The organism is Pirellulales bacterium (genome assembly GCA_036267355.1).
In the GTDB taxonomy this organism is placed as follows: domain Bacteria; phylum Planctomycetota; class Planctomycetia; order Pirellulales; family DATAWG01; genus DATAWG01.
The window spans coordinates 1-57,671 of the sequence record DATAWG010000009.1 but is presented as its reverse complement, the minus strand read 5'-3'; the positions used below and the strand labels follow the sequence as shown (position 1 = coordinate 57,671).

General features: G+C 61.8%; 37 protein-coding genes. 19 read left to right on the top strand and 18 right to left on the bottom strand.

From position 1 onward, the window contains the following. Positions 1–17: 17 nt before the first annotated feature. Genes VHX65_02265 through VHX65_02255 form a run of 3 tightly spaced genes read right to left on the bottom strand, consistent with a single transcriptional unit; the run spans position 18 to position 2,578 of the window. Positions 18–206: a hypothetical protein gene (locus tag VHX65_02265; protein ID HEX3997352.1), complete on the bottom strand. Its 189-nt coding sequence runs from the start codon at positions 204–206 to the stop codon at positions 18–20. 9 nt (positions 207–215) lie between these two features. After that, positions 216–491, bottom strand: a complete 276-nt coding sequence (locus VHX65_02260) for a hypothetical protein (protein ID HEX3997351.1) — start codon at positions 489–491, stop codon at positions 216–218. A gap of 5 nt (positions 492–496) precedes the next feature. Further along, on the bottom strand, positions 497–2,578 hold the full coding sequence (locus tag VHX65_02255) for a carboxy terminal-processing peptidase (GenBank protein HEX3997350.1): 2,082 nt from the start codon (positions 2,576–2,578) through the stop codon (positions 497–499). A gap of 1,077 nt (positions 2,579–3,655) precedes the next feature. On the opposite strand from VHX65_02255, the gene VHX65_02250 reads away from it, so the two are divergent. From VHX65_02250 to VHX65_02235, 4 genes are all read left to right on the top strand, one after another. After that, the gene (locus tag VHX65_02250) at positions 3,656–5,860 is read left to right on the top strand and encodes a catalase (protein ID HEX3997349.1); all 2,205 of its coding nucleotides are present in this window, start codon (positions 3,656–3,658) and stop codon (positions 5,858–5,860) included. Positions 5,861–6,153: 293 nt separating this feature from the next. Beyond that, the gene (locus VHX65_02245) at positions 6,154–6,960 is read left to right on the top strand and encodes a glycosyltransferase family 2 protein (GenBank protein ID HEX3997348.1); all 807 of its coding nucleotides are present in this window, start codon (positions 6,154–6,156) and stop codon (positions 6,958–6,960) included. Positions 6,961–7,126: 166 nt separating this feature from the next. Next, entirely contained in the window at positions 7,127–8,284 is a 1,158-nt protein-coding gene (locus VHX65_02240) for a galactosyltransferase-related protein (GenBank protein ID HEX3997347.1), read from the top strand. 434 nt (positions 8,285–8,718) lie between these two features. Continuing rightward, entirely contained in the window at positions 8,719–9,714 is a 996-nt protein-coding gene (locus VHX65_02235) for an agmatine deiminase family protein (protein ID HEX3997346.1), read from the top strand. A gap of 240 nt (positions 9,715–9,954) precedes the next feature. On the opposite strand, the gene VHX65_02230 is transcribed toward VHX65_02235, so the two are convergent. The 3 genes from VHX65_02230 to VHX65_02220 all read right to left on the bottom strand — a co-directional run bounded on the left by VHX65_02230 (position 9,955) and on the right by VHX65_02220 (position 14,760). Then, a complete protein-coding gene (locus tag VHX65_02230; GenBank protein ID HEX3997345.1) occupies positions 9,955–10,569 on the bottom strand; it encodes a Uma2 family endonuclease in 615 nt (204 codons plus the stop codon). A 120-nt stretch (positions 10,570–10,689) separates the two neighbouring features. After that, positions 10,690–12,294 (bottom strand): Hsp70 family protein, encoded by a 1,605-nt coding sequence (locus tag VHX65_02225; GenBank protein HEX3997344.1) that lies wholly within the window; start codon positions 12,292–12,294, stop codon positions 10,690–10,692. A gap of 105 nt (positions 12,295–12,399) precedes the next feature. Then, the gene (locus VHX65_02220) at positions 12,400–14,760 is read right to left on the bottom strand and encodes an Hsp70 family protein (GenBank protein HEX3997343.1); all 2,361 of its coding nucleotides are present in this window, start codon (positions 14,758–14,760) and stop codon (positions 12,400–12,402) included. A 642-nt stretch (positions 14,761–15,402) separates the two neighbouring features. On the opposite strand from VHX65_02220, the gene VHX65_02215 reads away from it, so the two are divergent. From VHX65_02215 to VHX65_02190, 6 genes are all read left to right on the top strand, one after another. Then, positions 15,403–25,038: an autotransporter-associated beta strand repeat-containing protein gene (locus VHX65_02215; GenBank protein ID HEX3997342.1), complete on the top strand. Its 9,636-nt coding sequence runs from the start codon at positions 15,403–15,405 to the stop codon at positions 25,036–25,038. A gap of 248 nt (positions 25,039–25,286) precedes the next feature. Further along, positions 25,287–25,730 carry a hypothetical protein gene (locus VHX65_02210; protein HEX3997341.1) on the top strand — a complete coding sequence of 148 codons (444 nt, stop codon included), beginning with the start codon at positions 25,287–25,289 and terminating at the stop codon, positions 25,728–25,730. Positions 25,731–26,040: 310 nt separating this feature from the next. Continuing rightward, positions 26,041–26,274: a BON domain-containing protein gene (locus VHX65_02205; protein HEX3997340.1), complete on the top strand. Its 234-nt coding sequence runs from the start codon at positions 26,041–26,043 to the stop codon at positions 26,272–26,274. Between the two features lie 314 nt (positions 26,275–26,588). After that, positions 26,589–26,900: a BON domain-containing protein gene (locus VHX65_02200; GenBank protein ID HEX3997339.1), complete on the top strand. Its 312-nt coding sequence runs from the start codon at positions 26,589–26,591 to the stop codon at positions 26,898–26,900. A 297-nt stretch (positions 26,901–27,197) separates the two neighbouring features. After that, positions 27,198–29,657 carry a caspase family protein gene (locus VHX65_02195; protein ID HEX3997338.1) on the top strand — a complete coding sequence of 820 codons (2,460 nt, stop codon included), beginning with the start codon at positions 27,198–27,200 and terminating at the stop codon, positions 29,655–29,657. A gap of 447 nt (positions 29,658–30,104) precedes the next feature. Further along, on the top strand, positions 30,105–31,283 hold the full coding sequence (locus tag VHX65_02190; GenBank protein ID HEX3997337.1) for a hypothetical protein: 1,179 nt from the start codon (positions 30,105–30,107) through the stop codon (positions 31,281–31,283). Between the two features lie 197 nt (positions 31,284–31,480). Here the strand turns inward: VHX65_02190 and VHX65_02185 are convergent, their stop codons facing one another. The 3 genes from VHX65_02185 to VHX65_02175 all read right to left on the bottom strand — a co-directional run bounded on the left by VHX65_02185 (position 31,481) and on the right by VHX65_02175 (position 36,848). Beyond that, positions 31,481–33,268, bottom strand: coding sequence for a hypothetical protein (locus tag VHX65_02185; protein HEX3997336.1), 1,788 nt, complete (start codon positions 33,266–33,268; stop codon positions 31,481–31,483). A gap of 301 nt (positions 33,269–33,569) precedes the next feature. Next, entirely contained in the window at positions 33,570–35,768 is a 2,199-nt protein-coding gene (gene glgP, locus VHX65_02180) for an alpha-glucan family phosphorylase (GenBank protein ID HEX3997335.1), read from the bottom strand. A gap of 261 nt (positions 35,769–36,029) precedes the next feature. Beyond that, positions 36,030–36,848, bottom strand: coding sequence for an RNA methyltransferase (locus VHX65_02175; GenBank protein HEX3997334.1), 819 nt, complete (start codon positions 36,846–36,848; stop codon positions 36,030–36,032). A gap of 251 nt (positions 36,849–37,099) precedes the next feature. Here VHX65_02175 and VHX65_02170 point away from each other — a divergent pair, with 251 nt between their 5' ends. Then, positions 37,100–38,020 carry an MqnA/MqnD/SBP family protein gene (locus VHX65_02170; GenBank protein HEX3997333.1) on the top strand — a complete coding sequence of 307 codons (921 nt, stop codon included), beginning with the start codon at positions 37,100–37,102 and terminating at the stop codon, positions 38,018–38,020. Positions 38,021–38,176: 156 nt separating this feature from the next. Then, entirely contained in the window at positions 38,177–38,557 is a 381-nt protein-coding gene (locus VHX65_02165) for a hypothetical protein (GenBank protein HEX3997332.1), read from the top strand. Between the two features lie 41 nt (positions 38,558–38,598). Here the strand turns inward: VHX65_02165 and VHX65_02160 are convergent, their stop codons facing one another. From VHX65_02160 to VHX65_02135, 6 genes are all read right to left on the bottom strand, one after another. After that, positions 38,599–39,186: a thioredoxin family protein gene (locus VHX65_02160; protein ID HEX3997331.1), complete on the bottom strand. Its 588-nt coding sequence runs from the start codon at positions 39,184–39,186 to the stop codon at positions 38,599–38,601. 234 nt (positions 39,187–39,420) lie between these two features. Continuing rightward, positions 39,421–40,206, bottom strand: a complete 786-nt coding sequence (locus VHX65_02155; protein ID HEX3997330.1) for an SDR family oxidoreductase — start codon at positions 40,204–40,206, stop codon at positions 39,421–39,423. A gap of 59 nt (positions 40,207–40,265) precedes the next feature. Further along, a complete protein-coding gene (gene hflX / locus VHX65_02150; GenBank protein ID HEX3997329.1) occupies positions 40,266–41,714 on the bottom strand; it encodes a GTPase HflX in 1,449 nt (482 codons plus the stop codon). A 143-nt stretch (positions 41,715–41,857) separates the two neighbouring features. After that, a complete protein-coding gene (locus VHX65_02145) occupies positions 41,858–43,078 on the bottom strand; it encodes an ATP-grasp domain-containing protein (protein ID HEX3997328.1) in 1,221 nt (406 codons plus the stop codon). A 309-nt stretch (positions 43,079–43,387) separates the two neighbouring features. After that, a complete protein-coding gene (locus tag VHX65_02140) occupies positions 43,388–43,582 on the bottom strand; it encodes a hypothetical protein (protein HEX3997327.1) in 195 nt (64 codons plus the stop codon). Beyond that, positions 43,579–43,890 carry a hypothetical protein gene (locus tag VHX65_02135; protein ID HEX3997326.1) on the bottom strand — a complete coding sequence of 104 codons (312 nt, stop codon included), beginning with the start codon at positions 43,888–43,890 and terminating at the stop codon, positions 43,579–43,581. Before VHX65_02135 ends, VHX65_02140 begins: the two co-directional genes overlap by 4 nt. Before the next feature lie 344 nt (positions 43,891–44,234). Here VHX65_02135 and VHX65_02130 point away from each other — a divergent pair, with 344 nt between their 5' ends. The 6 genes from VHX65_02130 to VHX65_02105 all read left to right on the top strand — a co-directional run bounded on the left by VHX65_02130 (position 44,235) and on the right by VHX65_02105 (position 52,861). Continuing rightward, positions 44,235–47,489 (top strand): DUF1553 domain-containing protein, encoded by a 3,255-nt coding sequence (locus VHX65_02130; protein ID HEX3997325.1) that lies wholly within the window; start codon positions 44,235–44,237, stop codon positions 47,487–47,489. 81 nt (positions 47,490–47,570) lie between these two features. Continuing rightward, positions 47,571–49,040 carry a DUF1501 domain-containing protein gene (locus tag VHX65_02125; GenBank protein ID HEX3997324.1) on the top strand — a complete coding sequence of 490 codons (1,470 nt, stop codon included), beginning with the start codon at positions 47,571–47,573 and terminating at the stop codon, positions 49,038–49,040. Positions 49,041–49,215: 175 nt separating this feature from the next. Continuing rightward, entirely contained in the window at positions 49,216–50,163 is a 948-nt protein-coding gene (locus tag VHX65_02120) for an ABC transporter ATP-binding protein (GenBank protein HEX3997323.1), read from the top strand. A 70-nt stretch (positions 50,164–50,233) separates the two neighbouring features. Then, positions 50,234–51,583, top strand: coding sequence for an ABC transporter permease (locus tag VHX65_02115; protein HEX3997322.1), 1,350 nt, complete (start codon positions 50,234–50,236; stop codon positions 51,581–51,583). A 437-nt stretch (positions 51,584–52,020) separates the two neighbouring features. Further along, the gene (locus VHX65_02110; GenBank protein ID HEX3997321.1) at positions 52,021–52,266 is read left to right on the top strand and encodes a hypothetical protein; all 246 of its coding nucleotides are present in this window, start codon (positions 52,021–52,023) and stop codon (positions 52,264–52,266) included. A gap of 100 nt (positions 52,267–52,366) precedes the next feature. Further along, positions 52,367–52,861: a hypothetical protein gene (locus VHX65_02105; GenBank protein ID HEX3997320.1), complete on the top strand. Its 495-nt coding sequence runs from the start codon at positions 52,367–52,369 to the stop codon at positions 52,859–52,861. A 17-nt stretch (positions 52,862–52,878) separates the two neighbouring features. Here VHX65_02105 and VHX65_02100 read toward each other — a convergent pair whose 3' ends face one another. Together VHX65_02100 and VHX65_02095 are read right to left on the bottom strand one after the other, a co-directional pair. Beyond that, positions 52,879–53,538, bottom strand: a complete 660-nt coding sequence (locus VHX65_02100) for a hypothetical protein (GenBank protein ID HEX3997319.1) — start codon at positions 53,536–53,538, stop codon at positions 52,879–52,881. 603 nt (positions 53,539–54,141) lie between these two features. Further along, a complete protein-coding gene (locus VHX65_02095; GenBank protein HEX3997318.1) occupies positions 54,142–55,890 on the bottom strand; it encodes an acyl-CoA dehydrogenase family protein in 1,749 nt (582 codons plus the stop codon). 241 nt (positions 55,891–56,131) lie between these two features. Here VHX65_02095 and VHX65_02090 point away from each other — a divergent pair, with 241 nt between their 5' ends. Next, positions 56,132–56,719 (top strand): hypothetical protein, encoded by a 588-nt coding sequence (locus VHX65_02090; protein ID HEX3997317.1) that lies wholly within the window; start codon positions 56,132–56,134, stop codon positions 56,717–56,719. A 62-nt stretch (positions 56,720–56,781) separates the two neighbouring features. Here VHX65_02090 and VHX65_02085 read toward each other — a convergent pair whose 3' ends face one another. Further along, positions 56,782–57,660, bottom strand: coding sequence for a TIGR00282 family metallophosphoesterase (locus tag VHX65_02085; protein HEX3997316.1), 879 nt, complete (start codon positions 57,658–57,660; stop codon positions 56,782–56,784). Positions 57,661–57,671 lie beyond the last annotated feature (11 nt).

The following is a 57,671-nucleotide window of genomic DNA, read 5'->3' as shown; positions in this document are numbered from 1 at the left end:
CGTGGAGGCGCAGCCGTTTACGAGTCGACCTCGATATCTTCCCCGACGCTGCGCAACGCGGTCAGGATATGGAAAACATCGTCGCCCGCGATGACAAATCGCACGGTGGGCTCGTTGCGTGAGCCCACCAAGATAAAGAACCGGTCGTTGTATTCGTCATCCGCCACAAGCGTGACAGACAGGTCCTTGCCCACCCCCAGCGTCAAATAGCGATCCTATTCCTGCGGCGACCGATCCTTCGAACCGGTTCGATGGCCCGGTTCGAGAAACCGTAGCAACTTGCCGGCGATTTTCAACGACTCAATCTCAAAGTCGAATACGATCTCCTTATCCTCGATCTGAAGCCACCCGCGGTCCTTGCCGGACGGCTTTCGTCGATCGCAATCTCCCAAGGGCCCGACGAGCCGTTGGCCAATAATCCTAGGCTGGCCGTCTTGCGTTTCGAGCTGCTTCGGGCACCCCGTGTCGTCGCCATAAAATGCCGCTTGCACGCGGTTCAGTTCGTCGCCAGCACTTTGACATGCGAGAGGCGAATATAGTCGTCGGTGATCGCCAGCACCTCGTTGACGTAGAAATCGCGCTTCACGACCGGCCGCTTGGCGTTCGAATCGTCGAATTCCTTCTCCTCTTCCTTGTCGACATCGCGATCGGCCTGGTCGGCCAGGAATTTTTCGCGATTCAGCGACACCCGCTTGCGATCTTTCTGCTTCAAATAGCGAGCGATATTCTGGTCGACTTTCGCAAAATCGCTCGACCGCTTGACGCGATCGGCCGATAGCGTCGCAAGCTGCTTCACCAAATCCGGATCGACCATTCCCACGGGCGTGTAGGGCACCGGATCGACATGGTCGAATTTCAACGCGTAATCGAGATCACCCTCGCCCACCGGCAAATGCGTGCTCAGCGAGGGGAGTTCGACATCCGACAACACGCCGCGCATCTGCGTGCTATCGCCGTCGGGGCGGTAGAACTGCTGGATCGTGATCTTCAACGCGCCCAGCGAAGGAGAATTGGGCATGAAGAACAGCGACTGACCCACGTCGAGCATGCTTTGCACCGTTCCCTTGCCGTGCGACGAGTGATCGCCGATCACCAACCCACGGCGGTAGTCCTGGATTGCCCCGGCGAAAATTTCGCTGGCGCTCGCGCTAAACTTGCTTTGCAGCACCACCAGCGGGCCCTTCCAAGCGACTCCCGGGTCCTGATCGTCGTAGTGTTGCACCTGACCCTTCGAATCCTTCACTTGCACGACCGGGCCAGTGTCGATGAACAGGCCCGTCAGGCTGATCGCTTCGTTGAGGGCGCCGCCACCGTCGCGGCGAAGGTCGATAATCACGGCGTCGACCTGCTTTTCATTGAAGCCGTCTAAGATACGGCGGACATCGCGCGTGCAGCTCTTGAAATCGGGCACTCCCTTGCGCGCCCCGTCCATATCCATGTAGAAGCCCGGCAGATCGATGAAGCCGATCTTGTAGGCTTGGCCGTTTTCTTTCTTTCCGGCCTCGAGAATTTCGCCGCGGGCCTCGGAATTCTTCAATTCGATCTTGGCCCGGGTGATGTTGTAGACTTTGGGCTCCGCCTTGCCGACGGGAATCACCTTCAGCCGCACGACGGTGCCGGCCTTGCCGCGGATCAGTTTCACTACGTCGTTGAGGCTCATGTCGACCACATCGACGATGTCGCCGTTTTCGCCCTGCCCGACGCCGATCACGCGGTCTTTCGGCTTGAGGTGGCCATCCAACTGGGCGGCGCCTCCGTCGACCAATTCGTTGACGATCGTGTTGCCGTCGTCGTATTGCAACGAAGCGCCGATGCCGTCGAGCTCGGCCTTCATCATGATCTCGAAGTTTTCCAGCGTGCTGCCGGACATGTAGCTTGTGTGCGGGTCGAACGAGGTTGTCAGGGCATTCAGATACATTTCGAGCAATTCATCGCTGTTGATTTGATGCATCCGCTTGGCGAAGCCATGGTAACGGCGGCTGAGCTTGTCGCGGACTTCGGCCTTGGGCGTCTTTTCCACTTCCTGCTGCAGCAGGTCGTATTTGATCCGCTTCGTCCATTTGTCTTGCATTTGTTCGGGCGTGGAGGCGTAGGTGGTCAGATCGGGATCGGTGACCATTTCTTCGTCGGTCGAAAAATCAAGCTTGTCGGCATTCGCCAGAATGTTATCGACGAGCTTCATGCGCTCGTCGATGCGGGTGAGCAGCGTTTCGAACACCTGATAGGAGAAGCCGATGTCGCCATGGCTGATTTTCGAGGCCAGTTCATCTTGCGACTGCTTGAAGGTGTCGAAATCGCTCTGCCAGAAATAGAGCTTGTAGGAATCGAGCGTCTTCATGAATTCCTTGAAGCAGCGCCGCGAAATTTCGGTATCGAGAGGATGCCGGGTGAGATGCTCCTCCAGAAGCGTCTTGGTGACCGAAAGCGCCACGGCCTTGTCTTTGGCCTGCGGTCCTTTCAACTCGGCTGCAGCCTTCACCCGGACAACGGCCACGGCCGAGGCCACGACCAAACCCAAGACGAAAGCAATCCCTAACGGCCGACGGTTGCGGCTGAATTGTGCCATGACGCGTGTCATTCCTTTATCCTTAGAAAAAAGCCCAGCCGGAATCGACGCGGCACCGCCGCGTGGTTCCGGCGCTGGATCAACAGTGAATTAATGGAGGTGAGGGAGCCAACGATGCCGGATCCAAGCGGGGATAGAGCAGCAAGTGCGGTAGAGCAGTTGTTTTGGCGGGAGATCGAGCGGTGAGAGAATCGTAAGCAAGTGCCCGGCATTTGGAAATCGAATATCAGCAATCCGTTTGCTGAAAACTACGCATCCACTTGGCCTCGGCCGAAAAAAACTTCTCCGCAGCCCACGCTCCCCGTGCGGGAGAGGGCAGGATGAGCGGCTCGAAAAATGGAGGTCATTTTATCGGCCGACCCTCGGCAGCTTCGACGGCCGCCGCATTCTATCTCGCGCGACGATCACCCAACCAGCGATTTAATGCCAAGCCGCCGCCATGGCCGTCCGAAAACCATGTCCGTCGCGCTCTTGCGGAGCGCAACTCGCTTGCCGGCCGCGAGTTGCCGAAAATCGCTCGTCTAAGTTCCGGCGGGCAAACGCTTTATAGGATGCTACTCCGAAGCAAACTCAAAGGCAAGAGAAGATTGTCGGTTCGGCAGGCTTCACCGGCTAGGCAATGCTTGCCGGCTTTTCTGGCCGACCGCTTCGAGAGACCGGAAAAGCGCTAGGCCGGTCCTTTCCGCTTTCTGCATTCGCAGATGGTTTCCCAGCGACTCGCCGCAGCACGCGCAACAGACACTATCCCACTTTACCAATATCGAACCCCTCCCGTTTTGTCCCCGCCGTTTTGTCCCCGCAGGCGAGATTGCTAATACGGCTATCCATGATACGGTAACCAGCCCCCGCCACCGCTCGATTGCGATGCGGCCATCGCGGATGCTTTTGAACCACGGTCGGGTTCGTTCGAGTTTCAGCGGCAATTTCGCAGGCCGGCGGTCAATCGTACTGCTCGGCTCCGAAGCGTTCGCGGATTCGCTGTTCCGATCGCGTTGGCCTCAAAAATGCTCTGCAAGATCGACTCGAAATACCGGCTCGCGGTTCGCGACCAAATAGCTCGCGAATCAACCCAACTGAGGGCATCCGACGATGGCCAAGAACAACGGATCGAGACCGCCCGCCCGCAACCGACAGAGAGGCGAAAATGCAAAGATTGCCGACCTCGATCAGAACGTGGAGGAGAGCGCCGGCGAGATGCTCACGACCAACCAGGGCTTGCGCATCAACGACGATCAGAACTCGCTAAAGGCGGGCGACCGCGGCCCGTCGCTGCTCGAGGATTTCATCCTCCGGGAAAAGATCACGCATTTCGACCACGAACGGATTCCGGAGCGGATCGTGCATGCCCGCGGCGCAGGGGCGCATGGGATATTCGAGGTTTATGCATCGATGGCGCCCCTGACGCGGGCGCGATTCCTACAAGATCCGTCGGTGAAGACACCGGTGTTCGTGCGATTTTCCACGGTGGCTGGCTCGCGCGGTTCGACCGATCTGGCTCGCGACGTGCGCGGCTTTGCCGTGAAGTTTTATACCGACGAGGGAAATTTCGACCTCGTCGGCAACAACATGCCCGTGTTCTTCATCCAAGACGCCATCAAATTTCCGGATCTGATCCACGCCGTCAAACCTGAGCCGCACAACGAAATACCGCAGGCCGCATCGGCGCACGACACCTTTTGGGATTTTATCTCACTGATGCCTGAATCGATGCACATGATCATGTGGTTGATGTCCGATCGGGCGATTCCGCGCAGTTTCCGCATGATGGAGGGTTTTGGGATCCATACCTTCCGGCTAATCAACGAGAAGGGAAAATCCCGATTCGTAAAGTTTCACTGGAAGCCGCTGCTCGGCGTGCATTCGGTGGTGTGGGACGAGGCGCTGCGGATTTCCGGGTGCGATCCGGATTTTCATCGCCGCGATCTCTGGGAAGCGATCGATATGGGCGATTTTCCCGAATGGGAATTCGGAATCCAGGTCGTCGAAGAAAAGGATGAACACAAGTTCGATTTCGACCTCCTCGACCCGACCAAGATCATTCCCGAGGAATTGGTGCCCGTGCAGCGCATTGGAAAATTGACGCTCCATCGGAATCCGGACAATTATTTCGCCGAAACCGAGCAGGTCGCGTTTCACGTCGGCCATCTCGTGCCGGGGATCGATTTCACGAACGATCCGCTGATGCAGGGCCGGCTATTTTCCTACACCGACACGCAATTGATCCGTCTCGGCGGTCCGAATTTTCATGAGATTCCCATCAATCGACCGATTGCCCCGTTGCACAACCTTCAGCGGGATGGGCATATGCGACAGATGATCAACCGCGGCAAGGTCGCCTATTCGCCGAATTCGTTGGGCAACAACGAGCCCGCCCAGGCTGCGGCCGCGGAAGGGGGCTTTGTCAGCTATGGCGAACGAATCGATGCTTCCAAGTTGCGGGCGCGCAGTCCGAGCTTTTTCGATCATTTCAGCCAAGCGGCAATGTTTTTTAACAGCCAGTCGCCTGTCGAACAAATGCATCTCATCGACGCGCTGCGATTCGAGCTTGGCAAGGTCGCAGCAACGCCGGTTCGAGAGCGGATGGTCTTCCTGCTTTCGCAAATCGACGGCGGCTTGGCGGAGCGGGTGGCCAAGGGTTTGGGGCTGAAGGTGCCCGCGAAATCCGCCGGCCCGATCAACTTAAGCATTCCGGCCGACGGCAATCCGAAAGATTTCCAGCCAAAGAAATTCACCGGCAAGCCGTTCATCTCGCCGGCGCTGAGCATGGCCAACACCGTCAAGGATTCCGTCAAAACTCGCAAGGTTGCGGCGCTGGCCGCCGACGGTTGCGACGATGTCGCCCTGGCGGCGATGCAAAAGGCTCTGATTAAGGCCGGAGCACAACTCAAGATCATTGCGCCCCACGGCGGGATGATCATGGTCGCCAGCGGGAAGGAAGTTGCCGTCGATTTTTCGCTGCCTACGGTGGCGTCGGTGCTGTTCGACGGCGTGGTCCTCCCCGGCGGCGACGCATGCATTGAAGCATTGTCGTTGGAAACGAAAGCCGTTGAATTCGTGGAAGAGGCGTTCAAGCACTGCAAAGCCATAGCCGCGGTCGGCGCCGCGGTCGACTTTCTGAAACGAACACGTGCTGGCGCCGCGCTTCAAGCGACCGGCGAACCCTCGGGCGGCGTCGCTGTTTTGGATGGCCTTGTAACGGGAAAGGCCAGTGCTGTGAACAGAGTGGCCGCCGAATTTATCGCTGCCTTATCTCAACATCGAGCGTGGGACCGCCAGATTCCGGCGCCGCGTTGATTCTTTCGCCCGTGCGGCGCAGCACAGTTGCAAGCGTCGAATCCAGCAGTCGGTTCCGCTTCAGGCGGCGAAGCTAAGGCTCGGCCGAAAAATTATCCCCGCTTTTCGAACCCCTCACCCTTGCCCTCTCCCGCAAAGGAAGCGGGGTCTGTGGAGAAGTTCATAGGTAAGAAACTAAGCCGGGCAGCCACGCCAGCTTCGGTTCCCGGATTGCTATTGGTCGGCGACGGCGCGGGTTGGTATCTTTCCCGGGCGTTCCCAGCGATTTATTGCAAAAACTCGATCACTCTCGCATGCCGGCAAAGCTCACGGTTCTGATCCCGGCGAAGAACGAGCGGATGAATATTCGCCCGTGCATCGAGTCCGCGCGCGCGATCGCCGATGAAATTCTGGTCGCCGATTCGGGCTCGACCGATGGCACGCTCGATATTGTTGCCCGCATCGGGGGTTGCCGGCTGATTCAGCGCGAGTTGATCGATTTTTCCGATTTCAAGAATTGGGCCATACCGCAAGCGCTGCATCCGTGGGTGTTGGTGCTCGATGCCGATGAACGCATCGCGGCCGGGCTGGCCAGCGAAATCCGCGGCGTGCTGGCGCGCGAGCCGCAAGAGTTGGACGGCTATTGGATCGGCCGTGAAAATTATTTCATGGGGCATCGGATTCGACATTGCGGCTGGGATAGCGACGCGGTGCTGCGGCTGTTTCGCCGCGACCCGTGCCGCTACACGCGGCGCCGCGTGCATGAGGCGATGGATGTCGCCCCGGAGCGAGCGGGCCGGCTGCAAAATCAACTGATCCATTATCCGGTTTGGAATTACGATCGCTATCTGGCCAAGCTGGCCCACTACACGCGGCTCGGCGCTCAAGACCTGCGCGATCGCGGCCGGACGGCAACGTTGGGCAGCATGTTGTTTCGCGTTCCGCTGCGGTTCTTGCAGTTGTATGTGTTGCGGCTCGGTTTTCTCGACGGCCTGGCCGGCTTGCAAGTCTGCATGATTACCGCCTTCACGAGTTTTCTGAAGCAGGCCCGGCTGTGGGAACTCGAACACGCGCTGCCGCAACCCGATCCGGAAATCGATGCCGAGCGGGTGGCGGCGTGATGACGAAGACAGCGCGCGGAGACGCGGAGACGCGGCGATGCAGAGTTGCGGTGATGCAGGGATGCAGCGACGGGGAAATGGGGCGGAGTGAGGGAGCGTACGACTTCTCTTCCGACCTCAAGCCTCATCGTCTCAAGCCTCACAGCCTTAAGTGAGAGGATGCAGGATGGCGGGGCCGGAAATTGCACTCTCGGTGACGACGTATCAGAAGCCGTGGCATTTGCGGCGAGCGCTGGCGTCGATCGCCGGCCAGCGGGGCGTCGAGGGGCGGATGGAAGTCGTCGTGACCGACGACGGCTCGACCGATGAAACGCCCGCGGTGGTCGAAGAGTTTCGCCGCCGGGTCGGCTTTCCACTGTTGTTCACCACGCACGAGCATCTGGTTTATCACCCGTCGCGAAGCCGCAACGACGGTGCCCGCGCTACCGGGGCCCCCTATATTCTGTTCATCGACGGCGATTGTGTGTTGCCTCCCGACCACGTCGCGATTCACCTGGCCCATCGCAAGCCCGGCAGCGCCATGCTCGGCGATTGCCACCGGGCCGACGAAGCGCTTTCGGCGACGCTCAGCGAAGTCGGAGCCGAGCGGGGAGATTTTTTGGAGTGGAATCTCGACGAGGAACGCCGCCGCATCAATCGCCGGCACTTCAAACACCGCCTGTATACGTTTGTTCGGCATTCGAGAAAGCCGAAACTGGTGTCGAACAACGTCGGCATTTGGCGGAGCGATTTCGAGCGTGTCAACGGATTCGATGAAAACTTCAAGAACTGGGGGGCCGAAGACGACGATCTTGGCCGGCGGCTCCGCCGGGCCGGCGTGCGGCTCGAATCGATCATGCCCTACACGCGGCTGGTGCACCTCTGGCACCCGCGCGAGACCTCGATCACCAAGCGTTGGCGCGACGGAGCGAACGCGCCGTATTTTCTTCGCCCGGCATGGCTGACGCGCTGCCGCAACGGTCTGACGCGTCGCCCGCTCGGCGATTTGAAGATTGGCGTGGCCGGTCGGCCGGCACGGCCTGAGCAAGCCGAAGCGATTTGCCGGCAGGCAGGGCTGGACGCGAAATCGCTTTTCTCGCTCGATCCCGCGGCCGCGTCCCGGTTCGGCCGAGCGGAAGTCGAACTGCTTTTCCTGCCGGGCGAAGGGCGCTTCAGCGGCGCCGCGGAATGCCAGGTCCTCGTGGTGCTGGATGCGGCGGCGGTTTCCAGCCGGCTCTTGAAAAACGCCCAGCGGATCGCTGCCGACCGCACGTTTCCGGATCGCCCGCCGGAAATCCAATTTCCGCTTTCCGAGTTCGCGCGAGCGCTCGATTCGATCGTGTAACACAGCGCGGCCTTCCGGCCGCGTGCCACGCCGCTTTGATTTCGAAGATTGCTTCGATTTCCACGGCGATATTTCCCCACAATGCCAGGGCGCCGACCGCGCTGTGGGCGCCGATGCCTTTATCGAGCCCGAAGGCGCCAACGTAGCAGGCACGCTCCGTGTGCCGTCTGCCTCCCGCCGTGCGCTGCGCACAGAGCATCGCCGACGGCATACGGAGTATGCCTACTACGTTCGACGGCACACGGAGAGGCTGCGATTTTTTTAGTTTTCCTCTAGGCAGGCCGAGGGGCTGGCGCTAATTTGTGTTGCACACTTCGCTTCTGTTCGATAAAGGTCCGGCCGAGGAAACGGCGCGCCGAGGCGGCGTATGGCGGCGGATAAACAAGAAACAGAACTGCATGGCGAGCGCAGAATTTTCATTGTCTCGATATCGCATGCCGGCCGAATGGGAGCCGCACGCCGCCACGTGGCTCTCTTGGCCGCATCGGCTGGCGACATGGCCGGGGAAGTTCGAGCCGATCCCGCACCTCTATGTGCAACTGGTGCGAACATTGGCCGCGGTCGAAGCAGTGCACGTGTTGGCCGGCGGGCACCCGATGCTGCAAGCTCGCGCGCTGCTTGCGGGGATTGCGAATGTCACGCTGCACGAGATCGCGACCGACGATGCTTGGATTCGCGATTCCGGTCCGACGTTTTTGGTCGGCCCGCCTGGTTCTCCGCCAACTTTGATCGATTGGGGCTACAACGCATGGGGCGGCAAATATCCGCCGTATGCGAACGACGACGCCCTCGGCCGCTTGATTGCCCGCGAGACCGGTCGAATCTGCCACGAGCCCGACATGATCTTGGAAGGGGGCGCGATCGACGTCGACGGCCGCGGCACGCTGCTGACGACCGAAGAATGCCTGCTCAATCCGAATCGGAATCCGCAGCTTTCGCGCGGGCAGATCGAGCGGCGGTTGTACGAATTCTTGGGAGCGCGAAAAGTGCTGTGGCTCGGCCGCGGGATCGCCGGCGACGACACCGACGGCCATATCGACGAATTGGCCCGCTTCGTCGGGCCGAGAACCGTTGTCGCGGCGGTGGAAGAGAATCCGCGGGATGAAAATTTTGCGTCGCTGGATGAAAACCTGCGGCGACTGCGGTCGTTCACCGACGCCGATGACCAACCGCTCGAAGTCGTGCCACTGCCGATGCCGCGGCCGATTGTCTACGACGGCCAGCGATTGCCGGCCAGCTATTGCAACTTTTATCTCGCGAATGGGATTGCGGTCGTGCCGCAATTCGGCGATCCGGCCGATGCCGAAGCGGTGGAGATATTGGGGGGCGTGCTGAAAGACCGGCGGATCGTGCCGCTGCCGGCCCGCGATTTGGTGTGGGGGCTGGGGGCGTTTCATTGCATTACGCAGCAGGAACCGGCCGGCGGGTGATGGAAGAGAGGAGCATCCAAGCAGGCACGCGTTGGTTCAACCGCTTGCCGAGCTTTGGAAATCAGCTGTTCGGAGGCCGGATGCGGACACGCGCTGCCTCCATGGTAACAATGGCCCCCTTTCGACCGCCAAGCGACGGCCACGAACGATCGGTTTGCCGCCAAATTGGGTGGCCTTCCGAATATCGCCATCAGGGCGGACAGAAAACATGCCCGATCTGTTCGGCATACTTCGCCCGCGTCATACCAGCCAATGCTGCAGGCCGTCGGCGTGGCGCACGTCGATTCGCGGCCGTGGGCTGCCGGGCGTCAACCGCAACGTCACCGGCAACACCGTGCTCGCAAGCAAATTGGCCCGCTCCAGCCGCGATTGGCCAACCAATTCCAATCGCCCGTCGCGCAGTCGGTAAAGTTCCAACATCCAAGGATTGCGATCGACGACCAGGAACTCGCGCACGCCGAGGCTCTCGTAAAAAGCGATCTTATCGCGGCTTTTGTCGTGTGGACTCACGATCTCAACGACGAAATCCGGCCCGCCAAGGAAGTACGCGCCGCAGTTTCGGCCTGGATTGCCGGGCAAGACGATCGCCGCGTCGGGGCAGCGATAGTTTCCAAGCCAGTCTTCGGCGCGATCGCTGATATTGATGCCGCCGTAGACATGGGCCGGACCCTCGAACCCCAAAGCGGCTCGAAAAACGGCCACGAACTTCGTTTGAATTTCCGCATGTTCCAGGTTCGGCAACGGCGTCAGCATGTACGTCCCATCCCAAACCTCGTCGTAACGATCAATTCCCCATCCCGCCCGCTCGGTACGAACGCGCTGCTCCAGTTCGGGATCGGTAATCAAGGTCGCCATTTCTGCATTCCTCCAAGATTTGCCTGCCGCGTGCAACCGCTGACGGGCCAGCCCAGGATCGCGCGACGACCCCAATCGATGAATTCTACCATTCGGCCACCCGACGGTTTGCAATCCGGACTACATCAATTGCGCCGCTTGCGTTTGGGCGGTGGTGCCCGAAATGTATTGGCGCCACGTTTCGAGTTGGTCGGGCGTAAGGCTGTTTTCGCGATTGATCTCGTGCTTCAATTCGAGATCGGTGCCGACCACTTTCACGCCGATGCCCAGCCGGCCGTTGTCGGCGTAGCGGAATTGCACTTCGATCGGCGTGTCTGCCGGTAGGTTGGGCGGCAGATCGCGGACGACGCATTTTCCCAGCTGCGAGCAATCTTCCGGCGATGCGCTCTCCCCCTCGACGATCTGCACCAAGATCGACCGCTGCTTGGCCTGCGAGGTTTTGAAAACTCGTTTGGCAGTGACGGGCAATGCCGTATTGCGGGGAATCAGGATCGCGTTGCGCTTGCGGCCGGTCTTGCCGTCGGTGGCCACGACGCCGAGGCTATGCGAATTGACGTTGCGGATCTGAAACGGCACTCGGTTGCCCTGCGTGCGCGCCAGGCAGATGCCGGCGTGCAACGCGGCGCCGTGGGCAACGGCTTCGTCGGCCGACACGGAAACGTCGGGTTCCTTGCCCGACAGCTCATGAAGCATCTTGCGAACCATCGGCATTCGCGATGAGCCGCCGACGAGCAAGACGCGGTCGATGTCGGCCCAGGTGCAGCCGGCGGCTTGGAGTGTTTGCTTGGTGGTGAAGCGGGTGCGGTCGAGCAGATCGTAGGTGATTTCCTCGTATTTATCGCGTGAAATCTCGGTCCGCACCGCCGCTCCCTTGTAGTCGAAGCTTACCGCGGCTTTGGAACGGGCGGAGAGCGTGCGCTTGGCGTCTTCGCATTCGCGCCACAGCCGACCGGCCGCATTGGCCTCTTCGCGGGGATCGACTTTATGCTGCCGCAAGAACTCTTCGGCGACGAAATCCATGATGCGTTGGTCGAAATCGCGTCCGCCGAGGCGCACATCGCCGTCGGTTGCCAAGGCCGCGAATTTCGTGCCGGCGATCTCCATCACGGTCACGTCAAACGTGCCGCCGCCCAGATCGTAGACCAGGATTTTTTGCGATTTGACGGCCGCTCCCTGGGCATTCAAGAAGCCTTGCTGAAAACCAAACGCGACGGCGGCGGCCGTGGGCTCGTTGATGATGTCGAGCACTTCCAGGCCGGCCATGTAGCCGGAGTCTTGGGTGGCCTTGCGGCGGACTTCGTCGAAATAGGCCGGCACCGTGATAACCACTTTCGAAATCTTTCCAAGCTGCCGCTCGGCATCCATGCGCACCTTATAGAGCACCCACGCTTGGATCGCTTCGGGCGGATAGCGGCGGCCCTCGATCACGCGATGATAGGTTCGCTCGCCCAAATCGCGCTTCGCGCACTCGGCCACATGGTCGGCCTCGGACGAAACGGCTTTGATCGCTTCCTTGCCGATCACCGTGTTGTCGCCGTCGAACAGCACGGCGCTGGGCGTTAGCAGGTCGCCCTCGGAATTGACGATCGTGACGGGCCGGCCTGTATCGTCGAGATAGGCGACCACGGAATAGGTCGTGCCCAAGTCGATGCCGACGGCCGGCACCGTCTTATTGCGCTGAATTGCGGAGGGCGTAGCGAGCGGAGTAGTGATGGGACTGCTCATGGAAGCGACTTTTCTCTTCTCTGTTTCAATCGAAACTTGCAAACTCAGCGAACTTGCCACGAACTTCGATTCAAAACCGCGACGTGCGGCTGAAACAATTGGGACTTACGTGGCGCTCCCTCGCGAACGCTTCGGGCTAGTTTTTGTTATGGGGCAAATAGTGGTTAGAAGGCTTAGCGATACGGCCGCATGCGAAAGTGCGGCATGCGCCGCTTTTACAGGCGGGAGCCCGGGAAGCGGCAGGTTCAAAAAATTGCCCCCCATGTGCCCGAACCATGCCAACACATAGTAACACACCAGGAGCGAGAATGCGGAAATAAGCACGAGCGCGACGACGCTCATCAGCCAACGCGCTCCTGGGCCGAGCGATTGCTCGCGGCGCGGAACGCTGTCCGTCGCACGTCGTGCATCCGCTTGAGCCACTGCCGGCGCGGCGCCCGAGCCGGCGAGCGCGCCGGCCTTCGCGGCGCTGATTTCCGCAAGCGTCATGGGCTTGTTCGGGCCACGCGGCGGACGCGGGGTCTCGGACTTCGCCTCGGATTTCGCCGGCGATTCTCTCGTGGCCGGCGATTTTGCCTTGCTGCCGGCGCCGGCGGAAACGCCGGCCTTCGACGGGTTATCGGGCTTCTGTCCGCCGAAGGCTTGCGTTGCCGCGGACGACGCACGAGCTGCAGACGGCGATGCTTCACCGCTCTCATCGTCGGCAAACGCGCCGAACGCCCGTCCGGCGGCCGATAGGTCGCGGCTCGGAGTCACCGGCGGGAGGCCGGCCGTAGCGGCAGGAAGATTCGCGGCCGAGCGAGCCGAAATGCCCGACAAAGAGCCGGCGCCTTGCATGGCCGAGGCGGGGGCGCTGGGCGAAAGCGTGTCCTTCCGTTTTTCCACGCGGTGGGCCAGCACCACGTCGTCGAGCATATCTTCGAACGCGTCGAAACCCTTTGCCTCTTCGACGACCTTTTTCCAGCGGCCGATCCGCTCGCTGGTCATCGATTGCTCGCGTTGCAATTCGAGGTCGACCTGCCGGCTGGTGCCGGGAATCTTTGCATGCACGTCGAGTCGGCCGTTGCTGAGATATTCATACGTCACTTCGACGGGCCAGCCCTTCGGCAAGTGCTCGGGAAGATGCCGGAGCACCGCCCGGCCAATCAGCGAACATTGCGAGGGCACCTTGCTTTCACCTTCGAGCACCGAGATCACGATCGAGATTTGGTCTTCCGTTTTGGTGACGAATTTCTCGGTCACCTTAGCCGGCAACGACGAATTGCGCTTAATGAGCACGATGTTTTCCTTGCGCATCGTGCGTTGGTCGATCCCCTCGATTCCCAGGCTGTGCGCATTGACATCGACCACTTTGAACGTGGGCTTGGCGTTCGGGTCGCGGCGGCGCAGCACATAGCCGGCGAACACGGCCGCTCCGCGGGCCACGGCTTCGTCGGGATGCACCGTGTGGTCGGGCTTTTGGCCGGAAAGCCGCTCGATCATGCGCGGCACCATCGGCATCCGCGTGCTTCCGCCGACGAGCAACACACGATCGACCTGCTGCCAGGAAAGGCCCGTGGCGGCGAGCACTTGCCGCGTGGTATAGGCGGTGCGTTCGAGCAGGTCTTCGGTTAGCTCCTCGAACTGCTCGCGGGTGACAGTGAGTTCCAGCGAATGGCCGCCGTGGCGAACCATCAACGTTGTCTTCGGGCGGGCCGTGAGCGTGTGTTTGGCTTCTTCGGCGGCGGCCAGCAAGGCAGCCATCGCGGCGGGGCTGTCGCGCGGATCGAGGCGATATTTCTTCTTGAATTCGTCCGCGGCGAAATTCACCAGCCGCAGGTCCCAATCGTAGCCGCCGAGCTGCACGTCGCCGTCGGTGGCCAGGGTGCGCAGATCGCCGGGGCGAAGATCGAGGATCGTGACATCGAACGTGCCGCCGCCGAGATCGTAGACGAGCACTTTCATCGGCTGCCGCGGTTCGCCTTCGGTGGTGAGATACCCGAGGCTCTCGCCGAAAGAGAGCGCGGCGGCCGTCGGCTCGTTGACGATATCGAGCACGGCCAGGCCGGCCATCTCGCCGGCATCGGCCGTGGCCTTGCGCCTCGGCTCATCGAAGTAGGCCGGCACGGTGATCACGACCTCGAAATTCGTGCCGAGGGCCGCGACCGCGTCGTCTTTAAGTTTTTTCAGGATGCAGGCTTGGATCACCTCGGGATGGAGTTCTTCGCCATGAATGGGATGGCTGAATGATTTCTTGCCCATGTCGCGCTTCACGAACTGGGCGACCGATTCCGACCGCACGGCGGCGGCCTTTTTCGCCTCTTTGCCGACGACCACCTCCGTGTTTTCGAACAGGACCGCACTGGGGGTAAGCAGGTCGCCCTCCGTGTTGCGGACTACCTGCGTGCGACCTTTGTCGTCCAAATAGGCTACGACCGAATAGGTCGTTCCCAGATCGATACCGACGGCAAACGGCTTGGATGACATGAGTGTCGGACGCGAAAAGAAAAAATGCCCGCCAAAAGAACTATCATCGACTTTAACACCCGCGGCATTGGTTCTCAAGCGTGGGTGAATGCATCGAGCGAACGATGGGCGCGGAGGTGTCGTCGCGTTTCGTTCGGCGTGCGATGCGATTTAGCGCGACTTTGTTTTTAGGGGGGCCGACGGGTACGAGTTGCCCCGCGCGATTGACGTTTGGAAAGTCCAAGCGTTCGCGATCGATTTTAGCGGCCATCCCCTTAATTCGAGGGGAGTGTGCTGGAATTGCCGGTTTTCTACTTGCAATTAGTACAACTCGTAGACACATTGGATTTGTGCTCTTCGGAGCATGTCGCACAATCGTCTGCTTGGGAGGCAGGCGGTTTAGGGATGGGGAAATCTGTTTGCGGTAGTGCTGCGCGCTCGGCGGAGTTTGGCTTGTTAGCCGGACTCTCGATGAAGTTAGGGGATCTGCGCGCCATGGGGTCGCCGTAGGGGCGGTCGCATTGGCGATGCGTTTTTGCATTTGGGAGTCAGCTCATGCGGCAACAAGCTGGTCGAGGCGTTGCTCCATCGCTTGATGGAGGCGGTTCTGTTTCGCAAAATCGGAACTTTCCACGGGCGCGATTTCTCATTTCATCGCGATTCTTGCCCGCAGCCATTCTTGCTGCCGGCATTCTGCTCCCCTCGTTCCTCCCCTCAGTGGCGAGCGCACAAAACTACGGCTCGACGGAACTCGGCTGGGATCCGAATCTCACTAGCGGCGCCACTTTGGGCGGCAGCGGCACCTGGGATAACGGCCTCACCTCGAATTGGTGGGACGGCTCGAACGACGTGGCCTGGGCTTCCGGCGGCACCGCCGACTTCACCGGCACCGGCAGCACCGTGACGATCGCCAGCGGAGGCTTGACCGCCGGCGGCCTGAATTTCTTCTCCAGCGGATACACGATCGCCGGCGCCGACAGCACGGCAACTCTTACGCTCGGCGGCTCGACACCGACCATTAATCTCAACGGCAACACCGCCGCGATCAGCACGGTGATTATCGGCGCGTCGGGGTTGACGATCAACGGTGGCGCCGGCGGCATGCTTACCCTCTCGAACCAAAACCAGTACACCGGCGACACCACGATCAACGGCGGCACGCTCTCGCTGGCAACCGGGTCGATCTATAGCAGCTACGGTTTCGGCAATGCCCAAATCACGATCGAAGGGGGCGCGACGGTCGCGATCGGCGGCTGGGGCGACGGAGCCGCCGCCGGGTTCGGCCAAGTGGCGTTCGCCGCCTCGAATCTTCTTGTCGACAATGGCACGATCGAATACACGGGCGGCTACGACGGCGGCAATTTGGACCGGGGGTTCACCATCGGCGCCGGCGGCGCAACGCTTGACGCGGAAGGAGGAGCCAACACGTTCACGCTCGACCAAGGGCGCGGCTACGGAGTGGCCAGCGCCAGTGGGGGCACTTTGACGCTCACCGGTGCGTCGAATGGAAACTTCAACCTCATCCTCGGGGGCACAGGAGCGCTGCTGAAATCGGGCACCGGCACTTGGGTCGCATCGAACAATAATTCCTTTACCGGCGGCACCACCGTCAACGGCGGCACGCTGGAATTGACTACCGGCGGCCAAGGCGCTTCGAACTCGCTCGGCGGCACCGGTCCGATCACCATCAACAACGGCGGAACGCTTCTCGGCGGCACGACCGACGCCCTGGGCTATTACAACAACTCCGCGAGCAACGGCATTACGATCAATGAAGGAGGCACGCTCTCCGTCGTGGCCGGTTCGCGCCTTTCGATGGATCGAAACGTGCTGTCCATCGGCGGCACGATTGCCGCACAAGGCGGCGGCGACAGCAGCGGACAAACCTACACGTTCCGCGACAATCAAGGCGCGGCCTATAGCTTCACTTCGGCTTCCGACGGAACTCCTTCGATCATCAGCGCCCAGAACGCCGGGCTAAGCGGCCAAACCACGTTCGACGTTACGGCGGGAGGCGGCCCGGTCGATTTGAACGTGACCGGATCGCTTGCCGACAATTTCGGCGCTGGATCACTCGTCAAGACCGGCAACGGTGTGATGGTGTTCTCTTCCGGTGGCAATAGCTACAGCGGCGGCACGACCATTTCCGCCGGCACACTGCAAATCGGCGACGGTTCCGCTTCGAATGGCTCCTTGCCCGGCAATGTCACCGTCAATTCCGCCGGCACGCTGGCGTTCGCCAACCCGACGGCCTTTTCTTGGGCGGGAAATATCAGCGGTGGCGGCATCACGAGCCTCACCGGGGCGGGGCCGCTTACCATCACCGGCTCGATCATCGGAACCGGCTCCGTGCGGGCATCCGGCGCGGGCGCCGTCACGCTTTCCGGCGGTTTGGCGACGACCGGTTCGCTGCGGATCGGCTCCGGGGCGTCGATCTCGGTCGGTTCGCCGGCCGGCTCGGGCTTGTCGAGCCTTTATTACGGGCTCGGCGACAGCAGCACGCAAGTCGCGAGCTTTGCAACGTTGAGCTCCTTGCAATCCACGATTGCCGCGGCCGGCACGCCGAATCTAATCTCGACTGCGACAACGCTCAATATCGGCTCCGGTTTCCCCTACAACAATGGCGGCGCTTTTAACGCGTATTACGGCGGCGCACTCGACATCACGACCGCCGGAACCTACACGTTCAGCACCACGAGCGACGACGGAAGCATGCTCTGGATCGACGGCGCCGATGTGGTGAGCAACGACGCGCAGCAATCGTCCCATGCAGCCACTGGCTCCGTGTATCTTTCGGCCGGCATGCACGACCTCACGGTCGGCTACTTTCAAGGAGGCGGCGGGCTCTCGCTCGACGTGCAAATGAGCGCGGCCAACGGCGATTCGAGCACGTTTGTCGATCTGAACACCACGATGACCAATGGCGCCACGATCACTCCCGATACCATGGTCGGCTCGCTGCAAGGCTCGGGAAATCTCGCGCTTTCCACGGGCAATTTGCTCACTGGCTTCGACAACACCAGCCAGATATTCAGCGGCTCGATCTCCGGAATCGGCGGAATCACGAAGCTCGGCACCGGCATTCAGACTCTCTCGGGCACGAACTTCTACACCGGCGGAACGATCGTCAGCGAAGGCGAATTGAATATCAGCTCCGACGCCGCGCTCGGCGCCACCAGCGGCACTCTCCGCTTGATCGGCGGTTATCTGCAGGCTGGAACGTCGTTTTCGCTCGATCCGGCCCGTAGCGTGGTGCTCAATGGCGGCACGTTCGACACCAACGGCTATACACTCACCGTGCCGGGCGTCGTCAGCGGCAGCGGCGCTCTCGTGCAGGGCGCGCAGGGCACGCTCGTGCTCTCCAACACCGCCAACACCTACACCGGCGGCACAACCGTTTCCGCCGGCACGCTGCAAATCGGCGACGGCGTGAGCTCCAACGGCTCGCTGCCCGGCAATGTCGTGAACAATGCGACGTTGACGTTCAACAATCCGACGAGCTTCAGCTATGCGGGCAATATCAGCGGCAGCGGTGTCACCAATCTCATCGGCGCGGGTCCGATGGCTCTCTCGGGCACGATCAGCGGTTCGCAGAGCGTGACCTATGCAAGCGCTGGCGGACTGTCGCTGACGGGCGCCAACACCTACACGGGCACCACGCGGGTTAGCGCGGCAACGGTGACCACGCAGGCGGCCGGTTTGGGTTATAGCACGGTCAACCTGGCCTCGAGCAGCACGCTTTCGGTGTCGTCGGGCAATATCGGCTTGCTCGGTCTATATTACAACGCGGTTCCGGCCCTCGGGCTCGGGGCGTCGCAAAGTTCGGTGGGCTCCGCCGGCAAGCCCGCGTTCACGCTTGTCACGCCGTCGTTGGATTTCGCTTCGAACGGATCGGGCTTTCCGTCCCCCTATAGCTCCGGCGCTACGAATTTCGAAGCCTATTACACTGGCTTGATCGATATCCCCACCGCCGGCACGTACTACTTCGCCACCCGTAGCGACGATGGCAGCTCGCTGGCGATCGACGGCAACGTCGTGGTCAGCAACTCCGCCGGCACGACAAACGATAGCGCTGGCGTCACGCTAAGCGCGGGCGAGCATCAGATCACCCTGGGCTATTTCCAAGGCGGCGGCGGCTTTGGACTCATCGCCCAGATGGGCACGAGCACGTCGACACTGGTCGATATCAACACCACGAATTTCCAACTGACCCCGGACGCCACGGCCGGCTCGCTGGTCGGCACCGGCAGCGTCCAGCTCACGACCGGCGGCATCGTGATCGGCTTCGACAACTCGAACCAGACGTTCGGCGGAATTATTTCCGGGGCTGGCGGCGTCATGAAAGTCGGCAGCGGCACGCAGATTTTCACTAACACGAACAACAGCTACACCGGCGGCACGATCGTCGCCGGCGGCATTTTGAACGTCAGCGCCGATAGCGGCCTCGGCGCCACGAACGGCACTCTTACGCTCTCCGGCGGCACGCTTCAAGCCGGCGCGTCTTTCTCGCTCGATCCCAGTCGCAGCCTCGTGTTGGGCACCGGCGCGGTCGGCACCATTGACACCGACGGCAATGCCGTTTCGATCCCCGGCGTCATTAGCGGCGGCGGCGGTTTGACCAAACTCGGCGCCGGCACGCTGACGCTTTCGGGCGCTAACACCTATGGCGGCGCGACGACGATTTCCGCCGGCACATTGCTGGTCGAAGGCGCCGCGCTTTCGACCGTGCAGGAAAGCTACTCGATTGCTTCGGGCGCCGTGCTGAATCTCGTCGGCAGCGCCACCGGCAACACCGGCAATGTCGCCGCCGGCACGACGACCATTTCCGGCACGGGCACGTTGCGGATCAGCGGCGGGCTGTTTGCGAACAATATCGGAACAGGCCACAACATGAATATGGCCCTCGGATCCGGCGGGCTGATCGATATTCAATCCGGCGCCACGCTCCAAAACGGCGGTTGGCAGAATATCACCTGGAGCGGCAACCTTGCCTCGTTGGAGGTCGACACCGGTGGCACGCTCGACCTTTGGGACGGCCAGTCGGTGCAGGTCGACGCGCTGACTGGCGGCGGGACGATCACGCACACCTCTTTCGGTAACACCGATACCTTTACGATCGGCGTCAACAACGGTTCCGGAACGTTCACCGGCACGATTTCAGAAGTCCTTCCGATTGCCCTTGTGAAGAACGGCTCCGGAACCGAAGTTTTCACCGGCAGCAGTAGCTACAGCGGCGGAACCACGATCAACAACGGCACCCTGCGGATCACCAACTCCTCTGGCTCGGCATTCGGCAGCGGCGGCGTCATCATCGGCGATCAAACCGCCGGCCATACCGCGACCCTCGCCGGCACCGGCATCTTCACCGGCGCACTCACCGTCAACGGCCCCGGCACCAGCGGCAACGGCGGCCATATCGCGCCGGGCATCAACACGAATGGCAACTTCGGCGGAATCGGCACTCTCGCCACCGGCGCCCTCACGCTCAACGCCGGCGCGAATCTCGATTTTGATCTGGGCTCTGCCGGCACCGGCGGCGGTTCGTCGGCCGGCATCTCCGACTCGATCGCCGTCAACGGCGCTCTGACGCTCCCGATGTCGGGCAGCGTCGTGCTGAATCTGGCCGACAACGCGGGGGCCAATGGCCAAGGCTCGATCGGATTGGGCACTTATGCGATCCTGACCGCCTCGAGCGTCGCGAATTTCAGCTCGGCAAGCTTCATGATCGGCAGCACCCCGCTCCCCTCGGCTTCCTACACGTTTGTCGATACGGGCACCGAGATCGACCTCACGCTCGGTATTTCGTCGTGGTCGGGCCTCGACAATTCCGGAGATTGGTCCGATCCGGCCAACTGGAACGGCTCTATTCCCGGCGCGACCAGCGGCACGACCAGCACTGCCGTCGCCACGTTCAATAACGGCGGCAACGGCCAATTGAACGTCGTTCCGGACGCGAATCGCAACGTGCTCGGGATCACGTTCGACACCGCGTCGGCCGGCGCATACGTCGTCGGCACGACCGGCGGCAACCCTTTGCTGCTGTCGAATGCGGGCACGATTCAAACCACTTCGAGCGTCGTCAACGTCGAAACGGTCAATGCTCCGCTGGTTCTGGAAGGCAACACTTACACGATTGCCAGCAACGCAACCAGCAGCAGTGGCACTTTGAATTTCGGCGGGTCGATCACCGGCGCCGCCTCGGGCGCCACCGTGCTGGCCCTCACCGGAACCAACACCGGCGCGAATACCGTCAGCGGCGTCATCAGCGATGGCCCTTCGAACCCGATTCAAGTCGTCAAGAGCGGCACCGGCAGTTGGACCCTCTCCGGCGACAACACGTTCTCCGGCGGTCTGAATGTCTCGGCCGGAACTCTCCGCCTCGCAGCCGCGAACACCTACTCGGGTAATACCACGGTCAGCGGCGGAACGCTGCGGATCGGCAACGCCGCCGCCATTCCCAGCGGCAGCCTTACGGTGGTCAACGGCGCCGGCACACTCGATCTGAACGGCAACAATGTGACGCTCGCCGGCGGCTTGAGCGACGGCGGCTCGCTCGGCGGCACCACCACCGGCACCATTCTCAGCAGCAGCGGCACGGGCACGCTGACCCTTAACGACAACAACACGAGCTACGGCGGCCTGATTTCGAATGGCGGCGGCACCACGCGCGTCGTCGCGATTGCCGGCAGTGGAACCTATATGGTTCTCTCCGGCGCGAACAGCTACACCGGCGGCACCACCGTCAACGGCGAACTTGAAGCATGGAGCGCCGGGGCCCTTGGCAATGGTCCCGTGCTCGTCAACGACGGCGGCAACCTGGTCATGAAGGGCACTACCAATAACATCACCTACGGCCAAAATCTCACGCTCGGCAGCGGCACGGGCGGCACCGCGACATTGGCCCTCTATCCCGACGCCGCGCTGAACAACCCCACCTGGAGCGGTTCGATCACGCTAACAGCCGGCTCGACCGACGTGTTCACGCTCGGCGGCAGCAACCTCAGCCTTGGCGGCACGATCAATGTCGCCGGACTTGTCGAAGGCAGCGGCGTGCTCGTGGAAAATGGCAGCACGTTGACGTTGAACCTCATCAATGGCAACACGTATTCCGGCGGTACGCAGATCGATGCCGGCGTGCTCTCGGTCGGCGTCTTCACGACCGGCGGCGGCTCGGGCGGCTCGAACACGGCCCTCGGCGCCGGACCAGTCAATGTCGCCGCCGGCGCCGCGCTATCGTTCTCCAACAACGGCCTCAACATTCCCAACGACATCACGCTCAACGGCACGCGGACCGGCGGCTCCTTGATCGGCGCTATCGCCACCGGAGGCCAATCGACCACGCTCAGCGGCACGCTCACCTTGGCACAAACCTCGAACGTCACCACGTTCTGGAGCGACAAGACGTTCACCATTGCCGGCCAAGTGACCGGCCCCGGCGGCTTGATCATCGACGACTACAATCAGGGCGCCCAGCCGGGCGGCCATATCGTACTTTCCAATCCGGCCAACAACTATCAGGGCGATACGACCGTCAATGCAAACACTGGTGGTCAATCGAACCCGATTTTGTATGCCGGAGCGGTCAACGTCATTCCTAGCGGACCAAGCGCCGGCAATCTGATCGTCAACGGCCAATTCGATTTGAACACGTTCTCTCAAACCGTGAACAGCCTGATGGGCAGCGGCGCGATCACCAGCGGCGCCGGCGGAACACCGGTGTTGACTGTCACGCCCAGCGGCACGGCCACCTTCTCCGGCGTGATCGCGAATCCGGTCAGTCTGACGATGGACGGCTCCGGCACGCAAGTTCTCACCGGCGCCAACACGTTCACCGGCGCCACGACCGTCACCAGCGGCACGCTCCGCTTGGGCGACGGCACGGCGAACAACGGTTCGGTCGCCGGAAATATCACCGACAACGCCGCGCTCGTCTTCGCGAACTTCAACCCGCAAACCTACGCCGGCGCCATCAGCGGCAGCGGCAGCGTCACCGAGAACGGCCCGAACGTGCTCACGCTCAGCGGCGCGAACACCTACACAGGCAATACCGTCGTCAGCGGCGGAGCGCTCACGATCGGTTCCGGCGGCTCGATCGCCGGCGCCAATGTAAGCGTTGCATCGAACGGCATATTGACCGTCGCCACGGGTGGCTCGATTGCCCCCACGACGAATCTCACCGACAGCGGCATCGTCAATTTCAACAACCCGACCGGCATGCTCGCCACATTGAACGGCTCCGGCGCCGTGAACCTGAGCGGCACCGCACTGACGGTCAGCAGCGGCGGCGCGCTCTCCGGCACCATTGCCGATGCCAATAGCGGCGGCAGCCTGATCGTCTCCGGCGGCACGCTGAGCCTCAGCGGCAACAATAGCTATACCGGCGGCACGCAAATCACGGGCGGAATGCTGCGGGTCGCGAATCCTAGCAGCACCTCGGCCACCGGCGGCGGAACGGTCACCGTCGGCAGCGGTGGCTATCTCGCCGGCTCCGGCGCCGCCAACAATTCCGGATTCATCTCAGGCCTCGTGAACGTGTCCGCTGGCGGCGCCATCGCACCCAGCGGCGGCGGCACTCCTTCCGCCGGCAGCATCGGCACGCTCACGGTCGGGTCGCTCACGCTCAATAGCGGTGTATCCTCCGCTTCGCAAATCAACTATCAGGTCGCCAGCACATCGTCGCTGGATTCGATCGCTGTGACGAGCATGTTGATGCTGCCCGCCACCAATGCCGGCACTCCGGTGCAGTTCAATTTCTATGCTTCCGGCAGCGACAGCAATCTCGTCCTGCCTGCCGGCAATTATCAGTTGATGACGTATAGCTCGATCACCAACGGCGGCACAAATCTTCCCACCCTATCGGTCAATCCTGTCGATTTGGGCACCAACCAAGCCGTTTTCAGCACGAACGACGGCGTTCTTGATCTGACGATCTCGGGGGGAACGGGTTCGGCCATGTGGTTTTCCAGTAGTGGCAGCCAATACAGCCAACCGATGAATTGGTCGCCGAACCAGGTCCCTCAAAACCCCGGCGATATCGCCACATTCGGCAGCGACCACGGCACAGAAATGGACATCAACGTCGATGGCGCCTATACGGTTGGCCAGTTGAATTTCAGTGACGCAATCGCCACCGCGGCCTATGTGCTTGGCGGCAGCGGCAACCTGACGCTCGACAACTCCGGCAACCACGCCAGCATCACCGTGGCGAGCGGTGAACTCACCCCGAGCATCTTTGTTCCGCTGACTCTAGCCGATTCCAGCGGGCAAACGTTGATTACGGTGAATAGCGGCAGCTCGCTAACCCTCAACGGCGCGATCGGCGAGTCGAAGACCTATCCCGGCCAGCAGATCACGCTCGCCGGCGGCGGCATTCTGGAACTGACCGCAGCCAATACGTACGCGGGCTCGACCACCATCAACGCTGGCATGTTGCAGATCGACGCCGGCGCGAGCATCGCCAGCGCATCGGTCTCGATCCTTGCCGGCGGCACATTGCAGCTGGCCGGCTCCACCGGGGCGCTGCCCAGCACGGCATCCATCACCACGCATGGCACCGGCACAGCCGCCGACGGCATTTTCGCGCTGACGGGGACCGCGAGCCAAACGGTCGGCGTCATCTCCGGCGACATCCTCACGACCTCGCCCACAACCTATTCCGGCAACACGACCGTCGGCGACGGTTCGAGCGCCGCCAGCCTCTCGGCCGCCCAAATCCTCCAAAATACACTAACAATCAACGCCGGTTCGACCGTGACGATCCTGCCATTCGCCGGCCAGAACACGACCACGTCCACTGCAACCTCTTCGGCTGCAACCGCGTCGCCGGCATTGGTCGCCGCAAGCGAGACTGCGGCGAATGCCGCGGAAAGCGGCGCCGCAAGCGATCCATTTACGGCCATTCAGACCGCGATTGCCTCGGGCGAGATCAGCAGCACGACCGGCCAAATGCTGGACAACCGAATCGCTGCCATCGAACATCTCGCCGCGGTCGACCCCGGTTTGAACGCGAGCCTGCTCGAAGATCGCGTGCTGGCCATGATCCCGTCGAATTTGGTCTTGTCGACCAGCAGCGCCTCGCTCGCCGACACGGCGTCCGGCCTGCTGGCCCTCGATAGCAGCCCGCTGGCGGCGAGTTCCGCATCGACATTCGGCAGCACTGCTGCGGCATTCGTGCGGAGCGCGGCCTTCGCCGGCAATCCGGCCGCGGTTCCCGAGCCATCGACGCTGCTGTTGGCCGCGCTGGGCGGAGTGGGCCTTCTGCTGGCCGTCCGCCGCCGTGTCCGATGCCATGCGGCCTAGGCTGAATTTTCGGCCCGACAATCTGCGCCATGGGGAGCGAAATCCGTGCGGCGGCCGGAATATTCGGGTCGGGCGGGGAAGCCGGTCTGCCCAGCGTCAAACGCGTCAAACGCGTCAAATCCATTTCGCCGATTTCGCTTGGGTCTGACCTGCCCGCTGATTAGACTGAAGTAGGGCTCGATTTGGCTTGAACCGGGGTCGCGCGGCGGCACCACTCTGATTCGTATTCGATCGTCGAGGTTTGATCCGTGCTGACAAAGTTGCAAATCGCCTTCTGCGTTTTGACGGGCTTGGGGCTCATCGTGTTCGCGGCCGGAATGTATGCGGCCGAGAAGCAGGGGGAGAACCGGGTCGCAAATGCCGGGAAGTTGCCGGGTTGGTTGGCGCCGGTCGCTTTGGGGTCGATCGGTTTGTCGCTGGCGTCGTGCGTCGGCGTCTTGACGACGCTCGCCCTGGACCGTGAAAAGCCGCCCGAACCGGAAGAGGACGAGGAAGCGGAACTATTGCCAGTCGACGAGCCGCTTCCGCAAGGCACTGAGCCCGAGGCCGAAGATTTGGCACCAGACGATTTGACAACGGTCGGCGGCGCCGAAACGGCGACCTTCGAGGCCGCAGCGATGGAATTCACGGAATTCACCGAGCCGGGCGACGCGGAAACGATCGAGTTCAGCACGCTTCCGCAGGACGAATAACCCGTTTGCCCGGCAATCTTGCGGAATCAAGTTGCTTGCGGAACGATCGCCAGCATCGGGCGAGCGTCGGCGAGGAATCGCGTGTGCGATTTGTGCCAAGCCATTCTCTACCTTGGCCACCAACGGCATTTCGGCCATGCGCGTAGTGGGGCATCATGACGCGTCGGCTGCGGCTTACCGCAGGTCGCCCGGCGGCGTCGTGTTGACGTATTTTGTTCGTCTGATGAGTTTTATATGTCGCCATTGACATTTCAATTCGCAGCCCGTTAGAGTGGTTGTTGCTTTACTACGTTCGGCATGGATGGTCGTTATGGCTTTGCGAACCGAACTCGATTTTGGGGCAAGTGATCTGCGAACCGCGGCCCAGGCGGCGTTGACCGATGGTCCGATCGCCGCGCTGCGTGGAGTGCGCGTCGAGCAAGCGGGCAACTCGCTCCTTCTGAGCGGCATGGTTACGAGCTTCTACCACAAGCAGCTTGCGCAAGAGCAAGTTCGGCTGGCAGTAGGCGACGTCGAGATCGTGAATTCGATCGTGGTGCTATGATTCGCCGGCGCCCTGCGGCAATGATTCCCAGTGGCAATGTGCGGCGAAACAGCGGCGTCTTAAGATCGACTGAAAAAAACCTCTCCGCAGCATCCTCGCCCCTTGCGGGAGAGGGCAGGTTGAGGGGTTCGAAAAGCGGAAGTTATTTTTCGGCCGAGTCTTTGTGGCGCGATCGGGCTGCAGGCGGCAGACCGAGTCGACCCATCCGAGCGTGGGAGGCGCAGCGGCATACGTGTTGCTGTAAATTTTGTTTGCCATCTCTGCCGGCGCTTCGAGAACCGCACCACGCAATCCCGCTCACCAGTCGCTCCATCATGGACAAGCTTTCTCACGATTCGGCGGCTTTCGACCGCTTCTCCGCAACTCCAAAGGCAGACCTTCGAGCACTGGCGTTGCGCATCAAACGGACCGTGCGCCATGAGACCAACGGTGGAGTGCAGGAACTGGATGTGCGAATCGACTCGGCCGGGATATTCTTGCGCGGCCGGTGCGGCTCCTTCTATTGTAAGCAACTGGCGCAGACAGCAGCCATGCGGCTCTGCGGCGGGGCATCGGTGATCAATGAAATCGAAGTGGCGGTCGCCGAAGAGAACGGCGACGCCCAGCGCGGCGACCATTGCCATTGATCTTCTCCAACCAAAACCGGCTGGGAGCGGCAGTTTGCTTGTATGGCGTTGGCAAGCGCAGCCTGCCGGCGCCTCCAGGCGAGTTGACGTTCAACGTCCCCTCTTGGATTGAGGCTCCGGCTTAGATTTAGCGGCCTCGACCTCTTGAAAAAATCTGGGTCGCACGTCGCCCTGGCCGTCTTCGCTTGCCAGTGGCAGATCAATCGGTGCGAATCTGCGACGGAGCCGCGGCCTTGCATCCCGCCATCAGGTGGGTGAAGATGGCGGAAGAAAATTTGCGCCACAGGAGCTTCGCCCATGTCTTGCCGAGATCTCTTGAGAGGCGACGGTGATACAACGCTTCGCGTGCTTTCAGACCCGACGGCATTTCTGGACCGGTTCCTTCCCGCCGTGCTTGCGGCGATCGTGGTATGGCTTTCGATGAACGGCCCGTCGGCGTTTTCGGCCGACGCGATCCACTCCGCCTCGCCGGCGAACGGCGCGCCGGCCGCTGCGCCCGGCACGATCCATGGCGAGCGATTTCACGCGCTGCTCGTCGGATGCACGAAATACGATAATTTCGACCAAGCCAAATGGCTGAACGGTCCGGCCAACGATGTTGACTTGGTGCGGCGATTTCTGACGGACCCGAGGCGCCTCGCGGTTCCCGCCGCGTCGATCGTCGTTCTCTCGGAGCTGGAAGCAGCGGCGAAAGGGGCCGACTTCCGGCCGACGCGGGCCAATATCGAACGCGAAATCCAGAAACTGATCGACTCGGCCCAAAGCGGCGATCAGGTCTTGCTGCTCATGGCCGGCCACGGCAGCCAGCAACCGGAGCACGGAAATCCCGATCCGACGTACATCAAGCCCGACGGCTACGACCAGATGTTTTTGCCCTGCGACTGCGGCCGCTGGAATGGCAAAACCCGCTTCGTCGACCGGGCGATTGCCGACTACGAGCTGCGCACCTGGTGCAAGCAGATCACGTACAAAAAAGCCCGGCTGTGGGTCGTGCTCGATGCATGCTGCTCGGGATGGGTTCTGCGCGGCGGCGGCGCGGGCGATAACAAGATCATGCGGCGCAACGTATCCTCCGAAGATCTCGGCATTCCAAAAGCGGAATTGGACAAGGCCCGCGATATCGCTCGCGCCCGCCGGACCGTGAACCAAGCCGGCTCGGGCACGCGTTCGGCGGATTCGGATGCTCCGGCCTTCGATTTCGGCCCGCAATCGCCCGATTATGTCGGCCTCTACGCCGCGCAGCGCGACGAATCGGAGCTTGAAATGCCCATGCCCTGCGACCCGGTCCAGCATCAGCCGCAGCGGGTTCAAGGATTGCTAACCTATGCCGTTATCGACATCTTGAGCCGCACCGCCCATCCGATTACGTACGGCGAGCTGGCGAGCCTCGTCCGCCAGCGCTATCCGCAATGGGGTCTGACCGCGCCGCCGACGCCCGTCGTCGAAGGCCTGGCGCAAGATCGGGAAGTGCTGGGAGTCGAGCGCTGGCCGGACAGGTCGCGGCGGCAATGGGCAAAGAGCGGCAGCCACGAACTATCGGTCAACGAGGGTTCGGTCGAGGGTCTGACGCCCGGTAGCATCGTCGCACTTTATCCGTCGGCCGATCAAGCGGATGCGAAAACGGTGCTCGGTTATGCCACGGTTCGCAGTTGCGATTTGCTTGAATCCGACGCTGAACCCTCGGCATACGAGGGAACGCCAATTCCGCGGATGGGTTCGCTTCCGGCGGGCGGCGTGTTCGAAATCGTCCGGACCGATCATGGCTCGCTGCGCGTCAGGCTCGCCGTCGATACGGTGCCGATGCACACCGGCGGGCGAGCGGCGGAGACCGCCGGAAGTGCGGCAGCGCGGGCCGGGATAGTCGCCGGCGTGGCCGGCCATGCAAGCCTGAAGGCGCTCGCCAGCCAATTGAAGACCGCTTTTGCCGCGGAAGGATCGCTGTGCGAATTCGTCGACAATCCGGCGGCGGCGCAGTGGATTCTTCAAATGCGCGACGGCAAGTTGAATCTACTATCGAAAGACACCGCGCAAATCCGCGACGATCTTCCGCCCGAAGCACCGCAGTTCGGCGTTTCGGAGGATAATGCGGTTGCCGACATCGTCGACGACATGACGACCATTGCCCGCGCCCAGAATTTGCTCAATCTTACTCAAATGGAGCAAACTGCCGCCGATGTCGATGCCCGCTCCGGCTCTGCTGCCGATTCGTCGCAACCAAACGTCAAATTGGAGTTGCTCCGCTACAAAAGCAAATCGGACCGCAATGGCCGGCCGATCGACTTTTCGAAGGGACCGCTCGTGCTCGTTCCCGGCGATTATGTCGGCTGGCGGATGACCAATCTCGGCCGCTCGGATGTCGCCGTCAGCCTGCTGTATATCAATGCCGGTTTTGGCATTGTGGCAATCTATCCGCGGCCCGGCTCGGGCACCGACAATTTGCTGACGAAGAATGGCGGGCATTTTTCCACTCGGCCGGCCCGTGTTACCGCCAAGCCGGTCGGCAACGAGCACGTCGTATTGATCGCGATGCCGCGGCAAGCGGGCCGTCAGTCTCCCGACTTCAGCTTTTTGGAGCAGCGCACCTTGCCCCCTAGAAGCCGCGGCGACGACAATCCCGCGCTGACCTCGCCGCTTGGGCAACTTTTGCAGAAGGCGATGTACGGCGAAGGCGGCCTGCGAGGCCTGGAAGCCGACGATTCCGCCCAAGCGCATCTAATGCTGCAATCCTGGCGAGTCAGCGCGGAAACGGGCCGCTAACCGGCAATGTTTGTCAAGCTCGGTTCGGGCTTGCCGCATCAGCGTGCCGTCTGACGCCAAATTCACCCTGTGGAACGTCAGACGGCCTCTGCAGCTTGCATGGGTCGGCAGGCAGACGGTGTTAAAACGAATCGGTTCTTCCGGCGGCGCTAACCTGTTCGCACGCCGTTCTTCGCCTTCTGCGGCTCGCCATCGATTGCTTTATTCCGATCGTAGGAATCGAAGCAGCCGTAGCTTTGGTGCCTGAAGATCGGGGGGGGCCGGACCGATCGTAAATAGGGTTCGTGGCGAAAACTCCGATTCGTCGCGGCGCAAGGGTTGTAGCGCCGTTGCCCGAGACGCCGCGAAAACCGGCTGTGCCGGCCATCCCGGTGAGAGCTTCCGGCGGCGCAAACGATTGGGGCCAACGTTCGACCGCAAAAGGCTCGTTCAGAAGGCAGACCGAATATGACACGCAACCGATATATCTTCGCGGTGTTTGTCGGCCTCGCGAGCGTCACCGCCGGCTGCACGCACGAGCAATTGCGAAATGACTCCGTGAACCAAGCCACCACCGTGGGCGACATCCAAACCCAGCAGGTGCTGAACAATCTGGCGATGTTCGTCTACAACTACAATGCGATGCCGTATTTCGCCTATCCGAACCAAGGGGCGGCGATCGTCACGGATCAGGTCAATGGGGGCGTGTCGGCGGGTGGAAGCCGCCCAATCGTTTCCGGCGGCACCGCGAGCAGGGCCGCCAGCCCCTACCACTTTTCCGATTTCCTGCTTACCGCCCTCGGCCTCACGGCCAACGCCCAGCGGTCGCAGCAAGAATCGTTCACCCTCACGCCGATCAACGATCCGCGCAAGCTCGAGCTGATGCGCTGCGCCTATCAACTGGCGGTGAGCAATTGCGGTTATGGCGGCGCCTCTCGAAGCTGCCCGGATTGCCAAGCCCGCTTCAACACGTTTTACACCGGCGATTCCGACCCGCCGCCGGGCCGCACGATCAGCGACCTCGCCAGCGGCACGATTACTTCCGAATGCCTGAAAAGCCATTGCTGGTTTCACGTGGGTTGCGAAAAGCAAGTGCCCAAATGCCCCTGCCTGCTCGTGGGGCACTATTGCGGCGTTTACGTCTGGGTCACGAACGACGGGCGCGACGAATTGACGAAGCTGACGCTGGCGATCCTCGACTACGCCATTCACGAACCGCCGCAGTTGTTGACGAAGGAGGTGACCTACTACCTCGATCCGCTCGGCCTGCCGACCACGCAAAAGAATGGCGTCACGGTGGTCAAAGCCACGGTCGGCGTCACCGAACAGAATCAAAGCCTCTTGAATATCACGCCGGCCCAGGAACTCGAACTCGAACAGCAGCTTCAAGATCGCATCCGGCGGTTGAGTCTTTTGCTGGAGAAAACTGCCGCGCAAGACACCGAGTCCAAGAAGCTTCTGAACGACGACATCGACGATGCCAAGCAGAAGCTCTATTTTCTGAACCAGCAGCTCAACAACAAGGGCCTGAAAGAGCAATATGCTCCGCCGGGGGCAGCTCCCGCGGCGCCCTATTCGATCATCCCCGGCTTGCAACAATCCATCAACGCCAACACCGCCTCGCCGGTGCTTCCATCGCCGCAGTGATGCCGCTGGAATAATGGCGAAGCCGCGGCCGAAGTGGCAGGCGCACATCGTGTGCCGTCTGCGCAATGTGGCGGGTCGCGCACTGCGTAACGCCGACGGCACACGGAGTGTGCCTGCTACGTATCAGACCAAGCCGCGATTGTAATCGCCGCGACGTTTCGTGCCACGCCGAGATTTTCGCGGTCGATCGTCGGCCGTCAATCGGGCGATGCCATGCCGGTCAGCGACACGAACCCCGGCGGCGGCTCGATCCGGGCCGGCGCTTTTGCGTGATCGTCGTCCAGGCCGCGGGTGGAGGCGACATAGCCCGCCTTTTCAGCCGCGCTCGCGGCCAACAGTTCTGTCGGGCCCGTCGCTCGCGCGCCGTAGTTGGCCCACAGGTATAAGAAGCGGTCTCGCTCTTGGCCCGAAGTCAGTTGCGCGGCTCGCAACGCGTAGTCGGCGGCCAATTCATACTGACCGCTGTCGTTGCAGACCTGCGCCAACGTGCGCAAGCTCCTCCATTGCCGATAATAACAAAGATTGCAGGCCATCGCCGCGCTTTGCTGCGCCTCGTCCATGCGATTGGCCAAACGCAATGCCTCGGCACGATCACGATAGGCATCGAGCGCGTTCGGGTTGAGACTAATCGCCCGATCGAAATCGTCGATGGCAATCGCGACGACGTCGACGGTCGGATGCTTCCTTGCCGCGGCCGTGGCCGCCATAGCCTGATCGCCGCGGCCGGCGTCGGCAGAGACCGGGACCGCGCTAATCGGGGCGGCCATCGAAGGATCGGTCTGTCGCGCCAGCCAGACGCGATGATTCGCCAGCATTTGGTTGAGAAACACTGGATCGACTTTGGGGATCAACATTCGATCGCCGTGGGACGATTCCGCGTCGCATTGATTCAGCATCAGTTCGGCGCGGGCCAACGGAATCTGCCACCAATTCGGGCTAAGACGTTCGGCCTCCTGGTATTTGCACACCGCCTCGACGGCTGCCGCCGCCCCCTCGGAAGATGGTCCGCTGGGTTCAGTGCCGGAAGGAGCGGCTACCACGGCCGCCGGCGATGGCGACGTGGTCGCGGGCTGCGGCGCAACGGCCGGAAGCGATTCCAGCGATTTCCCAGCCGGCCGCAGCCCGCGCAGGGAATTCGCTGGATTCGCGGGTTGCGTCGTGCTCCGCGTGTCGTCGCTGGTATCAAGCCCGACCAGCGACACGACCGCAAACGGTTTTGACGGCGATCGGCCCACCGGCAAATTTTCGGCAATCGGCTCCCCATTTTGCTGCGGCCCGCGGTCCGAGGATTGGCTCTGTTCCTTTGGCTCCGGGCCTTTTCGGGCTCCATCGATCGACTTGATCTGCGTGCAGGCGCAAGCCTGGCTGAGTGCGAATCCCCATTCGTAGAACAACCGGGGCCGATTGGGATTGATCTGCTGAGCGCGGTTGAAAAAGGATTCCCAGGTTTCGCGCGTCTTCGGGTTGTAATAGCCGCGGCCTTTCAGCAATTGCTGTTGGGAAATAAGCCGGCCCAAGCGAATGTAGATGTCGTCGATGCCGGTGCGAGGTTCGGCGCGCAAGGCATTTCGATAATCGACGATCGCAACCCCGGCGTCGCCCGAGTTCTCCCAGCAGATGCCGCGCATCCAGTAGAGCCAGGCCGCGTCGTTGCCGCGCACGGAATTCTTGCGCAACTGGCTCGAGTAATGATCGCGTGCGCTTTCGAGCCGCACCGCGTCGTCGCAATAGATCCATCCGCCGGCCTGCGACGCACTGGCGCCGCCGTCGTCTTGGACCCACGCCGAGCGCCCTCGGGTACGTGTGACCGTGGCCGGCCAGGTGATGTCATACATGCTCACCGGCGACCCGTCGTCGGCCTGGATGCTGGTGGCCATGGAGGCAGGCATGATCGCCACCCCCTTCCACGGCTGCCCAGCGTTCGCCACACCGGCAGCCAACCCGAGCGTCATCACCGCCGCAACCGACCAGCGAGGCTTGGACATGACACGACTCTCCGTAAGATTAGGCGGTCTTGAGTACGGATGGCGCCGGCCGATGGTTCGTGGGGCAAAGCTCGAGCCCGCCGCCAACGGCGGTCATCCTTAACTATAACCGGCGCACTCGCGCGGCGATAAAGAATTTTTTCGCGCCGGGCGTAGAAAAAAGCGTTGCCGCACACTAAGCCGTCGCGATCCGCGCAGCAATTATGCTCAGAAGCCGAGACTACCGAAGAAGTTCGGAGAACTGCGTTTGACGATACGCCGTCGGCGGCCGGCCGCGCCCGAAGATCACGTGGCAGCGGCGCTATCGGCCCGGCATTTCGCAGCTTAGGCCGCCGGCGGCGGGGACGTAGCACGCCTTTGCATAGTCCATCACCATGCGGTGGGCGCTGAATCGCCATGCCAAGGAACTGATCGAGTTCATCATCATCTGGATCCAGTGCCGCGGCAGGCCGTCGGCGTCGCGCTCGTAGAACAGCGGAATCACCTTGTTCTCCAACACGCGATACAAGTCCTCCGCGTCGCGGCGGTCGCCTTGTTCTTCGGAAACGTGCGAATGGCCTCTACCGATCGCGAAGCCATTGGTGCCGTCGTAGGCCTCGGCCCACCAACCGTCGAGCACCGAAAGATTCAAGCCGCCGTTGAGCACGACCTTTTGTCCGCTCGTGCCCGAGGCTTCCAGCGGGCGGCGAGGGGTGTTCATCCACACGTCGACGCCTTGCACCAAATGCCGGCAGACATTCACGTCGTAGTCTTCGACGAACACGACCCGATTGGCAAATCGCGGATCGTGCCTCAGATTGGCGATCTTCTTGATCAGCCGCTTACCCGGCTCGTCGGCAGGATGGGCCTTGCCGGCGAAAATAATCTGAATCGGCCGCGCCGGATCGTTGAGCAGCCGGCAGAATCGATCCGGATCGGTGAGAATCAGATCGGCCCGCTTGTAGGTGGCAAACCGGCGGGCAAAGCCGATCGTCAGCACGTTCGGATCCAAAAGGCTCCGCGCGCGATCGACGACTTCATCGCTTTCGCCGCGGCGGCGGCATTGCCGGCTCACTCGGCGGCGAACGAATTGCAGCAGCAGATTTTTCAGGCTGTAGTGCGTTTCCCAAAGTTCGCCCGGATCGATGCGATAGATTTCGCGCCACGTTTCCGGCTCGCCCATGCGGCGCATCCAATCGGCGGGAAAAATCCGGTCGTAGAGCTGCTGCATTTGCCACGCGAGCCACGTCGGCACATGCACGCCGTTGGTGATATGCCCGATCGGAATTTCGTCTTCGACGCGCCATGGCCAGAGATGGGCCCACATCCGGCGGCTGACGTGCCCGTGCAGCGAACTGACGGCATTCGCCCGCCGCGAAAGCTTCAGCCCGAGCACGGTCATGGTGAACGACTCGCTCTCATTGTGCGGCTCGACGCGGCCGAGCCCCATCAATTGCTGAAACGAAATCCCCAACTGATCGCGCAGCGGACCGAGATGCTCTTCGATCAAGCCGCCGTCGAAGCGATCGTGCCCGGCGGGCACCGGAGTGTGGGTGGTGAACACGACATGCTGCGACACTTCGCGGAGCGCATCGTCGAACGACATGCCATCTTCTTCCATCCGCTCGCGAATGGCTTCGAGCGTGGCGAAAACGCTATGCCCTTCGTTCAAATGATAGACGCCGGGCGAAATGCCGAGCGCCTTGAGAGCCCGAATCCCGCCGACGCCGAGCACCAGTTCCTGGCGAATTCGCGTCCGCGTGTCGCCGCCATAGAGGCGGCTGGTCAGCTCGCGATCCTCGGGCCGATTCGAGTCCACGTCGCAATCCAGCAGATACAATGTCACCCGGCCGACAAGCATCTTCCACACCTTGGCCCGCAGCGGACCGGTGCGCGTGTCGATGCGCACGACGATGTGCTGCCCATCGGTGCCCACCGCGGGTTCCATGGGCACGTTTTCCACTTTCGTGTCGAGATATTCTTCGTGTTGCCAGCCGTCGATATCGAGGTGCTGCTTGAAATAGCCCTGATCGTAGAACAAGCCGATCGCCACCAGCGGCACGCCCAAGCCGCTGGCGCTTTTGATATGGTCGCCCGACAGAACGCCCAAGCCGCCGGAATAAATTGGCACGGATTCGTGCAAACCGAATTCGGCCGAGAAATAGGCGACCGGCTTCGCCCCCAGCACCGCGGCGTGCGTCGTGCTCCAATCCTGCCGGCGGTTCAGATATTCTTTCAGCCGCCGATGAGCATGATTGATGCGGCTATAAAGCACCAATTCGGCCGCCCGCATTTCCAATCGTTCGGGCGTGAATTCGGCCAGCAGGGCGACCGGATTGTGGTCCAACTGTCGCCAGCGGATCGGATCGAGATCGCGGAACAGATTCGTCACTTCGGGATGCCAACTCCACCACAGGTTCCGCGCGATCGTGACGCACTTATCGTAAAGCGCTTGAGCGGAAAGCTCGGAGAGGGGCAATTTTTCCGCCGCAATCGACGGTGCAACTTCAGCTTGGCTCATGCGAATCCCTTGCTGACCAATGATGAAAAACCGAAATCCGGCTGGCCCCTTTCCTGCGGGCACCGTAAAAACTAAACGATTGTACTGCTTTTACGCAATCCCCGCGAGACCGCGATGCGACGTCCAACGGAAAGGCAATTGATATTGCCGCTGCCCGTGTGCCACTGGCTATGCCCGCTGCCCGTGTGCCACTGGCTATGCCAGTGCCAGGCTTCGAGTGCAGAACACGATGCTACTGCGCTTCCGCCGCGGAGCGGCGGGCTACATCGACGGCGACTCCGTCGCGGATGAGGCGCGTTGCCGCAGGGCTTCATAAAACAGCACGGCCGCGGTCGCCGAAACGTTGAGGCTGTCGGCGGCGCCGAGCATCGGCAGGCGAATCGACGTCGTGCAGCCAGACCATGCGGTCGATAGTCCGTGCGATTCGCTTCCCAATAGGATTGCCGCGGGCCCTGTGAAATCAGCTTCCGTGTAATCTTTTGCGGCATCGACACGGGCTGCAAACGTCGGAATATTCCGCCTCGCGAGCCAATCGCGCGCGGCAAGGGCCGTGGTCGCACGAACGGGAAGCGTAAAGATCGTGCCCAAGCTGGCCCGAATCGTGTTCGGATTATAGAGATCGGTTCCGCCGTCGGCGACGAGGAGTGCCGCCACGCCTGCCCCATCGGCGCTGCGCAATACGGCCCCGACATTTCCCGGCTTTTCGACTCCCTCCAACACTGCCACGAGCGGACAATTAGGCAACTGCAAATCGTCGAGCGTCGTGTGCGGAGGTCGGGCCACCGCCACGATCCCTTCTGCCCGTTCGCCGAATGCCAGCCGCTCGAACACCGCCGGCGACACTTCCGTTTGCCTGACGGCCGCCGCAGCCAATCCCCGCAGCAATTGGCCTGCCGCCGCATCGTCGCCCCCACACAGCGCCGGCCGAACGAAGACTTCTTCGATCTCGATCCCCGCCGCCAAAGCGCGCGAGATTTCGCGCGTGCCGTCGATCAAAAACCGCCCCTGCCGGCGGCGATGCCGGCCGTCGCGCAGCGCGAGCACTTCCCTGACGCGCGGATTTTGCAGGCTCGTAATCATCGGTTATGGCACGGCAAGAATGGCGGTTAGATTGGTCGGGCGTTGCCCGATGCTCGACATCCATGGATCGATAGCCGAGCGTCCGGCGACAACGCCCAATGTATCGGCCGTGTCGTTTGACGCCCAGAGCCGGCGACGCCTATCATGGCGGGCGAGGCCGTAAGATTCGAGGCTGCCTGGACGAAACTGCGTTGCGAGCGCTGTGGCGCCTGCAGGCCATAGTCCGTGCGGCCTTTCTCAAGGAGATTTTCGTGACTGCAACCAAGCAACTCATTCGCGTCGGACATAGCCCCGATCCGGACGACGCGTTCATGTTCCACGCTCTGGCGAACGGCAAGATCGACACCGGCGATTTCGAATTCCGGCACGAATTGGTCGATATCGAAACACTCAATCGCCGTGCATTTGCCGGCGAACTCGAGCTGACCGCCGTCAGCGTTCATGCCTATGCCTATCTCACCGACAAATACCTGCTCTGCCCGTGCGGGGCGAGCATGGGCGACGGTTATGGCCCGATGGTCGTCGCTCCGCGCGACTATTCGCTCGACGAGCTGCGCGGGCTGACGATCGCCGTGCCCGGCACGCTAACGACCGCTTTTCTCGCATTGCAGCTTTGCCTCGGCCGCGGCGAGCGGAATGTCGGCGTGCGGAATGTCGGCGAGCAGCATGTCGGCGTGCGGCATGTCGGCGTGCGGCATGTTGTGGTGCCGTTCGATCAGATTATCGAAACCGTCGAGGCCGGAGAGTGGCAGGGACAGCCTGTGCAAGCCGGATTGGTGATCCACGAAGGTCAGCTCACCTATGGCGACCGCGGCTTACGATTGGCGGTCGATCTCGGGGCGTGGTGGCTCGAGCAAACCGGATTGCCGCTGCCGCTGGGCGCCAACGCGATTCGCAAAGATCTCGGCCCGGATGCGATTCACGAAGTGAACCGGCTGTTGCACGAGAGCATTCGCTATGCGTTGGGGCATCGCGAGGAATCGCTCGCATACGCGCTTCAATATGGCCGCGACCTGGATCACGCCCGGGCCGATCGGTTCGTGGGGATGTATGTCAACGATTGGACGCTCGATTTCGGGCCGCGCGGCCGCGAGGCGGTTCGCCGGCTCCTGGCCGAAGGTTTTAAGGCGGGCGTAATTCCCGAGCGAGTCGAACCGGAATTTGTTTCGTAACGGCAAACGGCGATAGAATAACAATAGCGGCGTCGTCCCTCGCTAACGCTTCGGGCGAGTGTGCGTGATACTAGCCCGAAGCGTTAGCGAGGGTGAACCGCCGACGAGCGCCGAGCTTTCCAAAAACCGCCTGCGCCAGCACGGCTGGAACATACGATGGATCCACACCAGCCCGACGCGCCGCGGAACAACGGCATCGAGCAGTTTCGGCCGGTTCGGCCCGAACGGCCGGACGAACCGCCGACGGCGACCAAGCGAAAATCGTCGCTGTCGATCATCCTGGCCGCGGGAGCGCTGTTGTTTGGCATTGCCATCCTCGCGGTTTTGATGGGTCCGGTCAGTCCGGTCGTGTTCGGCGCGATCGGGATGGTGTTGTTGCTGGCGGCGCTGGCCGCGTTTCACTATGTGGTGTGGGGCTGGTGGCTCGGCAATGTGATCCGCTCCGAAGTCGAAGCCGAAGAGCGAGCCGAGGAGGAAGCCCAGCGGCGCATTGAAAAATACTCGCCGCGGCAAGAAAAGCCGGAATCCCACAAGTAGACCGCGATTCCGTCGTGGAAGGTCCGCCACGGAATGGCGGCCTATCGAACGTGGCCAAAATAATCCGGGGCGTTGCCCGCCCGCCATTTGATGTTGCAGCCGATGCTCGGCTTTTGCTCCGCCGGAACCGGTTTGGCGGCGAGAACGGCATCCAGCGCCCGCCGCAAATCCGTGCCCGTCACCGGGATGCCCGAATCGGGTCGGCTCGAATCCATCTGCCCGCGATACACGAGCTTTTGATCTTTGTCGAACACGTAGAAGTCGGGCGTGCAGGCGGCGTGGTAGGCCTTGGCCACTTGCTGCGTTTCATCGTAGAGATACGGAAACGTGTAGCCGCGATTCTCCGCCTCGTGGACCATCTGCTCGGGCGAGTCGGCCGGATAGCCGGCCGCGTCGTTGGAATTGATCCCCACCACTGCCACGCCCCGTGCCTGATATTCGCGGGCCAACAGCGCAAGCCCCGCCGCCACGTGCTTTACATACGGACAATGGTTGCACATGAAAATCACCAATAGCGCCGGGCTCCCGGCGAAATCCGCCAGAGACACCGTTCGGCCGTCGACATTCGGAAGCGAAAACTCGGGCGCCTTGGTGCCCAAGGGCAACATCGTGCTGGGAGTCAGAACCATGGCGATTGTCCTCCGCTCGTGTGTGAAAACCGATGGTTGCGGTCAATCGTAACAAATGGCCAACCGGTTGGGGAGCGAGCAATGTGCCGAAGCGCGATTCCGCAAGCGAGCTTTCAACCCGGTTTGCGTGGAAGCTCGCTTGCGGTTTGGGAATGGGCGCCGCTGCTGGCCTGTCCTGGACAAGCCAGCAGCGGCGCCCAATTCGCCACGACGCGGCCGACGCCAGCCAGTAGTTCAGCCGTAACGAGTCATCGCTTCGTCGATCAATCGCGGGAAGAGGCGATTGACGAAGGTCAAGAACCAGCCGGGAAGGTTGGGGATGATCTCGTGCCGTTTGTGGCGCATGGCCCGAACTGTGGCGCGGGCGACCGCTGCCGATGAAACGGCTCCCCAGCGCGGCCAGCGGGTTTTGCCGTCGCCGTCGACGACGTTGCCAAAAAATTCCGTCTCGGTCGTTCCCGGGCTGACGACCAACAGGTCGATTCCCACGGGCCGCAATTCCGTTCGCAGGGCCTGGCTCAAGCCGCGCAGGGCGAATTTGCTCGCGCTATATTCGCTCATCTGCGGGGCGCCGCGATGGCCTAGCACCGAAGCAATGTTGACCACGATCGGCCGACGACCTTGCCGCAACAGCGGCAGCGCCTCGCGCGTAAGCTCGGCGGCGGCGAAGAAATTCACTTCGAAGATTTTTCGCAGCCGCTCGGGCTGAGCCATGTCGAACCGGCCGGTGGCGCCGATTCCGGCGTTGTTCACCAGCCCATCGAGGCCGCCGAATTTCTCGGCCGCCCGATCCAACGCCGCTCGCCGCACCGCCGGATCGGTAACATCGCCGGCGACGCATTCCGCAGCTCCGCCGGCCTTGCGAATCTCTTCGGCCACCGCGGCAAGCGCATCTTCGCGCCGCGCAAGCAGCACGACTTTGGATCCTTGCCGGGCAAGCTCGACGGCAATCGCCCGCCCGATCCCGCCCGAGGCGCCGGTCACGAGCGATCGCATTCCAGCGATGGTGCGGTAGGGCATGGGGAAGAGGGACGAGGGACGAGGGACGAGGGACGAGGCAACGGGGCGACGAGCGGTTGCTAATCTCGGCGTGGCTTTTTGCTTTTTGGAGTGGCCGTTTCGGCGTGACCGTTCGATTCGGCGGCTTTGGCGATGTTGCCCACCGTGCCATTGTTCTCGGCGGGCGAGCGGTGTAGATGGCCATCGGCATCGGTCGTTCGCATCTCATTCGCCCCTCGCCCCTCGTCCCTCGCCCCTACGTCGTGCGGTCGGACGACCGTCGCTTCTTCGTGGATTCGGCCAAGATGATTTTGGGAGATCCGGCAGTGGATCACCACGCGGCTGTCTTGGTATTGCTTGGAGAGCACTTCGCCATGTGCGGCGACATAGGCCTGCAATCGGCCGTTTTCGACGCCCGTCTCGATATCGACGTCGAGGAAATTATGGCTCAACGCCGCGCTTACTTCACCGGCCAACTGCGGCAAGCCCGTGCCGCGGCGAGCGCTGATCGGCAATGCATGTGGATAACGGCTGCGGATGCTGTCGACGGCGCTGCGGTTCGCCAGCGCGTCAATCTTATTTAGCACCAGCAATGTGTCTTTCGCTTCGATGCCGAGCTCCTCGAGCACGCCATACACGGCCGCGATCTGGTCCAGTGCCGCCGGGTCCGACGCATCGGCCACGTGCAACAGCAAATCGGCTTGCCGTGCTTCTTCCAGCGTGGCCTTGAAGCTGGCGATCAAATGGTGCGGCAGGTCGCGAATGAAGCCCACCGTGTCGCTCAGCAGCACCGGCCCCCAGCCGGGCAACTGCCAGCGGCGGGTGCGAGTGTCGAGCGTGGCGAACAATTTATCTTCCGCCAGAACGTCGGAACCGGTGAGCACATTCAAGAGCGTGCTCTTGCCGGCATTCGTGTAACCGACGAGCGAGACCGTCATGCGATCGTGGCGCGCGGCGACTTCGCGCTCCTTGCGGCGTTGGATGCCCTTGAGCTCGGCGCCCAGATCGTGAATTCGCTTTTCGACCAATCGGCGGTCGACTTCCAATTGCTTTTCGCCCGGCCCGCGCATGCCGATGCCCATCTTCAATCGCGACAAGTGGGTCCACATCCGCTTCAGCCGCGGCAGAGAATACTGCAACTGCGCCATTTCCACGGCGAGCCGCGATTCGTAGGTTTGCGCCCGGCCGGCGAAAATATCGAGGATCAATTCGGTGCGGTCGAGCACCTTGATGCTCAGCGCTTGTTCCAGATTGCGGATTTGAGCCGGGGAGAGATCGTTGTCGAAGAGGACCACGTCGGCGTCGGTCGATGCTGCCAAGCCCTGCAGCTCGGTCAGCTTCCCCTTGCCGAGATAGGTGGTCACGTCGGGCGTTTCGCGCCGCTGCGTCATCCGCCCGACGACTCGGGCGCCGGCCGTGTCGGCAAGCCCGGCAAGTTCGTCGAGCGGCTCTTCGGCCGCGGTGCGATGGTCGAGCAACACTCCCACCAGTATCGCCGCTTCCTGGGCGACACTTTCGGTCCGCTTCATTTCAGTCACGGTTAGGCTTGTCCTCCGCGTTTTTTCATTCGCCGCGAGCAACGTCGCATGGCCCCTCTCACTATTGTAACGCGCGAGTGCAAAAGGTTCGGCAATTCGGCATTATCGCCGCCGATTTTGCTGAAAAAATCGTCCTATCCCGCAGCACACGCTCCCGTACCAGCCAATTCAGCTCTCGCTAACTCCGCTGACGACTTCAACTTGGCGAGCACCGCAGCTTCGTTCGCCCCGCTTGCTAGCACAGTGACGACCGGCTGCCCGGCTCTTATCGATGAGCCAGCGGCTGGAATGTCGGCCATCGTCGGCCATGCGCAATTCGAATTCCGCCGCGCGCAGCATGCGGGAAACTTCAGCCCAACGATTATATCGCTGCAGGCAAACAGAATCGCCTTGCCGCAGCACGGACGCGCATCATCCAACCGATCAGCTAGCCCTCCGTGTGCTACCGGTTCTGCCGCTGCTGCTGCCCGCCTATCGGCCCCCATAGAAACACTGGCGGAGCCAGTGGCACACGGTAACCCACCGAAGGCCGCGACATGCAAAGCGATTGATCGAATGCCGAGGGCGCGTTCCAAAACCTCGACGGAGGCCGTATACCGCGGATTTACTTCCAGCGGCCACACGTCGCTACGGCCAGCGGCCAAATCGCCGCCGGCGACAATAGCATCGACCCCGAACAGGCCGCGCAAATCGAATGCCTCGGCGAGCACATCCCCGATCCGTGCGAACCGATTCGCGGTGGCCGAGTTCAACCGCAATGGCCCGATCGATCCGCAATAGCGGAATCGATGCGCGGCGTCGGCGGGCAATCCGCACCAATCGAGCCCGATCAGTTGCCGCGTGACGCCGAGGAGGTGTGCCCGTCGCCCGGCGGCAAGAAAAACCGCGCCGACCGGCATGCCTTCGATGCGCTGTTGGAAATAGGCCGGAGCCTCAAGTCCGAAGGTTGGAGGGCCGTCGATCCACGGGCGAATGCGGCTTCCGCCTGCCGAAGCGAGCGGCTTGCAGAGCCATGAACCATCGCGCGGCAAACCCGCGGCCGAGCCTGCGCACCTCGGCGCATTTAATCCAGCATCTCGCAGCACCGCAGCAACGCGCAGCGGATCGCGGACCGCTCGCAACGCCTGGCCGCCGATACCATAGAGCATCCGCCCTTGGCTGATTCGATCGATCAACTCCGGCTGGTTCTCGAGCGCGCCGGTATACATCCACGGACCCGGCGGCGCGGTTGCTGTCGCTTGTTGCAAGCCTGCCGGATAGTCGGCAAGCTGAATCGATTCGGCGCATTCGCGGAGATCGATGTCTCCGAATCGATCCGCCGCCCAAGGCTCGAACCCGCTTCGAATCGCCGACATCGCCGCCGATCGGGCACTGGCGCCGACGATCAGTAGCCTTTTGCAATCCCGATCACGCATAAGCGCGGGCCTTTTTCCTGCTCTTTATCGCCAGCGGGAAATGGCAGCCGGTGGCAATGCGCTTCGGCGGCACATGCCTCACGACTTTTCCTGATTCGGAAGTGCGACAGTTCGGAAACTCGCCCCGCTAGAAGCGCCAGTTTAGGCCTTTGGCGGCGCCACACGCAACCATAGCGGCGGCGCTGAACCAGTTTTGCCGTAGCTGTGCCAGATGCATGCCGCGAAGACAAAATTTCTCGAGGCGGCGTCTTATTTCCGATTGATGGCACAATCGGGCAAGGCTGCCTTCAGCTCTTTGATGCCGGCGTCGGTGACTCGGGTGCCGTCGAGAAAGAGCTTGGAAAGATTCTTCAGACCGACGAGTTCCTTCAGCCGGTAGTCCGTGACCTTCGTATTGTCGAGGCCAAGCACCGACAGGTCCGTCAGCGCGGCGAGCTGCTTCAATCCGGTATCCCGCACACCCGTGCCGTCGAGCCTACCTTGGTATCGCGGAGGTCAAGATCCGTGATATTGACGAGCGTGGTCAACTCCTTCAGGCCGGCGTCCGTCAGCTTGGCGCCTTGAAGGCGCACTGCCCACAATTGCTTGAGATGCGAGAGTTGCTTCACGCCGGCATCGGAAATCGAGGTGTCGCTGAGATCGATCGCCGTGAGGCTTGTAAGGAAGGCGAGGCCCTTTGCACCTGCATCCGTCAGCGCTGTGCCACTTAAATCGATTGATACGAGATCGTGAAGATTCGCGAGTTGATTCAATCCGCTTCCGGTAACCTGCGTGTTGTTAAGAAAGCTGTGGTGGCTGCTTGCTGACGTTGTTCGGCAGGGTTGGGCGTCGGCTCCGGAGCCTGGGCGAGCAAAGCCCTGCCGCCGAGAAATAATAAGGAAGCGCACGCCAAGTGGTAGAACTGTGGACGAATCATGGATTCCCCCCTGATTCGGATTCGACCGCTTCCGCCCACGGCCGCCCAGCCGGATTGTCCACGACCACAAAAACGCGGACGATTGGCGCCTCGACCGTATCCAACCAGGCGCTACACTGGCTACAATGACCCCGGTTGACATCTGCCTCCCGCCAGGCATCCCACGCCGTTTTTGGGTAGATGAAAGTTTTCGTGATGTTGAAATATCTCGCCCCGCTATTTCGTTCGCGCCCGCGCGTCGCCGCGCTGATCTTCTTCGTGGCCGTCGGCGGAAATAGGATTGCCGTCGAAGCTGCGCCGCCCATCGCCGCCTCGCCGGCCGGCACGAAGGTCGATTTTGACCACGAGATTCGGCCACTGTTCAGCGACAGGTGTTTTCGCTGTCATGGGCCCGATGCGGCGGACCGGAAAGGTGGGTTCCGGCTCGATCAGCAGAAGAGCGCTTTAGGAATGGCCGACTCGGGCGAACACCCGATCGTGCCGGGCAAGCCGGAGTCGAGCGAATTGATTCGCCGGATCACGGCCGACGACGCCAGCGAGCGGATGCCTCCCAAGAAATCGGGCAAGACGCTATCGAAAGATGAAATCGAATTGCTGCGGCGCTGGATTGCCGAAGGAGCGGAGTGGCAGAAGCATTGGGCGTTCGTTCCGCCCGTGCGGCCCGCGGAGCCGGCGCTGAAAGATCCGCATTGGGCGCGCAGTCCCATCGACCGATTGGTCCGCGCGCGGTTGGACGCGGAAGGGCTCAAGCCGTCGCCCGAGGCGAGCCGCGCGGCGCTGATTCGCCGGCTGTCGTTCGATCTGACGGGGCTGCCGCCGACGCTCGAGGAAATCGACGCTTTCCTGAACGATGCGTCGGACCAAGCCTACGAGAAGGTCGTCGATCGGCTGCTTGCTTCGCCCCATTACGGCGAGCGAATGGCGGTGGAATGGCTCGACGGAGCCCGGTTCGCCGATACGAACGGCTACCAGAACGATTTTGCGCGCGATATGTCGCCGTGGCGCGATTGGGTCATTCAGGCCTACAACGGCAACATGCGCTACGACGAGTTCGTCGTCGAACAATTGGCCGGCGATCTGCTTCCTCACGCGACGGTGTCGCAAAGGATCGCGACAGGGTTTTTGCGCAACAACCGCTCGGTTACCGAGGCCGGCTCGATCGAGGAAGAATGGCGGATCGAAAACATGATCGATCGCGTCGAGACAACATCGGCAGTGCTGCTGGGGCTGACGATGGGCTGCGCGCGATGCCACGATCATAAATACGATCCGATCAGCCAGCGCGAGTTCTACCGCTTCCTGGCCTTCTTCAATAGCACCAAGGATCGCGGTTTTTATTCCGAAACGCGTGGAAACACCGGGCCGATGGTGCGCGTCGTCCAGCCGGACCAGCAGCGACGGATCGCCGAGTTCGACATGGCGATTGCCAAGGCGGAACGCGATGTCGCCGCGGCACACAATGGCGACGACGGGGCATTCGCCAAGTGGCGGAAAGCGATCCACGACACGCCGCCGTCGAAACCGTCACCGGTTGCCGTTGTCGGCGCGCCGCTAAGCGGAGATTTGCAGATCGCGACCGGTAAGGAGCATCAACCGGACGGCAAAGTCCTTCTGGGAAGGTTCGCCGGCAGCAAGCTCTCGTGGAGCGATGGGCTTTTGGGCAAGGCATTGCAGTTGCCCGGGGAGCCGAAGGCGTACGTCGATCTCGGCGAAGCCATTCCGTTGAATCGCGAGGGCGTGTTTTCGCTTTGCTGTTGGGTTCGCCCCGATGGTCCAGGGGCGCTCTGGAGCAAGATGGACGACTCGTCCGCCAATCGTGGTTTCGACACGCTTGTCTTGGCCGATGGGCACCTGGAACTCCACATGGTCCATCATTGGCCCGACAATGCCATTAAAGTCGCGACCAAAGAGCGTCTCCGCATGGGGCAATGGAATCATCTTTGCATCACCTACGATGGATCGAGCAAGGCGCAGGGCATCAGGATTTATTTGGATGGGCGGCAAGCCTCGCTGGAGGTGGTCGCAAACGCTTTGACCGCGAGCATTGCCACTCCGCAGCCCTTCCGTTTGGGCTCGCGATCGGCATCGCTGTTTTACAAAGGGGCGCTCGGCGATCTTGGATTCTTTGATCGAATCCTGAAGTCCGACGAAATCCGGACTCTCATCGCATCGACGCTTTCCGCTGCCGTGAAATTGCCAGGCGGCACGGATCCGGTCCACGAGAAGATTCTCAAGGAATATTTTGCGTCGGTCTCGCTCGACACTCCACGAACGAAAGGGCAAGACGCTCTTGCCAAACTTCGCGCCGACAAAGAAGCCTATCTTTCCAAGGCGGCGATTCCCACCGTGATGGTCCTCGAGGAAATGGAAACACCTCGTCCGACCTATCTTCTGAAGCGAGGGCAGTACGACGCCCCGGATACGAGCCGATCGCTCGACCCGGGAGTGCCTGAATTTTTGCCGCCACTTCCCAAGGGCGCGCCGGTCAATCGGTTGGGATTGGCCCGTTGGCTCGTCGATCCGGCAAATCCGCTGGTGGCACGCGTCGAAGTAAATCGAATCTGGGGACGGCTGTTTGGCGCGGGGCTTGTCACGACGCCCGATAATCTTGGCTCCCAAGGCGAACCACCTGCGAATCCGGAATTGCTCGACTGGCTGGCGACGGAGTTGGTCCGCTCTGGCTGGGATATCAAGGCCCTCGAAAAGGAGATCGTCACGAGCGCCACCTATCGCCAATCGTCGGTCGTTACCGCCGAATTGGCGAAGCGCGATCCGGAAAATCGCCTGCTGGCCCGCGGGCCGCGACATCGATTGTCGGCCGAACAGATTCGCGACAACGCACTGGCGGTCTCAGGCCTGTTGTCGCTGAAGATCGGTGGCCCGTCGGTGAAGCCTTATCAACCGGCGGGGCTGTGGGAAGAACTGGCGGGCGGCGCGGGCCAAGGCCCCTATCGGCAGGACACGGGCGAAAACCTTCATCGCCGCAGTCTTTACACTTACCGCAAGCGGACCGTCCCGCATCCCACGACGAGTACGTTCGATGCCCCAACGTGGGAATCCTGCACCGCGAAACGCTCGACCACCAACACGCCATTGCAGGCGCTCGCGCTGTTGAACGACGAAACCTATATCGAGGCCGCCCGAGCGCTGGCGCAGCGGATGATGCAGGAAGGCGGCACAGAAATCGACGCCCGCCTGCGCTACGGATTTCGCCTCGCGACCGGTCGCGCGCCGGCGGCGAAAGAAGTCGAGCGGCTAACCGCGGCATACGATCGCTACCGCGAAGCGTTCGGAAAAGATCCGGCCGCGGCGAAAACGCTTTTGCGCGTCGGGGAGTTTTCTCCCGATTCCCATTTGGACAAAATCGACCTCGCGGCCTATGCGACGATCGCCAGCATTCTGTTGAACCTCGACGAAACGATCACCGACCATTAGCGGTTCGACTTGCGTGAGCGACAAGGCGCTCGCCGCCGGGAGCCGGGCCGCCGTGCTTATGGTTGTCCACGGAGAACCGATATGAACCCGTTCGGCATGAATCCCTTCGACGTCGCTCTGCGAACCAATCGCCGAGTTTTTCTGCAGCGGTCGGGCCTGTGTTTGGGCACCGCGGCGTTGGGATCGCTATCCGCGGGCGCCCTCCCGCCGCACGCAATGGGCGCGGAGGATGGAATCGAACGGTCTATGTTTCGATCCGGCGGGCGGCCGGCGGCCAAACGAGTCGTATATCTCTTTCAAGCCGGGGCTCCTTCGCAGCTTGAATTGTTCGACTATAAGCCGAAGCTCAGAGACCGGCAGCGGCAGGAACTGCCCAGCGAGGTGCGGATGGGGCAGCGACTGACGGGGATGACTTCCGGCCAGAAAAGCTTCCCGATCGCCGCCTCGATTTTCAAGTTTGCCCAGCATGGCCAGAACGGGAACTGGGTAAGCGAGCTTTTGCCGCACACGGCCGGCGCAGCCGACAATCTGCGAATCATCCGCTCGATGCACACCGAGGCGATCAATCACGATCCGGCCGTTACGTTTTGCCAGACCGGATCGCAATTGGCGGGCCGGCCCAGCATGGGCGCCTGGGTTGCCTATGGCCTTGGCACTTTGAACGAAGACTTGCCGACGTTCATCGTGATGGTGTCGCGCGGGCTTTCGGATCAGCCGCTTTACGATCGCCTGTGGGGGAGCGGCTGCCTGCCGTCTCGTTATCAAGGCGTAAAGATGCGCAGCGGCAAGGAGCCGGTCTTATATCTTACGAATCCAGCCGGGTGTAGCCGCTCGACTCGGCGGCAGATGCTCGACGACATCAAGGCGCTCAACCTCGATCAATACGCTTCGAGCGGCGACCCGGAAACGCTCACCCGCGTCGAGCAATATGAGCTTGCATTCCGCATGCAAACAGCCGTGCCCGATCTGACCGATATTTCCCACGAGCCACAGTACATTTTGGACATGTACGGACCGGATGTTCACCGCCCCGGCAGCTACGCGCGGAATTGCCTTCTGGCCCGGCGCTTGATCGAGCGCGATGTGCGATTCGTGCAGCTCTATCACATGGGGTGGGACCAGCACGGCGATTTGCCGGATCATATCTCGAAACAATGCCGCGACACCGACCAGCCCTCGGCAGCCCTCGTCAAAGACCTCAAACAGCGCGGGTTGCTCGACGACACGCTCGTGGTTTGGGGGGGTGAATTTGGCCGAACGGTTTACTCGCAGGGCAGGCTTACTCCGACCAACTACGGCCGCGATCATCATCCGCGCTGCTTTTCGATCTGGTTGGCCGGCGGCGGCGTCAAGCCAGGTCCTGCCTACGGCGCGACCGACGATTTCAGCTACAATATCGTTGAAAACCCGGTGCACATTCGCGACCTCAACGCCACGATCTTGCACTGCCTGGGCATCGACCACACCCGGCTGGCAGTCAGGCAACAAGGACTCGACGTGCGGCTTACCGGCGTCGAAGAAGCGCATGTCCTTCAGCAGATTCTGAGCTGACGGCCGGAACAGCGGCGCCGCTGGAACTTGTCTGGCTGATTTGCGCCCTGCTTGCCGATGCGCGCGTGAGCGGCACGGGCTCGCAACCGTCGATCGAAAGCTCTATTTGAGCGTCCCGCTCGGGCCTCGCGTGTGGTACGATGCTCGCCAAGCATCCCAGACCCCGCAGGCCCCGATGAACTCCGCGATGACCGCTCCGCTCGTGGATGTTGTCGACCTCCAGAAAAGTTACGGCGGAGCGAAAGCGCTCGATGGCGTCAGCTTCCAGGTGGCCCAAGGAGAGATATTCGGTTTGCTCGGGCCGAACGGGGCGGGCAAGAGCACGCTCGTTTCTATTTTGGCTTGCCTGCTGGAGCCGTCGTCGGGCGAGGCGCGGATTCTCGGCCGTCGCGCCGACCCCGCCGACCGAACGCTGCGGAGCCAACTGGGCATCGTGCCGCAGGAATTGGCCCTCTACAGTGAGTTGACGGCGCGCGAAAACCTGGAGTTCTTTGGCCGACTGTATGGCGTGGCCGGAGCGGCACTCCGCGAGCGTGTCGCTCATTTGCTCGATGCAACAGGGTTGGTCGACCAGGCCGACCATCCGGTCGCAACGTTTTCCGGCGGCATGAAGCGGCGGCTGAATCTCGGCGCGGCGCTGGTACACGAACCGAAACTGGTGCTGCTCGACGAACCGGCGGTCGGCGTCGATCCACAGTCGCGAGCGCATCTGTTCGAAGAAATTCGCCGGCTCCACCAAGGCGGCACGACGATTCTTTATATCAGCCACTACATCGAAGAAGTGCAGACGCTATGCTCACGCGTCGGGATCATCGATCACGGGCGATTGATTGCTTGCGACACGCTGCCGGCCCTTTTGCAATTGCTTCCGGGATTGATTCGGTTCCGCGTTTCGAAAATCACCCCCGAACTGCGCGAGCAATTGAGCCGGCTGCCGGACACGCGTTGGAGCGAGTCGGGCGAAAGTCGGGGCGCTCTCGAATGCCGCGACGTAAAAAACGCATTGCCCCGATTGATCGCCATCCTGGTGCAAACGCGCAGCGAACTGCTGAGCATCGAAACGATCGAACCAAATTTGGAACGCGTGTTTTTGCACCTCACCGGCAGCACCCTACGGGATTGAGGCGGCCGGCGACGGCCCGAAAAATGACACGCACGTAGTTTCCGGCCTTTGATGGGGCGAAAAGTTTCCTATGGCAATCTGGACGTTGGCTCGCAAGGATTTTCGCGTCGTTTGGCGCGATCGGCGCGCGCTCATCGTACTGATGGGCATGCCGCTGCTGTTGATCTTGGTGCTCGGGCTGTCGCTCGGCGAAGGTTTTGGGCAGAAGCCCGACGATCGCCTGCGGATTTCGATCGTCGATCTCGACCGCGGATCCGTCGAGCACGATGCGCAAAGCAAGACCGATATTCCGCACCATTGGGCCCAGGAGTTTCAAGACGATCTGGCGGGAACGGCCGGCATCCGCGTCGAGCGGATCGCCACGTTGGACGAAGCCAAACAACTCGTCGAGCATGGGCGGCGGGCAGCCGTGTGGGTGTTTGGCCCGGACTTTAGCCAGCGGCTGACCAACTGCTCGTTTCTCGTCGGCGGCGTGAATCCGCTCGATCGCGACGGCGTCGATCTGGCAACCCTCGATTCCCAATTGCTTCGCGACCCGACGCAGCTCACCGCCTCCTCGATCATCGCGCAAGTGGCGCAAGGCACGACGCTCCGAATCGTGCTGCCGTGGATGATCGGCAGGGCATTCAACGAAGTCGGCAAGCAAATGGGCGGCCTGGTGCAAACGGCATTGGCGCGCCTGTTTCCGAACTACAATCTCACCGCCACCACCTGGGCCGGCCTGACACGGTCGAAGCCTCGCGCGTCCGGCTCGGCGGCAATCACGACGTATCAAACGCCGGAGGAAAACGGACTGCTGAATCGCGGGGCGGCGCGGTACCAAATCCTGGTGCCGACGTATTTGGTCACGTTCGCCTATTTTCTAGTGCTCGTCGTCGGGCGGCTATTCGTTTCCGAGCGCCAACAAGGGACCATGACGCGGCTTCGGGCGGCGCCGCTGTCGCGTTTTCAAATCATGGCGGGCAAATTTCTGCCGACCTATTTCCTGTCCGTGTTGCAGGGAGTCTTTCTGCTCGTCGCCGGAAAATTGGCGTTCGCGATGAGTTGGGGCGACCAGCCGCTGTGGCTCGTCCCGGTGGTGCTGACGACTTCTCTATCGGCAATGGGACTCGCGCTGGTGGTCGCTGCACTTTCGCGAACCGAATCGCAGGTGGCCATCTATGGAACGCTCGTGGTTTTGGCGCTGGCCGGCGCCAGCGGCTCGCTCTTGGGCGATCGCGAGCTCATGCCGGCCGCGATGCAGCGGATCAGCCTGTTTACGCCGCAAGCTTGGGCACTCGACGCCTATCGGCAACTGCTGGCCAACCCCGCCGGGCCGAATTTATGGATCGTCGGTGAATGTTGCGGCGTGCTCACGCTGTTTGGCGCCGGGCTGATCGTCATCGGGTGGAAAATTTTGCGATTGGACGCGGCCGCATAGGCAAGAGCATGCGGCGAATGCTCGGCCAGCAACGATCGCCGACGTTGCGACCGTGTGGGCCACTGGCCAGCGCAGTCGGCCAGTGGGAGCGCCGCAAGACTCGACGACCCGCTCTCGAACGCCGCCGTTTGCAAAGTGTTTTCGCGCCACAAGCATCCGAACCTTAACCTGGATTATGCATCGCGCCACACTCGGCGCGAAGCGGAAGCGAGGGAGCCACCGTGGCTTACCCTCGCTAACGCTTCGGGCTACTATTTCGCGGCGTGTCGCGAATTCCTGGCTCGATGAGTAATTCGGGGTTAACGTCAACTCGCTGGCCGGCACTGGCAGAGCTGCGTTTGCCACCGCCACCCGCTGCCGCGAGTGATTTTCCGGCCATTGACAGCCTACCATCAGGTCCGCAAAATGCAGGGCCTGGGTAAACTGAGGGAGGTTTGATGGCAGCACAGCGATTCACTCTGACGTTGCTGGTCGGGGCCCTTGGGCTGCCGATTTTGCTGTGCGTTTTGATGGCCGTAGGGCGGCTTTTGATTGGAATGGGCGATCTGCAAGGCTCGGAAGTCGTAAACCGGATCGGTTTGGGGCTTTTCGTGCTGTGGGTCGCCGACTTGATCGGGCTGGTGGTCGTGCAGGCAATTCTGTCGCTTGGCGGTCCCGGACAGCCTCCAGACGACATTGAATAGGTTTCCGTGGAGGGGCGAGTTACGATGGAAGGATTCGGCAAGTTCGAACTGAACACGATCCACCTTCCCGCGACCGCCCACCCCGCGTCAGATTCTCGTAATGCTAGTGCGATTTCTTTGTCCGGCTTGCCATCAGCTTTTGGGCATAGCGCCGCGCAAGGTGGGCGCCCAGGTGAATTGCCCGAAATGCGGGGCAACGATTCTCGTTCCGAGCCCGGAAGAATCGCCGACGGGCGAAGCGTTCGCGGCCCCGGCCGCCGATATCGCGCCGCCTGATTTTGCCGCCGCGGACCAAGATGTCGCAAATTCGGCTTCAACGGAAGCCGCGCCTGCCGACGCAGGCCCCGCCGATGCGGTCGGATTCGATGTTTTGGGCGACGTTGCGAACTACGACCGGCCTCGCGGCGCCATCGCCGCGCCGCATACGGCCCGCAAACGTGCGCCGGCCGCCGACCTTCCGCTCGACGACGGCGAGCGGATCGTCATTTCGCGGCGCGTCGTGTATTTTCAAGCGGTGCTCTTGGCGATCGTCGGGCTGCTGGCGCTCGCGGCCGGCTATCTGATCGGCAGCGGAACTCGGCTGCATGGCCCGTAAAAGCCCTCTGAACAGGGCTATTTCGCGGGCTTTACAGTCGCGGGCGGATTCGCCGGCGGGTTCGCCGTTTGGGCCGGCGCGATTCTAATCGCGGGCATCGCCGCCCTGGCAGCCGCCACGCGAGCAGCACGAAGCTGTAGCTGTTGAATACGAATCGCGTTGACGTTGCGGCGGATCTGCATTAGGGGCGAGCCGTAGATTGGCGGCGTCGCTTCGGCCGGCGGCCGCAATGCGTCGGCCGCCCTGCTCGCGGCCGCATCGCAATCCCCCTGCGCAAGTTGTTCCAACGCGGTTTTGGCGGCTTTCTTTGACTCCGAATCTCCGGATTGCAGGAATCTCGCAAGCAGATCGACCGCCGCCGCGGTTTGTTCCAAACTATGCCCGTGTGCCGCATCGGCCAGGGGACCGATGGCCGCACGACCGATTTGAAACAGCCGTTGCGCGGAATAGTCGCGCTTTGCAAATTGATCGCTATCAAGCTGTCGCACAAGTTGCGGAACATCCCCGGCCGAAGGCGCGGCGGCAACCGGCGCCGGGCCAGCGGCTCCAGCCGGTTTCCCATTCTCTGCCCGAGCGATTCCGGCGGTACACAGGCATGCGGCAACCAGTGCAGCCGCCGCCAGACCCGCGAACCTTCTCTGCAATAAAATGTGCAACGAGAGTTGCGAATGCGTCATAAAAAGTTGCTCCCCGCCGAGCGAAATGCCGGCCTCAAAACCTCCTGGCAATCCCCGCAACACCCCCCCAAAGACACGAGCAATCAGCGACGAGCATACATCGAGAGCAGCCGTTTGTAAATGTAGCCCGAAGCGTTGGCGAGGCACGCGATTCCGACCTCCGATGCGATCCTTCGACGCCCTCCTTCACAGTCGGCCGAATCGCTTTGACCACCCCAAAATCCAGCCGCGACACTAGCCCGAAGCGTAAGCGAGGAAGCGCTCCGTTGCGAGTCGCCTTCACGAACGCAATCATCCGCCGCTTGCCGCCTGCATCGAGACGATGCCGCCGTTGCGGCGCTTCCTCGCTAACGCTTCGGGTTAGTGTTGCAAAGGTTTGGGATCGTGGGTCGATAGTGAGGCGCCAAATCGTCGGGCCTTGACCATCCCACAATCCGCCCCCAACACTAGCCCGAAGCGTAAGCGAGGAAGCGCTCCGTTGCGGGTCGCCTTCACGAACGCAATCATCCAATCTGCATGCCGCTTGCGGCCTGCAGCGAGACGATGCCGCCGTTGCGGCGCTTCCTCGCTAACGCTTCGGGTTAGTGTTGCAAAGGTGGACTGTTAGAGCAGCAGATCCGCTGCTTCGGTGGTTTCGCGGTCGTCGTTGTCCCAGAGCGCTGCGAGGTTCGCGCGAATGCGGCGCTCGGCGGCGCGGAGGAAATAGCGGCCAGTGATCAAATCCTTCCGCACTTGGCCATCGCCGTCGTGGGCATGCGCCAAGAGCGACTCCAATCGCCGCAGCACACACGCGCCGACATACAGGTCGATCAAGCAATCGCCGATTCGGCCAAGTTGATACTCGCGGTCGACGATCGCTTCCTGATACCGCCGCAGCAGGCGTTCGACATTGGTCGCGAACAGCGACACAAGCCGGCCAAGACGATCGGCGTCGGGCTGGAGTTCTGCCTGATGGAGCCGAACTTCGGGCGGTCGAAACCAGGATTCCAATCGCCGGCCGGCAAAACTGCCGAGTTTGCCGAGGTTTTTTAGCGGCCGCTTCATGGCATGCAAGATGCCTTGCAGTTCCAGGCCCACATCCCGCATACCGACCACGGCGACGAAAGCCCGCAACACGTCGTTGGCCCCTTCACCGATCAAGTTGATCCGCGCATCGCGCATCATGCGCTCGAAAGGTTCATCGGTGAAATAGGCCTTGCCACCGAAGATTTGGATCGTGTCGTTGACGATTCGCCACAGCGTGTCGGTGGCGAACACTTTGAGGATCGCCGTTTCGAGCATGTAGTCGTCGTGGGCGGAATCGATCAAGGCCGCCGTCATATACGTGGCCGCTTCGATCGCGAACGTGCCGGCGTTCATATAGGCCAATTTATCTTTGACCAATTCGAACTGTCCGATCGGTTGGCCGAATTGCACGCGCGTGGCGGCATGGCGTGCGGCGCGGGCCATGCAGAATTTCGCCGCCCCCGTGCAAGTGCCTCCGAACGTGGTGCGGCCGAAATCGAGCACCGTGAGCGCGACTTTTAGCCCCTTGCCCAACGTGCCCAGCACGTTTTCTCGAGGGACAAACATATCATGAAACGCCAGCCGCGATGTCGCCGTTCCGCGCACCCCGCACTTCGGCATCCGTGGCTCGACCACTTCGAAGCCCGGCATGTCGGGCGTGACGATAAATGCGGTGATTTTCGTTTCCTTGCTGCCGCTCACCGGCGTGCGGGCCATCAACGTCAGCACCTGGGCGATGCCGCCGTTGGTGATCCAGCGTTTTTCGCCGTTGATGATGTAGCCGCGACCGTCGGCCGAGGGCATCGCGGTGGTTTGCACATTCGCCGCATCGCTGCCGGCCTCGGGCTCGGTGAGGGCGAACGCGCTGATCCACTTTCCGCTGGCAAGATTTGGCAGCCATTTGGCCTTCTGCTCTGCTGTGCCAAACAGCACGACCGCCCTAGGACCGATCGAATGATGGGCGTTGACGAACAGCGCCGTACTGGCGCAATGCCCGCCGAGAACTTCCAGCAGGCGGCAATACGAGGTCTGGCTCAATCCTCGTCCACCGCATTCGACGGGCAAACAGGCGCCCAAGACGCCGAGCCGGCCAAGGCCATCGACGACCGACTGCGGGATCATCGCCTCGCGGTCGATTGCAATCGGATCGACGTTCTCGGTGCAGAATTGGCGCAGCTCGGCAATCATCCGTTCGGTCTGCTGGTCGCTGCCGACCGGATAGGGAAGGAGCTTATCGTTAAGAAATCGGCCAAAAAAAAGCCCTTTGGCAAAGCTGGCCTTGGCCAGCCGATCACCGAGCATTTCCTCGGCTTGGGCGATTTGTTTTTCGCGTTGAGAGTCCGCCATGAGATTTTCGCGAGAGGTCGGTGCGATGAAAGAGCGTCAGGCTAACCCGAAGCGTCAGCGAGGCTGCCCCCGCCGCTGGGCGCCGTCCGCGCTAATGCTTCGGGCCAATGTGCCGGAAAAAAAGGTGAAAAGCCTTGGCAGTCAATTCTATCGGCCCGGTGCAATCGGTCGATGCCCCGTGTTACAATCGCTCGAAAACGTGGGGATGACTTCTTTTCCACACTGACTCGGAGCGACAACCATGCCTCGCGCACGACAGCGGATTCGTAATGCAGGACTCGTTTTGCTGGGTGGAATTCTGGGGTCCGCGGCCTGTGCGGCCTTGTCCAACTGGCAACGTGCGGCACGGGGCGCCGCCGAGCCCAAGAAGCAGGCCCCCACGCTTGCATCGCTCGCGGCGGACACGGAACTGCTCAAGGCCAAGGCAACGGATCAATCGCACGTGATGATGGATGTCAGCTTTCAATTCGCGAACGTATGGTTCGCCGGCCAGCATGCCAACTGGGATCTGGCCGACTTCTTTTTGGGAGAAACCGACGAGCATTTGCACTGGGCCGTGCGCGTGATTCCGGTTCGCAAGGATTCGGCCGGAAAAGAAGTGATCTTGAAAGATATTCTGCAAGCGATCGACAACAGCCCGATGAAGCAACTGAAAGCAGCCGTAAAGGCGAAAGACAAGGTGGCGTTCGAGAAGGCCTACCGCTTCATGCTCGAAGGTTGCTATTCATGCCACAAGGCCGTCAGCAAGCCGTATCTGCATCCACAGATCCCCACGGAGCCGGCCACGCCGATCATCAATTTCGACCCGAACCCCGACTGGCCGAAATAAGCAATTCTCGGCACCGTTCGACCGCGCATCGGGCGGCTTGGATTGGTTGTTCGCAAGCAGGGCTACTTCGGCTCCGGCTCCGTCGCGGGCGTCTCAACGCTCGAGCCGTTCGTGGATGCAGCCGGCGCCGATGAAGAGTTCGCGGTGAGCCGTTCGGCCTCGGCCATGGTGATCGAGAGGCGCCGGATGGCGGTGGCCCGGCCGGTTGTCGAATCCAATTCGACGATCGAGCCGTTGAGCCGCACGTCGCCCGTGGCCACGTCGAACGGGGAGGGGTTGAACGTGAGCGTCGTCGATAAGACGCGATCGATGCGCCGACCGAGTATGCTTTCGTGCGGGCCAGTCATGCCGACATCGCATTGAAACGCGGTGCCACCGGGAAGAATCTGCTCGTCGGCCGTGGCAACGTGCGTGTGCGTGCCGAGCACGGCCGACACCCGGCCATCCAGATATCGCCCGAGCAGCTGCTTGTCGCTCGTGGCCTCGGCATGAAAGTCGACCAGCCGCACATGCACATCGTCGGGCAATGATTGCAAGACGCGATCGATCGCTTGAAACGGGCAATCGACCGGCCGCATGAACACCCGGCCCAACAGGCTCACGACCGCGACGCGGACTCCGTTGCGAGCGATAACCACGGCCACGTCGTGGCCCGGCGCGTTGGCCGGAAAATTAGCCGGTTTGACGATATCGCTCTGCGAACGCAGGATCGGCTCGATTTCGGCCCGGCGATAGATGTGATCGCCCAACGTGATCGCGTCGACGCCGGCGGAGCGCAGCTCGTGGTAGATGGCCGGCGTGAGGCCCGAACCGCCCGCCGCATTCTCGGCATTGGCCACCACGAGATCGAGCGATTCGCGAGCGATGAGCCCACGAACCGCGCGCACCACCACCTGCCGCCCCGGCTTGCCGACGATATCACCGATCAGGAGAACTCGCATGAACAGTTACT

Bases quoted from the DNA above. Each gene is read 5' to 3' on its own strand.
- VHX65_02255 (HEX3997350.1), bottom strand. From the start codon at position 2,578: ATGACACGCGTCATGGCACAATTCAGCCGCAACCGTCGGCCGTTAGGG.
- VHX65_02250 (HEX3997349.1), top strand. From the start codon at position 3,656: ATGGCCAAGAACAACGGATCGAGACCGCCCGCCCGCAACCGACAGAGA.
- VHX65_02245 (HEX3997348.1), top strand. From the start codon at position 6,154: ATGCCGGCAAAGCTCACGGTTCTGATCCCGGCGAAGAACGAGCGGATG.
- VHX65_02240 (HEX3997347.1), top strand. From the start codon at position 7,127: ATGGCGGGGCCGGAAATTGCACTCTCGGTGACGACGTATCAGAAGCCG.
- VHX65_02235 (HEX3997346.1), top strand. From the start codon at position 8,719: ATGCCGGCCGAATGGGAGCCGCACGCCGCCACGTGGCTCTCTTGGCCG.
- VHX65_02230 (HEX3997345.1), bottom strand. From the start codon at position 10,569: ATGGCGACCTTGATTACCGATCCCGAACTGGAGCAGCGCGTTCGTACC.
- VHX65_02225 (HEX3997344.1), bottom strand. From the start codon at position 12,294: ATGAGCAGTCCCATCACTACTCCGCTCGCTACGCCCTCCGCAATTCAG.
- VHX65_02220 (HEX3997343.1), bottom strand. From the start codon at position 14,760: ATGTCATCCAAGCCGTTTGCCGTCGGTATCGATCTGGGAACGACCTAT.
- VHX65_02205 (HEX3997340.1), top strand. From the start codon at position 26,041: ATGGCTTTGCGAACCGAACTCGATTTTGGGGCAAGTGATCTGCGAACC.
- VHX65_02200 (HEX3997339.1), top strand. From the start codon at position 26,589: ATGGACAAGCTTTCTCACGATTCGGCGGCTTTCGACCGCTTCTCCGCA.
- VHX65_02195 (HEX3997338.1), top strand. From the start codon at position 27,198: ATGTCTTGCCGAGATCTCTTGAGAGGCGACGGTGATACAACGCTTCGC.
- VHX65_02190 (HEX3997337.1), top strand. From the start codon at position 30,105: ATGACACGCAACCGATATATCTTCGCGGTGTTTGTCGGCCTCGCGAGC.
- VHX65_02185 (HEX3997336.1), bottom strand. From the start codon at position 33,268: ATGTCCAAGCCTCGCTGGTCGGTTGCGGCGGTGATGACGCTCGGGTTG.
- glgP (HEX3997335.1), bottom strand. From the start codon at position 35,768: ATGAGCCAAGCTGAAGTTGCACCGTCGATTGCGGCGGAAAAATTGCCC.
- VHX65_02175 (HEX3997334.1), bottom strand. From the start codon at position 36,848: ATGATTACGAGCCTGCAAAATCCGCGCGTCAGGGAAGTGCTCGCGCTG.
- VHX65_02165 (HEX3997332.1), top strand. From the start codon at position 38,177: ATGGATCCACACCAGCCCGACGCGCCGCGGAACAACGGCATCGAGCAG.
- VHX65_02160 (HEX3997331.1), bottom strand. From the start codon at position 39,186: ATGGTTCTGACTCCCAGCACGATGTTGCCCTTGGGCACCAAGGCGCCC.
- VHX65_02155 (HEX3997330.1), bottom strand. From the start codon at position 40,206: ATGCCCTACCGCACCATCGCTGGAATGCGATCGCTCGTGACCGGCGCC.
- hflX (HEX3997329.1), bottom strand. From the start codon at position 41,714: ATGAAGCGGACCGAAAGTGTCGCCCAGGAAGCGGCGATACTGGTGGGA.
- VHX65_02145 (HEX3997328.1), bottom strand. From the start codon at position 43,078: ATGTCGGCGATTCGAAGCGGGTTCGAGCCTTGGGCGGCGGATCGATTC.
- VHX65_02130 (HEX3997325.1), top strand. From the start codon at position 44,235: ATGAAAGTTTTCGTGATGTTGAAATATCTCGCCCCGCTATTTCGTTCG.
- VHX65_02125 (HEX3997324.1), top strand. From the start codon at position 47,571: ATGAACCCGTTCGGCATGAATCCCTTCGACGTCGCTCTGCGAACCAAT.
- VHX65_02120 (HEX3997323.1), top strand. From the start codon at position 49,216: ATGAACTCCGCGATGACCGCTCCGCTCGTGGATGTTGTCGACCTCCAG.
- VHX65_02115 (HEX3997322.1), top strand. From the start codon at position 50,234: ATGGCAATCTGGACGTTGGCTCGCAAGGATTTTCGCGTCGTTTGGCGC.
- VHX65_02110 (HEX3997321.1), top strand. From the start codon at position 52,021: ATGGCAGCACAGCGATTCACTCTGACGTTGCTGGTCGGGGCCCTTGGG.
- VHX65_02105 (HEX3997320.1), top strand. From the start codon at position 52,367: ATGCTAGTGCGATTTCTTTGTCCGGCTTGCCATCAGCTTTTGGGCATA.
- VHX65_02100 (HEX3997319.1), bottom strand. From the start codon at position 53,538: ATGACGCATTCGCAACTCTCGTTGCACATTTTATTGCAGAGAAGGTTC.
- VHX65_02095 (HEX3997318.1), bottom strand. From the start codon at position 55,890: ATGGCGGACTCTCAACGCGAAAAACAAATCGCCCAAGCCGAGGAAATG.
- VHX65_02090 (HEX3997317.1), top strand. From the start codon at position 56,132: ATGCCTCGCGCACGACAGCGGATTCGTAATGCAGGACTCGTTTTGCTG.
- VHX65_02085 (HEX3997316.1), bottom strand. From the start codon at position 57,660: ATGCGAGTTCTCCTGATCGGTGATATCGTCGGCAAGCCGGGGCGGCAG.